Origin of the sequence: Actinoplanes subglobosus (assembly GCF_042650585.1) — a bacterium.
GTDB classification, from domain to species: Bacteria; Actinomycetota; Actinomycetes; order Mycobacteriales; family Micromonosporaceae; genus Actinoplanes; species Actinoplanes subglobosus.
The window spans coordinates 238,334-292,369 of record NZ_JBHSBL010000024.1; the positions used below are offsets into that span (position 1 = coordinate 238,334).

Below are 54,036 nucleotides of genomic sequence, written 5' to 3' on the forward strand. Positions count from 1 at the left end.
CCGGTCGAGCGTGCACGTCTCGTCGGCGCCCAGGGCGGGCAGTGCGGCCAGCCGTTCCGCGTCCCGGCCCGCGGCGATCACGTGCGCCGCGCCGAAGAGCTTCGCCACCTGCACCGCCATCCGCCCCGCGTTGCCGGTGGCGCCGATGACCAGGACGCGCTGCCCCGGGGTGAACGTGATCCGGCGGCGCAGGGCGACCCAGGAGGACATCGCGGGGTTCATCGCGGCGGCGATCCGGACCGGGTCCACCCCCTCCGGTAGCAGCACGCTGCGGCGGACGTCGATGACCGTGCGCTCGGCGAACGTCCCGAGACCCGTGTCGTCGAGGGCCGCGTAACGCAGCCGCCCGGCCGGGTCGCGGACGACGCCGTCGGCCCCGGGCACCAGCGGGAACGTGCCGGTGCCGCTGTAGTGGGCGCCGGTGGCCCTGGCCCGTGTCAGATGGTGCAGACCGGCGGCGAGAACCTCCACCACCATCTCGTCGTCGCCGGTCGCGACCGGCTCGGGGTGCTCACGGTAGACCGGCGGGGTGTCGAACGCGGTGAGGACTGCGGCGTGCATGGGATGGGCCTCCCGGCATGATCGTTTGTATTACCAACTATCTCCAGAATGGTTTGTAATCCCAACCATGTCAACTAGGATCGGGGCATGACCGCTGAGGACCCCGGGGATGTGCTCGTCGACGCCCTCGTCCGCTGCACGTTCCAGGTGACGGGCGTGCTCACCCGGATCGGCGCCGCCAACGATCTGTCCCTGACGCAGCTGCGGGTGTTCGGCATCCTGCGTGACCGGCGTCTGCGCGTCACGGATCTGGCCGCCTACCTGGGTCTCGACAAGTCCACGATGTCCGGCCTGATCGACCGTGCGGAGCGGCGCGGTCTGCTGGCCCGGGAGAAGAGCCCGTCCGACGGCCGGGTCGTCGAGGTCTATCTGACCCCGGTCGGCCACGACCTGACCCGGCGTCTGTACGCCGAACTCCGCGCCGCCCTCGCACCCGCCCTCGACCGGTTGAGCCCCGGGCAGCGCGAACAGTTGCTCGGACTCCTCGAGCCCCTCCTGGGCCCGGCCGGCTGAACATCCGCCGCGCGCCTGCCGGATTCACCTTCGAGCGGCGTGTCAGCTCCAGGTGACGGTCGCCCGGTCGCGCCACGCGTCCCAGGCCCGCACGTCGCCGCTGGTGTCGAGGCCGTCGAGGCCGGTGCGGTTCCATAGCAGCAGGTAGAGCCGGGACGCCGTACCGGTGATGTGGAGCGTGGCCGGCTGCCCGGTGCGGTCGACGTGCAGCCGGTCCGGCTCCATCCGGATGGTCCAGGCCGCGCCGGCGTCGGTGGCGTGCAGCGCGATGCTCAGCGGCGGGTCGATGGCGAGCCGTTGCGGCCGGCGCGCGAAGAAGCCGGTGAGCAGCTCGTCGATGCCGTCGGCCGCGAACGGCGGCGCCCACTGGGGATGCCCGCCGCTGGCGGCTTCGGCGTCGGCGCGATGGACGGCGGTCTCGTGGGCCTGCCGCCGGGCCCAGAACTCCCGCGGCGACCCGGCCGGAAGGAACGTCCAGCAGTCGAGCGCCGGGTCGGCCTCGGACAGTGCCCGGACCAGGTCCTGATGTCCGTCCCGGAACCAGTCGAGGAGCCGGTCGTCCGCGGGGGTGGTGAAGAACTCGGCTTCCTCGTCCGGGCCGAACGGCTCCCGGCGGCGCCGCGTCACGTGGGCACCCGCCCACCGGTGGACGCCGCCCAGATGGAGCAGGAGGTCCCGGACCCGCCATCCGGGGCAGGTCGGCACGGGGGCGTCGAGGCCGGCCCGCTCCGCCGCCGCGGCCAGGCTCCCGCCGTCGGCCCGGAGGTTCTCGATGAACTGATCGACACGCATGGGCTCATCCTGGCAGGCACCGCCGCGGCCGATGTGGACACACCAATCGTCACGAGATCGTCACGCGGCTGGGGGATAAACGCAGGGCGCGCGGGTAAACCTGGGGATCATGAGTGGCAACCGTGCGGTCTCCGTCGTGGACGGCGCCTCGATCGTGGTGCGTAACCTGGCCGGTGCGTCCGTGGTCCGGATCATCGGGGACGTCGACCTCGCGGTCGCCGGCCCGCTGCGGACGACGCTGGAGTCGGCGCTCGCCGCGCATCCCTGGATCATCGTGGACCTGCGGCGCGCCGACGCTGTCGACTCGGTCGGGCTCGGCGTCCTGCTCGCCGCGCGTCAGGCGGCCACCCGCGCCGGCGGCGATCTCGTGCTGGCGGCGGCGTCACCGTTCTTCCACTCGGTCATGCGCGCCGCCCGCGTCGGCACTGCCCTCCCGGCTTTCGACACCGTGCCGCAGGCGATGACGTACGTGTGGCGGTCCCGCGCCGTCGGCTGAGCCGGCCGTTCCGAAACTATCGGAGATCCATCGGAATTTACGCTGGACTTCCGCGATGACGGGCTCCTACGCTGAGGCCCCGCCCCGGCGACAGGAGGCACCCCGTGACGGCAGCCCGGTTCGGTCATCGTCGCGGCGTGGCCGTGGTCATCGTCTGCGACGCCGCGGGCCGGCCGCTTGCGGACCGTGACGTCGTCGTCGAGCAGCGGGCGCACGCGTTCGGGTTCGGCAACATCGGCTTCGACTTCGTCGGTGACGACCGGCCGGCGCGGCTCGCCGAGTTGTGGTTCGACGTCTTCAACACCGCGACCCTGCCGTTCTACTGGTCCGATTTCGAGCCGGAGCGCGGCAGCCCGCACACCGATCGGCTGCGACGGGCCGCGCAGTGGTTCGCCGGTCGTGGCGCCCGGGTCAAGGGTCATCCGCTGGTGTGGCACACGCTCGCCCCGGCCTGGCTGGGCGATCTGCCGGTGGGGGAGGTCGAGGCGGCGGTCCGCGACCGGATCAAGCGTGAGGTGTCCGGTTTCGCCGGCGTCGTGGACTCGTGGGACGCGATCAACGAGGTCGTGATCATGCCGGTGTTCGCCAACGAGCCGCGGCCCAACGGGATCACCCGGCTGGCCCGGGAGCGGGGCCGGATCGCCACGGTCCGGCTGGCGTTCGAGGAGGCGCGCGCGGCGGATCCGTCAGCGACGCTGCTGCTCAACGACTTCGACATGTCCACGGCGTACGAATGCCTGATCGAAGGGGTTCTGGAGGCCGGCATCCGGGTCGACGCGCTCGGCCTGCAGAGCCACATGCATCAGGGTTACTGGGGTGAGGAGCGCACGCGGGCGGTCCTCGACCGGTTCGCCCGTTACGGGCTGCCGCTGCACATGACCGAGACCACGCTGGTCTCCGGCGATCTGATGCCGCCGGAGTTCGACGACCTCAACGACTTCCAGCCGCCGTCGTGGCCGTCCACGCCCGAGGGGGAGGCTCGGCAGGCCGAGGAGATCGAGCGGCACTACCGGACACTGCTCGCACACCCGTCGGTGCAGGCGGTCACCTACTGGGGGCTGACCGACGAGGGCGCCTGGCTGGGCGCTCCGGCCGGCCTGGTCCGGGCCGACGGGACACCGAAACCGGCGTACGAGACGTTGCGCGGCCTGGTCAAGGGGGAGTGGTGGCTCCCGCCGACGACCGTGCGGACCGATCAGGCCGGGCGGGTGGTGGTGCACGGGTTCCTCGGTGACTACGAGGTGCGCTGCGAGGGCCGGACCACGCCGTTCGCGATCACGGGTGCGGCCCCCGCCCGGTGAGGCGGGGGCCGCCCGGATTTACCAGTTACCGAGCACCAGCCGTCCGGCGACGTTGGTCAGGCCGAAGGGCCCGCTGTTGTACCAGACGCTGGCGGCGGAGTTGCCGTTGCGCCAGACGTAGTAGGAGAAGTGGCCTTCGGGCTGCTGGTAGGCCATGACGATGTCGGCCTTGCCGTCGCCGTCGACGTCGCCGGAGGCCATGCGGTCGCCGACGGCGCTGAGCCGGAAGGAGCCGGAGTCGTAGTCGGCGGTGCGGTTGAAGGAGTTGCCGTCGGAGAGCCAGCGGTAGATGCGCATGGTGCCGTCGCCCTGGTCGTAGGCGACGGCGGGTTCGGCTTTGCCGTCTCCGTTGAAGTCGTCGAGCACGAGTCGTCCGGCGACGTTGGCGAGGCTGAACGATCCGCTGTTGTACCAGACACTGGCGGCGGAGTTGCCGTTGCGCCACACGTAGTACGAGAAGTGGCCCTCGGGCTGCTGGTAGGCCATCACGATGTCGTCGCGCCCGTCACCGTCGACGTCGCCGGAGGCCATCCGGTCGCCGACGGCGCTGAGCCGGAAGGAGCCGGAGTCGTAGTCGCTGGTGCGGTTGAAGGAGTTGCCGTCGGACAGCCAGCGGTACATCCGCATGGTGCCGTCGCCCTGGTCGTAGGCGACCGTCGGCGCCACCGGCCCGGCCACGCTGCCGGACGTCCACCACGTGGTCTGCTTGCGGGCACCGGCCCAGCTGAAACTGAAGTGGATGTGGTCGGTGTGCGGGTTGTCGCCGCTGTACGACCGCCACCCCTCGTCGGCCTTGGAGGACGACCAGATCTGCCGGTTCCAGATCAGGTACATGATGCCGAGACGGCGGGCGTTGGCGTGCTTGTTGCCGTGCCGGTCGGTGGCCAGCAGCCAGTCGAGCACACCCTCGGCGATGGCCCGCTCGGACGAGCTGTTCACGTCCAGCATGTAGTCGAGGGCGCGGCCCTCCTTGTGCTCGCTGGTCCCGCCGTTGCCGCAGGCCCGGGTGATGTTGCCGGTGCGGTTGAACCCGTACGTCCGGTTGAGCATCGCCCGCATCTCGACCGGTCCCGGCTTCTCGGTCGGGTCGCACTCGTCCTGCGCGTCGTAACTCGCGTAACCGTCGATCGACGGCCCGAAGACGGGCGTGGGCGGCGTGGCCACCGCCGCGAGCGCGGCCGACGCCCGCAGCCGCTGCACGCCGGTGCTCTCGCCGAGTTCCGCGAAGTCGCTCTCACCCTCGACGGCGGCGGGAACGGCCGGATCGGCGGCGTACGCCGGAACCCCGGCGAGCGGTGCCAGCACCAGGCCGGCCGCCACCACCAGCGCTGATCTCCGCGCCCTGCGCAGGGCAGCATTCAGTACCCGGAATTTCACAGACTTCCCCCGTGTGGTCCGAATTGGACTGTTAACCCACGCAACAATAGGGGAGATCATCGAAACATGTAGACCCTTGGATGACCCCTGTCCGGGGCGGGGAGGGTCAGAAGCAGGTGCCGCAGACGCCGCCGGTGGGGTCGCCGTTGACCGGCGGAATCACCGTGCCGGTGTACGTGCGCGCGTCGACCGGCTTGGCGACCAGCGGGTCGGCCGGATCCAGGGGCTGCCACGTGACGCTCAGCCGGTTCGGCGACTGGGTCCGGAGCACGAAGAGGCGTACGCAGGTGATCCGCTCCTCGGCCCCGGCCAGGACGCACACCCCGTAGTCGCCGGTGACCGGCTTGGCGACGGCCGCGCCGAAGGGCCGCGTCGCGCCGGGCTCGGTGGACCGGAAGAGCCGGACGTTGTAGCCGGCCGCCGTGCCGGTCGCCGCGCCCGCCGGGTAGACGGCGAGCCGGACCCCGCCGTCGGCGGCCACCGGGGCGCACTGGACGGCCGCGCCGCTCATGACCAGCCAGCCGCCGTTGGTGTCGAGGGTCGTCTCGTCCAGCGCCGCCGTCGCGCACGGCGCCATGGTCCACGGCACGGCCGCGGCCGACGCGGCGGCGGCCGGCAGGGCGGCGGTGGTCAGGGTGGTCAGCGCCGCGACGGTGGCGACCGCGCGGCGGTGGGAGTTGCGCATCAGGACTCCTGTGGAGGGTGGACGCCCGGCAGCGGGACCGCGCGAGCGGCGCCGAGGACCAGGGCGAGCTGGAAGCGGTTGTCGACGCCGAGGCGGTCCATCAGCGCCCGGAGGGTGTAGACGACCGTCCGGCGGCTCAGCCCGAGGCGGACGGCGATCTCGGCCTCGCTGTGGCCGGCGCTGAGCAGGGAGACGACGCTCTGTTCCCGGGCGCTGAGAAGGATGGCGGCCACCTCGGGCTGGTAGGGGTCGCGGGCGGTGCCCCACAGTCGGTAGAAGAGCGCGGTCAGCTGCGCCACCGCGTCGACGTCGGTCAGCAGGATCGCCCCGGCCTCGAAATCGGCAGGGTCGGCGGGGAACAGGGCGGCGCGCCGGTCGAAGACCATCAGCTTCAACGGCAGCGACGTGGCCTCCCGGTGCTCCGACCCGGGCGGCGCCGGCTCGGAGGCGCTCCCGTCCAGCGGCGCCAGGCCCAGCATCCGCAGCCGGACACCCCGCGACAGCATCGACCGGTCCAGGGGCGCGGCCGTTGCCGCGGCGTCCGCGCTGATCACGTCCTCGGTGTTGACGGCCAGGTGCTCACAGCGCTCGGCGGCGACCAGTTCGGCGATCCGGTGCCGGGCCGCGGCCCTGGTCGGCAAGCGGCACACCGATGCCGCCGGAAGCCGGTCCAGGTGCAGGCCGGACACCGCCGCGACGTGCTGGCGCAGGCGGTCGCCGTACACCCGGGGGGATCGTCGCCCTTGAAGGACCGACAACACCCGGTCGGCGGGGACGGCGTGCCAGGTGCGCGACCGTCCCGCCACACTCGACCGGACCGCGCCGGCGGCGGACAACTCGTCCACCGCCCGCCGGATCCGCGTCACCTCGACACCGAGATGACGCGCCAGCGTGGCGGTCGTGCCCGGCCCGGACAGCGTCAGTGCTCGATACGTCAGATCGGCATGCGCCGACAGACCCCAACGGCCCAGCGATGGTACGACCACAGCCCCCGCCGATGTCATCTTCCGCTACCTCCCCCGTGACAGCACCGTGAACTCAACCGTGGACCCGGCCTCCGGCGCCAGCCCGTGACGTCGGTCGATTGCTCAAGTGCGCAACGCGGCACCCGTTGCGCGGATGCGCAGCCGATCCGCCCGGCCTCTCGACGGCCATGGTGCCGGGATGGCGCAATTCTCCTCGTCACCGGGCCGGATCAGCGCCCGGACATCGAGGAAGGTCTCTGCCATGTCGAAAACCAGCAGAATGATCGTGGCCGGTGCCGGCGGCATCGTCGCCGCCATCGCGCTCACCACGCCGGCGTGGGCCTACACCCGGCAGGGCTATCAATCCAACTACGCGGGGGTCGGCAGCGACAAGCGCTGGGTCGAGGTCTGCGACATGGAGAACGACGGGCACGGGGTGCACGGCGAGTTCCGGCTCAGCGGCGGCGGTGTGATGACCAAGGGCGACGCGAACGGTTCCGCCGGTGGCTGCGGCAACCAGACGGCCGGCTCCAACATCACCGAGTTCCGGGTCTGCGAGACCGGGTACGGCTGCTCCGGCTGGCTCCCGGTCGGCTGACCGCTTCCGCCACGGCGCCCCGCTGCCCGGCGGGGCGCCGTCACGCCATCCGGGTGATCAGGACGTCGAGCCGCTCCTCCCGCACGTCCGGCGGGATGCGGCCGCTCTCGGACAGGACGACGATGCCGTGCAGGGCGCTCCAGGTCACCTCGGCGGAGATCTCGCGCCGGTCGGCGCCCGCCGGGAAGCAGCTGACGAACTGCTCGAAGCAGTCCTGCATCGAGTCCGGCGTCTCGGTGCTGGCGAAGGCCAGGTCGGTGGGCAGGATGAACATGGCCTGGTACAGCGCCGGCCGCTCGGTGGCGAACGCCAGATAGGCGCGGCAGACGACCCGCAGTGCGGCCCGCCCGGGTGCGGGCACGGCCTCCCGGGCGCGGCGCAGGCCGGTGGCGAGCTCGCCGAACCCGTCCAGGGCCACGGCACCGACGATCGCGTCCTTGCCGTTGAAGTGGCTGTACAGCACCGGCTGGCTGTACTCCACCCGCTCGGCCAGCCGCCGCGTGGTGACCGACTCCCAGCCCTCGCTCTCGGCGAGCTCCCGGGCGGCCGTGACGATCAGCCGATGACGGTGGGCGCGCTCGCGCTCGCGGCGCTCACTGATGGCGGACATGCTCTGATCCTAGCAGTGCTAGCGATTCTGTCGCCGACACTATATCGTCGCTACTGAATCTAGCGTTGCTAGCAATCAGGGAGGGTCATCCATGATCATCGACGTCGCCTACGTGCTCGCCGGACTGGTCGGTGCAGGCTGTGTGCTCATGGGCGCCAACGCGTTCCGGGCGCCGCGGGCCGCGGCCGGCTTCGGGATTCCGGACACACCGACCGGCGATCCGGTGTTCCGGGCCTGGCTCACCGTCAAGGCCGTGCGCGACATCGCCGCGGGGCTCCTCGTGTTCGTCGTCATGGCGGGCGGGACGGCGCCCCTGCTGGGCTGGTTTCTGCTGGTCGCCGCCGGCATCCCGGTCGGTGACGCCCTGATCGTGCTGCGCAGCGGAGGCCCGCGGGGGACTGCCTACGGCGTGCACGCCGCCACCGCCGCGGCGATGATCGCGATCAGCCTGCTCCTGCTCCTCGGATGACCACGATGGCGGAGTGAGTGGTGTCGCCGGGATGCCGGGGAAGTGGGAGCGGGACGCCGCTCGTCAGGTGGTCGCGGAGTACCACGAGACCGTACCGGCCAAGCTCGCCGGACGGGTGCGATCTCCACCCGGCCGGCACGACAGCGGCACTGATCCGGGACCACCGGTACCGCAGTGGTGGGAGACCGGCGCGCCGCGGCGGCGCTGAGACCGTGGCGTCAGCCGGCGGGGGCGCCCGGTGGGGGCCAGTCCTCCAGGCGGGTGGATCGGCCCCACAGGGTCGCCGTCTCCGGGGACGGGTCGGTGGTCAGGTAGGTCCGCTCGCCGTCGTCGATGTGGTGCAGGGCGACCGGGCCGCACTCGATCAGCAGGCCGATCGGTGACCAGCGGGACACGTGGCCGGCCGGCACGCCGGGGCTCGACCAGTCCAGGTCGGGGGAGTCCCGCAGGATCGGCTTGTCGGTGACGGCGATCCCGGTGACCGTCCGGCCGACGACCGCCGCCACGGCCGCGGGCTCGCCGGGCCGCCAGAAGTGCTCCCGGCCGAAGACACCCGTCGGGGAGACCGCCACGTCGACGGTCCCCCAGGTCAGGGAGAGACGGTGGAAGCCGTCCCAGGCGATCTCCAGCCGGCCGCCGCCGTCGAGGGCGAGCACGACCGGTACCGATCGGGACCAGCGCTGGGCACGGGGCTCCCGCCCGGTCCAGCCGGCCTCGACCCGCTGCCCGACCAGCGCCAGCAGGGCGGCCCGCTGCCGGGACAGCTGCTCCACCACGGGACGGAAGTCGGGGCGCCACCCCGAGAACGCCTCGGCGAACCGGTCCCGAGCATCCATGACCCGGATGATACGAACGTCAGTCGAGGCGGTAGACCGCCTCGTCGAAGTCGGCGTAACCACCCTCGGCGCCCAGGTCCTGGACCCACAGGCCGACGAACGCGCCGGTGAAACCCCAGGCCTCCGGTTCGCCGGGGACCAGCGTCACGGCGTACTCGTCGGAGAGTGTGGTGGCGTCGAAGGTGCGGCCCAGTTCCTGCCACGAGCCCGGTGCCGTCTGATAGGCGAAGGTCAGGGCGGGTCCGTCGAGACGGGCCCGCAACCCCACCCGCCGTACGTCCAGCGGGGTTCGCAGACCGGGAGCGGCGGTGACCCGGCCGCTGTCGCAGCACAGCACGTCCAGCACCGGTGTGCCGTCGTCGTCGGCCGTGACGTGCAGGTAGTACCAGTTGCGGGAGTTGTAGTACGCCGTGATGCCGGCCAGCTGCCGGTAGTTGCGGGGCACGAACTCGCAGGTCGCCTCGAAGGTGCAGCGCGGCGCGGTCACCCGGCGGGCGACCAGGCTGGGCCGGTGCCGGGCCATCGGTGACTGCCCCCCGCGGATCCGCAGGTACGACGGCCGGCTGGTCAGGTCCACCCAGTCCGGTGTGGCGGGCCGGCGCAGCGTCGACCAGTCCGGGCCGAGCCGGGGAGCGTCGAAGTGGTCGAGGTCGGGCTCGGCCGGCGGTGGGGTCGCGGTGACGCCGGCGGGCGCGGGGAACTCCGCCGCCGGAACGCCGTCCCGGATGCGCGGCCAGCCGTTGAACGGCCAGTCGACCCGCTGCAGGGCGGTCTCCCGGCCGAGGACGCAGCGCCCGGACGGCGCGTACGGGCGGGCGGCCAGATGTGCCAGGTACCACTCGCCGCCGGGGGTCTGCACCAGGCTGCCGTGGCCGGCCTTCTGCAGCTCCAGGTCGGGTCGCCCGGAGGACGTCAGCATCGGCCCTTCCGGGTCCACCTCGTACGGCCCGAGCAGCCGTCGCGACCGGGCGACCGTGACCTGGTGGGTGAGTGTGGTGCCGCCCTCCGCGGTGACCAGGTAGTACCAGCCGTCCTTGCGGTAGATGTTCGGCGCCTCGGTGAGCCCGGCGTCGGTGCCCTCGAAGATCAGGTGCTCGGGGCCGACGAGCCGGCGCACGCGATGGTCGTACCGCTGAAGGGAGATTCCCGCGAAGCGGTTGTGTCCGGGCCGCCAATCGGCGCGCATCGACAGCATCCAGGTCGTGCCGTCGTCGTCGTGAAAGAGCGACGCGTCGAAACCACGCCCGTGCAGGACCACCGGATCCGACCACGGCCCCTCCATGCCCGGAGCGGTGACCAGGTAGTTCTGCGGATCCCAGTAGCCGCCGGCGAACGTGGCCACATCGGTGTAGAGCAGGTGGAACAGCCCCCGCGCGTACGTCAGATTGGGCGCCCAGACACCGCACGAGTCCGCCGTCCCGGTGAGATCGAGCAGCCGCCGCTCGGTCAGCACCCCGCCCAGTGGCCGCCAACCGGCGAGGTCGGTCGAATGGTGCACCCGCACGCCGGGGTACCACTCGAACGTCGACGTGGCGATGTAGTAGTCGGCACCGACCCGCAGGATCGACGGATCCGGGTGGAAGCCCGGCAGCACCGGGTTGCGGACGGTGGTGACGGCGGCCTTGGCGATCGTCATCGAGAGCCTTTCAGAACGGTGGCGCGGCGACCGGTGAGCCGCCGCGCCACGAGGGTGTTCAGCTCGTCCGGCAGGTGACCGTCGGCCAGGTCCAGTTGCCGTTGGCCATGATGGTCACGCCGAAGTTGTTGCCGCTGCCGTTCGGCCGTGCGGTCACCGCCCCGCTGGTGCCGCTGACCGACGCGTTCCAGCTGTTCTGGATGCTCTGCCCGCCGTTGAGGTTGAGCGTCACCGTCCAGTTGCTGGCGTTGCTGACCGCGACGTTCAGGTTGAACCGGTCACCGAACTGCTCACCGGCGGACAGTGTGGCGGTGCAGTTGCTGCCGCTCGGCGGAGCGCTCGTCGTCACCGTCGGCCCGGGGTTGCTGCCCTCCCGGACGGTGATGTCCGAGCTGCCGGCGCTCTGGTAACCCTCGGTCGCCATCACCTGGTAGCTGTGGTTGGTGCCGAGGTTGAGGCCGGCCCGCGCCCACGCGTCGAAGTGGTTGGCCGTGGTGATGGTGCCGGAGCTGCGCTTCGACTGGCGGACGCTCCAGTACTGGTAGAACGTCTGGATGCCGTCGATCGACGGCTGGTTGACCCGCTGGCTGCGCAGGATGTCGTAGGTGCCGCCGTCGGTGGTCACGGTGCCGAGCCGGGTGGCGCCGCTGCTCGGGTTGTAACTACCGAAGTTCTCGACGACGTAGTACTCGATCAGCGGGTTGCGGGTCCAGCCGTACAGGGCCAGATAGGTGTTGTTGTTGCCCGGGTTGTAGGTGCCCGAGTAGGTGACCGTGCGACGGGTGCCGGTGGCCCAGCCCTTGCCGCCGACCCAGTTGTTGGTGCTGCGATCCCAGCTGCTGGAATACCGGCCGTCGGCGCGCAGCGTCATGCTGGCGTTGCCGCTGTCCTTCCAGAACGAGAAGTAGTAGCCGTTGTGCGTGCCCGTCGTGTTCGAACTGACGGTCCGGTCGGCCTCGGCGTGCGCGGCGCCGGCCACCATGACGCCGGCGACGGCCATCACCGTGGCGCAGGCGGCGCCGACGAACAGGCGGATGCGGCCGCGTCTGCGGCGCGGCGGGTGGGGGAGATCTGCGGTCATGACTGCGCCTCCTGGGGAAGTGCCGGGGAACGGCTCCACGAGCACGGCGGGGGATGCCGTCCGCGTGGCGGGATGACGGTCATCGAGGCCCGTCATTGCGAGATGGTGGCCCGAAGCTCCGGCACTTGTCAACAACTTACGGAAACCTTGCGGAAATACCGAACTTGATCTCCGAGGCTTTAAGGCCAGGTTAAAGCGCAAGACCAGGCGATGGTACGCCGTTCGCCACCTCGGCCGGCGAAAGAGGCAATGAGATGTTGCCGAAACTTTCGGAAGGAGGGCTGTGGTAACCGGCCAGCGGCCGCTGGTCCGGGTACGTGGCCGCCGGCCGGCGGGGGATCCTCTCCGCGGGCAACGCGCACCGGCCCGCACCTCGGCCGTCCGGGTGCCGACCTCGGTGAACGGCTCGTCGAGGGTCATGCCTCCGGTGCCGGCGTCACTCCCGGGTGAGAATGCTGGTGAAGGCCGCCCGGACGCGGTCGCGCAGCCAGGTGTGTGCCGGGTCGGAGTCGTAGCGCTGGTGCCAGCCGCAGACGATCGGCGGGTTCGGCAGGTCTATCGGCAGCGGTGTGGTGACCAGGGCGAACGCACTGGCCAGCGGCCGCCAGGCCAGGCTCGGTGCGGTCAGGACCGCGTCGCTGCCGGCGACCATGTGTGCGGCGGTCACGGTGGTGCCGACCGCGGCCAGCACCCGGCGGTGCAGGCCGTGAGACTCCAGCGCGCCGTCGACCGGGTCGGTCAGGCGGCCGCGGCGCGACACCAGCACGTGCGGCACGGTCGCAAAGGCTTCCAGATCGATTCCTTCGGCGTACGGATGACCGGCCCGCATGACCACGACGAAGCGATCGTGGCCCACCACCTCGTGCCGGATCTCCGGGAGTGCCGGCACGGCCGACCCGATCTCCAGGTCGACCCGCCCGTGCCGGAGCTCGTCGGTGTCGATGGACGCCTCGGCCAGGAACCGCAGCCGCACAGCGGGTGCCTCCGTGAGGACGTCGGCCAGCAGGACCGGGGCGAGTGCGGTGGCCAGCGCGTCGTGGCACTGGACGGTGAAGACCCGGTCGAGGCCGGCCAGGTCGAGCTCCCGGGCCGGTGCGAGCACCTGCCGGGTCTGCCGGAGCAGTTCGCCGACATGGTCGCGGACCGCCAGCGCGTAGGGCGTCGGGGTCATCGTGCGCCCGGTGCGGACGAGGATGTCGTCGCCGGTCAGCCGCCGCAGGCGGCCGAGGCTGCGGCTGACCGCCGGTGACGAGAGCCGCAGCCGCTGTGCCGCCCCGGCCACGCTGCCCTCTTGAAGGAGCGCGTCGAGCACCGTGAGCAGGTTCAGATCCAGTTGCATGACGGTAAATCGTAGGCTAACAACGTTGCACTGGACTTCATCATGGGGTGGCCACACAGTGGAGTCATGACCACGGAACAAGACCTTCTGACCGTCGTGACCGGCGCCGTCCGTGCCGCGGCGGCACTCGTCGGCCGGCCGGCCACCACCCCGGTGACCATGACGGAACTCCGCGCCGCCCTGGCCGCCAACGACGACGCCGTCACCGGTGCCCTGCGGCCGGTGCTGACCGCGGCGCTGCCCGGTTCGCGGTGGACGTCCGACGAGCACGCGTCCGGGCCGATGCCCGGCGGCGACTGGTGGGTCGTCGACCCGGTCGGCGGCAACATGAACGCGGTACAGGGCATGCCGGACTGGAACATCGGCGTCAGCCTCGTCCGGGACGGGCGGCCGGTGCTGGCCGTGCTGCACATGCCGGTGGCCGGTGAGACGTTCACGGCCGTCGCCGGGCAGGGGGCGTCCGGGGACGGCGTACCGCTGAGGGTGTCGGCCAAGACCGATCTGACTCTGGCCCTGACCGGAACCGGACAGGCCAGGCCCGGCCGGGACGCCGACCGGGCCGCACACGCCGGCGCGGCCGTCGCGGCGATGATGCGGCACGCGCTGTACGTGCGGGTCTCCGTGCCGGTCGGACATCAGCTGGCGCAGGTCGCGGCCGGGCGGATGGACGTGCACTGGCAGTTCGACAACGTGCGGTCGCACATCGCGCCGGTGCTGATCGTGCGGGAGGCCGGCGGCATCGTCACCGACCTGGACGGAGCGCCGTGGGAGATCGCCGGCGGCGGCTACCTGGCGGCTGCACCCGGTGTGCACGCGGCAGCCCTCGAGGTACTGCGCGAGGCCCGGGAGTCCGTGCCGGTCGGGTTCCGGACCGCGGTGGCCGGGAGGGACAGCAAGCCGGGGGAGCGGCTGTGACGACCACTCTGGAGATCACCGTGCTGGCCGCATCGGGGGCCACCGGGCTCGAACTGACGCGGCAGGCCCTCGCCCGTGGGCACACCGTCGTCGCCGTCGCACGGGACCCGCGCCGGATCGTGCTGCCGGATTCGGGGCGGCTGGTCCGTACCGCCGCTGATGTCCTTGACCCGGAAGGCATCGCCGCCGTGTTGCGCGGCCGGGCGGTGGTGGTCTCCGGGCTCGGCGTCGCCAAGGGAGACCGGCCCGGCGTCCTGACCGCCGGAGCCCGCGCGGTGGCCGCCGCCGGTGCGGGCCGGATCGTGTGGCTCGGCGCGTTCGGCACCGGGCCGTCCGCGGAGGTGGCCGGCCCTCTCACCCGGGGTCTGCTGAGGATGCTCCCGGATCGGGCCGACAAGGAGTCCGCCGACGCCGCCGTCCTCGCCGCGGGCGGAACCGTCTTCCACGCCGGCCCTCTGTCGGACGGACCGGCCGGCGTGTCCCGCCGCACGGTGGGTCTGGACGCGGTGCCCCGCCGGTGGTTCCCGGCACGCGTCAGCCGGGCCACGGTGGCCGCCGCCATGCTCGACGAGGCCGAGAACCCCGCGTACGCCGGTGGCGTCGCCGTCCCACTGCAACGATGAGGTGCGCTCGATCCCACGCCTGCTTCGCGAGCCCCGGGCCCTGGCCTTCCCGCGATCGACGGCCCCTTCCGGTAACGGCCCGCGCCGAGTTGTGGGAGCGGGCCCGTCAGGTGCGGGAACGGGCCAGGATCGCCTCGGCGACCACCAGGTCCTGCCAGGACATGCCGGTGCCTTTGAACAGGATCGGGCCGGCCGGGACCGGGGCGCCGCCGACCACCTCGCCGATGGTGAGCAGGCCGGCTGGGCCGAGGCCGGCCAGGATGATGTCGCCGGCCTCGCGCAGGGCGGTGGCCCGGTCCTCGACGATCACGGTGGCGCGGGTACAGAACGCGGCGTCGACCTCGCGGGCGTCCGGCTCGTGAGAGCCGACGGCGACGACGATCGCCCGGTCGCCGAGCAGAGCGGAGTCGAAGAGCGGCTCCCGGGCCGTCGTCGCGCAGACGACCACGTCGGCGGCCCGCAGCGCGGCGACGGCCTCAGGTGTCGCGGCCCGCACCGCCCGGGTGCCGGGGACCGCGGTGCCGCCGCGGGTGACGACGGTGACCGACGCGGGCGTGACCAGGGCGGCGAGCGTGCTGATGTGCCCGGCGCCCTGCGGGCCGGCCCCGAAGACGACCACGTGTGGGGCGGCCGGCAGGAAACGGCGGACGGCGGCGAACGACACCGCGGGGGTACGCAGGGTGGTCAGCGCCGTCCCGTCGACGATCGCGGCCGGCCGCAGGGTCTGCGCGTCGAAGAGGGCGTACAGCGCGTTGATCCGGGGCAGGCCACGTTCGGCGTTGCCGGGTGCGACGGTGACCAGCTTGACCCCGGCGTGCGACGCCGACTCGGCCGGCATGAGCAGCATCGACCCGTGGGCCAGCGGCACCGTGCTGCGCGGCACCCCGGCCGCCGGATCCAGACCGCCGAGCAGCGCGGCCTCGACGGCCTCGACCGCATCGGCCGGCGGCAGCAGGGCGACGACATCCTCGCCGCTCAGATAGGGAATCACCGGGTGGCGAAGGCCTCGTCGACGGCGTCGGCGAACGCGCCCATCGACGGGAACTCGGCCTGGTAGCTCCAGGGCTGGTCCGGCTCCGGTGTGGCGCCCCAGCCGGGCCGGTCGTGCCGCCGGTTGATCCACACCGACGGCAGGCCCTCACGTTTGGCCGGGACATGGTCGTGGAAGAGGCTCTGCGCCGCGTGCAGCAGCTCCTCCCGTTTCACCCCGAGGCCGGGCAGGGTCTCGTCGAGTGCCCGGAAATGCCGGTCACCCGGCTTGTAGCCGCCCACGTCCTCGGCCGTGATGATCGCCGCGAAGTCGCCGCGCAGCCGCTGGTTGCTGCCGGCGAACCCGGCACGGTGCACGTTGGACAGGATGATCAGCCGGTAGTGCCGGGCGAGCCGGGCCAGTGCGCCGGGGGAGTCCGGGAAGGCCGGCCAATCCGGTACGGACGTCGCGAGCCGCTGCGCCCACTCCTCGCTCACCGGCCGGCCCAGCTGGGCGCCGAGCCGCCGGAACGACTCGGCGAGGACCTCCGGATACAGCGCCGCCGGCTGCTCGTGCTCGACGGCGGCCTCGTGATCGGCGTAGGCGAGCAGCAGCTCCTCGTCGGTCCACCCACCTTCGGCCCAGGGCCTGAGGACCGCGGCGATGCCGGTCTCCCAGTCGATGAGCGTGCCGTAGCAGTCGAAGCTCACAGCCCTGTACGCGGTGAAGTCCACGGGTTCCCCTTCCAACCTCACCGAATCTACGGCTTCGGGGCGGCCGCGGGGCTGCGGTGGCCGGTGGTGTCGACCGCCCGTACCCCGAAGAGGACGTTGTCCTTGGAAAGGTCGACGGTCACCGTGCTGACGTTGCCGACGGGCAGGGAGTGCTGCCAGTCGGGTGCGGTCGTCTCGCGCCACACCACCTCGTATCCGGCGAGGTCCGGCTCGGTGCCGGGCTGCCAGCGCAGCGTCGTCGTGTTGGTCAGCTGGGTGGCGTCGATGACCACCCCCTTCGGGGTGCCGGGGGCCTGCGCGAGGGACCACAGGGCGGCGGCGTTCACCCGGGCGACGCGGGCGATGTACCCGAAATCGCAGAACTCGGGAAGGTCGCCGTACTGGACGCCGTTCTCCACCCGTACATCCTGGTGCTCGTGGTTGAAGTTCTCCCGTGGCTCGGTGAAGCGGGCCGCCGGGTAACCGCGCAGCAGGAACGAGATGTGATCGCTGCCGCGCAGGTAGCGGTCGCGGCGCCAGACGATCCGCACGTTCATCTCGTCGGGCTCGACGTCCTTGACGAACCGGCCCAGCTGGCGCGACGGGCCGTCGTTCTCGCCGCCGGTGCTCTTGCGGGTGGTCGCCTCGGCGGGGGTCTCCGACGTGGGCACGCCCTCGACGAAGAGCCGGACGGTCCGCGGGTCGTTCCGGGTGCCGTCGTGGGCGTTCCCTGTCCCGACGATGTCGTTGCTGAACATGGCCTGGATGTCGGCGCCGGCGTCCTTGTAGGCCTGGGCCATGTGGTCGGAGCCGTAGAGGCCCTGCTCCTCGCCGGCGACCGCCGCGAACACGAGCGTCGCCTCGGGCCGCCGGGTGGCGAAGACCCGGGCCAGTTCCATGATCACCGCGACGCCGGACGCGTCGTCGTCGGCTCCCGGGGCGTCCTTGACCGCGTCCATCACGTCGGTGACCCGCGAGTCGTAGTGGCCGGTCACCACGTAGATCCGCTCGGGGGTGACGCTGCCGCGCAGGGTGGCGACGACGTTGGTGATCCGGGTCGGCACCGGGACCCGCGGTGAGACCGGCTGGACGAACGACTGCTGCTCGACGGTCATCCGCCCGTCGCTGGCCGTGGCGTGACGCTCCAGCTCGGCGAAGATCCAGTCCCGGGCGGCGCCGATGCCGCGGACCGGGTCGTCCTGGGCGGACAGGGTGTGCCGGGTGCCGAAGGAGACCAGCCTACGGACGATCGCCTCGACCCGGGCGGGGTCGATCTCCCGCAGGATCCGGCGTAGCTCACGGTCGGGTGCGGCGGCTCGGGCCGGGGTGGAAGCGGCGACGGCGGCGGCTGTCGCCGCGCCCGCCACCAGGAAGGTGCGCCTCGTGGACATGCGCCCAACTCTTCTCCACGACGCCGCACATGTCCATGTCTGTCGATGTCTCGGTCCGGCGGCTCAGAGCAGCGCGTCGACGATCTTCTCGGCGCGGTTCTCGTGCTCGGCGTAGGCGTCCGGAACCGCCGACCGCTGCACGGCCTGCGCCGCGTCGCCGAGGCTCCTGGTCTCCCAGTCGTCGACCTTGAGCAGCCGCTCGTAGAAGGCGCCCGCGGCGTACCGCGGATTCATCAGCTCCGCCACCGAGCCCCAGCCCTGGCTCGGGCGCTGCTGGAAGACGCCGAGCGAGTCGAAGTTCTCGCCGGTGCCCTCGTTCGGCCGGTCGAGCGACAGCGGGACGGTCGTGTTCGCCAGGTTGCGCAGGCTGGACTCCTGCATCCCGGTGATCATGGCGACCAGCATCGCCCGGCGGGGCAGGCCACGGTCCCGGGCGACCTGCACGATCACCGCGGCGTTGTTCATCTGGGCCTGGTTCAGGCCGGTCACCGGCTCCGGCTGCCGCTTCCGGGTGGGCGACGCGCTCGGCACCCGGGTCGCCTTCGGCGTCAGTTTCGGGACCGGCGTCGCACTGCGCGAGGCGCTCGGGGTCTGCGGCCGGGCGGCGTTGGCGGTGACCGGGACCGGCGTGGTGGCCGGCTGCCCGGTGCTGACGACCGCGACGGCGCCGGCCGCGGCCGCCGAGACGGCGAGCAGCAGGGACACCGTGCGGCCGGTGCGCCGGGCCCGGCGCCGCCCCCGCCGGCGACGGCGTGGCGCCCAGTCCGTCTGATACATGTCCGGGCGTGCTCCGGGCCACTGATCCCCCGGACCGTCACCCGGCTGGAGATACGCGACGCGCTGACGCGAAGAGGACACCGGTGCCAATTCCCTTCCGCGACCACCTGACTTCTGCCGGGTGATACGGGGGAATCACGGCGCCCGGATCAATGCGGACGCGATTCCGGTTCACGTACCGGCCAGCATCGCCTCACAACTGCGCAGCACCACGGCCGCGGCCCGCCGCTGTGCCGGAGACCGCTCGCCGAGGGCGGCCTCCCGGCGCCAGCGGACGGCGCTGTCCTCGGCCACCGCCCAGATGTCGTCGACGGTGGCCTCGGTGGGCAGGCCGAGCCGCTCGCCCAGGCTGGTGCCGGCGCCGCCGACCAGCCGCAACGCCTCCTTCGCGGTCTCCGCGGGCAGCGCCACCCGGCCCGACCGCAGCGCCGACAGCAGCCGCAACTCCGCGAAGTCGTGCGCGCCGGCCACCAGCAGTTCCAGCTCGGCGAGCAGATGACCGGACGGCGGAACCCGCTCGGTCCGCAGCAGGTGGTCCAGCACCGTCAGCGCCGACCGTGCCTTGAGTGCCGCCTTGCGAGCCGTGAACAGGTCCGCCACCGACGACTGCAGATCCTTGAGACCGCTGTACTCCTGCAGCCGCTCGGCCAGCGCCGCCGACGTCGCCGAACCGGTCCGCACCAGAGCCAGCGCCAGCCGGATCCCGCCCAGACCGAACCGTCGCAGCAGGTCCAGCCGGACCCTGGCGTCGACCACGGGCAGCGCCGCCGCCGCGGTGAACCGGTCGGTCGACAACAGGAACGGATCGGATTCGGTACGGGGAACGCCCGCGATCGTGGCGAGCGCCCGGAACTCGTCGTCGCGCAGGGTACGGGCGGCATGCCCGATCAGCGGGGAGACCGCGACCACGTCCTGGCAGAGCCCGGCGATCAGCGGCTCCCTCCGGCGGCGCCGGGCGATCCGGCGTGCCTCCAGCAGCCCGTCCGGAAGCCCGTCGCCGTGGGTGTCGGCCTTGGTCAGCACCACGATCGCGTGGACCGGGAACGCCGACGGCCCGCGCAGCCCCCGGCCGGCCCGCAGGAAGTCCAGGTCGGGTTCGCCGATCCGGGGCGTGAGCAGCAGGACCGCGTCGGCCTCGGCCAGCACCTGCGCCGGCGGGGTGTGCGGCCCGGTGTCGATCAGCTCGGTCCGCCGCAGCACCCGGCTCGGCCAGTGCACGACCGCCCGGGGCGCCGCCGTGTCCAGCCGCAACCCGCCGGGGACCCGGACGACCGGCACCTCGTAGGGCCGGCCGTGCTCCGGAAGACTCCACGCCCGCAGCTCGGTGCCGTCCCGGTAGGTCACCACCTCGGCCTGCTCGACCGGTGCCACGTCCTCCCCGACGAGGGCGTTGACCAGCGTCGACTTCCCGGTCCGGCCGGTGCCGGCGACGGCCAGGCGCAGCGGGCCGGTGAACCGGTCGACGGTCTGCCGCAGGCGGGCGCCGGCGTGCGGGTGGCCACGGTAGACCTGCACGGCCTGGAGCAGCAGGTCGTGCGTACGCCGTTCGAGCTCCTCGCCGATCACGCCCGAGCCCGGTCGGTCAGCGCCTGTGCCTGCGCGTGCAACTCGGCGAGCCGGGTCAGCTCCTCCCGCAGTCGCCGGCCGTGCGCCTGGCGGGCGGCCGTGTCCCGGTCGGCGGCTGCCTTGGCGTTGCGCAGCGACTCCATCGTCTCCTCTTGCAGGTCCTCGGTGACGGCGGTGAAGTGGTCCCGCAGTGCCCGCTGAGCCCGCCGGACACTGTCCCGGGCGTCCTTGTTGAGCTTGGTGAAGATGTCGTCGACGTGCTGCCGGATCGCGTTGCGCGCCTCGGTCTGCCGCCGTTTGAGCAGCGTCTTGCTCTCGTCGCGGACGCTCTTGCCGCCGAACAGCGCGCCACCGCCGATCGAGATCGGGTTGATCAGCGACATCCCGGCGAGGCTGGTGGCCAGACCGAACATCACCACCCCGCCGTACGATCCGCGCAGCCCGATGAACAGTTTCTGCCCCGGCGTGAACGTCGCCACCGGCGGCGCGTCGAGCGTCGACACCCCCTGCAGCACGCCACCGTCGGTGACGGCCAGCGCGGTCGGCGGCAGCACGTCACCGGCCTCCGGCGGGAACATGTCGGCGGTGCGGCGGGCCATCCACTCGGTGCGCTCGGCCAGCCAGGTCATGCTGGTCGTCGCCAGCTCCTGCAGGGCCTCGCGCAGCCAGGGCTCGAACTCGTCCCAGCTCTTGGCCGGGTCGTTGGTGGCGAAGAACTCGTCCGACTCGGCGAGCAGCGCCTTCACCCGCTCGCGGAGGTCGTGCTCGATGTCCGACATCAGGTCGGCGACCTCGTCGGAGAGCCGGTTCTGCCAGCGGACCGTGCATTTGCGCAGGTCGTCGAGGCGCCGGTGGGTGGCCTGGAGGTGTGCCGCGGCGTCCGACGAGACGGTGTCGCCCTGGTTCTCCAGCTCGGCCCGCAACGGCCCGGCCAACTCCTGGAGGGCCAGCCGGCCGAGTGCGCCGGCGGTGGCCCGGGCCAGCCGGTCCGGCTTGGCCTCGACCATCCGCCGCAGATGCACGATCAGGTCGGTGAAGCCGGACTCCCGGTTGAGCGCCTCGTCCCCGGAACGCACCGCGTGCGCCCGCAGCGACGACGACACCGCGGCCACCGCCGCCGGGATGCCGGCCTGGTTCAGCCGCAGACGGCTCTCCGCCAGGTCACGCCGCCAGTCGGCGGCGTAGTCGGCCTTGGTCAGCACCACCAGCAGCCCGGGGAAGACCTGCCCGAGCCCGGCCAGCACGGCCAGTTCGTCGTCGCCGAACCGGCGGCCGGTCTCGCTGACGTAGAGGATCAGGTCGGCACCGGCCCGGTCGGCGAGATCACGGGCCGCCGCGAGGGTCCCGCCGGTGGCCGGGAAGTCCAGCGCCGGCGCGTCGATCAGCACCAGGCCACCGGCCAGCAGCGACCGTGGCACACCGACGTCGACGTGTGCCGGCGCACCGGCCGGAAGCGTCGCGGCGGCCTCGGCCAGTGACGCGCCCAGGCGTTCGGGGACCAGCGGGAGCCGGCTCTGCAGCCCGACCGCGGCCGTCCAGTCGGCCTCCGCCGAGTCCCGGCGGACCAGGTGCGCGACCGGGGTGTCGGCGTGCCGGACCACCGTCGGCACCGCGGCGTCGCCGTCCGGCAGCACACCGCAGACCGCGGCGTTGATCAGCGCGTTGACGAGGCGGCTGCGGCCCTGCTGGGCGGCGCCGACCACGAGCACCCGCAGCTGCGGGTGCAGCAGACGGGCCCGCCGCCGGGCCAGCCGGTCGGCGAGGTCGGCCCGGCCGTGCGCCCGGCAGGTGCGGATCACCGCGTCCATGGTGTCCATCCACCACGGATCGGCGGCCACGGCGGCGCCCCGCAACGGGTCGGGCGCCGGCCGCGGATGCGGAATCAGGGAAGCGGGACCCGTCTGTGCCGTCGTCCCGGCTGCTTCCCAGCTCGTCATCCGCGTCCGTCAGCCTCTCGTCGTGGCGCCCTTACAGGCCGATGCCGAACAGCTCGCCGTGGGTGGCCGGCGGCTCGGCAGCGTCGTCCCCGCCGCCCAGCAGGCCTCCGGTCAGCCCGTGCACGGTGCTGCCGACACCGGCGACCGTGCCGGTCACGGTGTCGCCCAAGCCGTCGACCGCATCGATCGACGTGACGCCGCTCAGGTCCGGCTGGATCAGCGACCCGATCGAAGAGGTTGCCCCGTCGACCCCGGGGACGTCAAGCAATCCGGAACCGACCGGCTCCGGCAGCGCCGGCACGTTGCTCACCGTGTCCAGGACGCCACCGAGGTCACCGGTCAGGCTGCTGTCGTGCTCGGTGACGAACGTCGACGACGTGGTCACCGCCTGGTGGTCCACGACGAACTCGGGGTCGTGGTCGGCCGACAGCCCGCCCACCGTCACCGACGAGCCGATGCCCAGGTCCAGGGCGCCGGGCAGCACCGACACCTGCGCCAGCCCGTCGGCGTCCAGGCCGAGCACCGTCACGTTCACGCTGCTGGTCGCGTTGACCTCGGCCAGCGGGTCGTGGGTGACCTGGGCGGCGATCGCCTGCAGCTGGGCCACCGCGCCGGCGACGTCGAGGCTGGCCACCCCCGTGGTCAGGTCGTCCAGCCCGTCCGGGCCGGTCAGCCCGGCGACCGGCGCGGAGTCGAGCACCAGCGGCAGCACCTGCTGCACGTCGGTGGCGGTGATGTCGTCCAGCCCGGCGTGCCGCAGGGTGGCCTCCGGGTCCAGCTCGAACGCCGACCGGGCAGCCGGGTCGTAGATCAGGTTGAGAACGAAGTCCTGCAGGGTGGGCGAGGTCATGTCGAGCTCCTAGACGCTGAGTGCGGAGACGCTGAGTGCGGATCGAACGGCGCGGGCCCGGCGCCGAGAAGAAACCTACGGACGGGGCCTCCGGCGGGCATCGGGGACGAGTCCCCCACTCCGGCCACCCGCCGGTTAGGGGATTAGGGGATCTCCGGCCCTCGATTTTTGGGGGGACGTTTCAAACCCGCATTTTGGTACGAACGTGGGGTACCGACCTCTGAGGAGTTGAACGCGTGTCCTACGTGCTGGGGATCGACATCGGTGTCGGCACCGTGAAAGCGGCCGTCTGCCGGGACACCGGCGAACCGGGCTGGGGCCCGCCGCAGCCGGTCTCGCTCGGCGCCCGCTCCCCGGTGGTCGGCTCCGCCCTGCGCATGACCGCCGACGGCACCGTCGTCCCGGCCGAGGTGGGACAGCACCCGGCCGACGCGGTCGGCGGCTACCTGCACCGGATCGGCGACCCGCTCCCGATGTACTTCGGCGGCGACTACTTTCCGGCACACGGCCTGACCGCGGCCATGGCGCGCTGGGTGGTCGACCGGGTCTGGGAGCTGATGGGCGAGCCGCCGGTACGTGTCGCCGTCGCCCACCCGTCCGGCTGGGGCGCCGGCCGGCTCGGGCTCCTGCAGGCCGGGCTGGCCGAGGCCGACCTGATGGGCTGCGTGCTGGTGACCCGGGCCCGCGCCGTCGTCGAGTGCCACCAGGCGGCCGGACGCGCACCGACGACCGGCGGGCTGCTCGGCGTCCACCGCCTGGGCGGCTCGACCGCCGAGGTGGCCCTGGTCGCCCCGCAGCAGCGGGGCCGGATGGAACTGCTCGCATCGGCCGAGCTCACCGACGTCGGCGGGTTCGAGGTGGACGGGCTGACCCCGGCCGACGCCCGCGCCCTGATCCGGCCCACGATCGACCTCGCCGCGGCTCTGGTCCGCAGCCGTGGTTACGGAACCGGCGATCTTTCCGCCGTTTTGATCGCCGGAGTGGACGGCGCCGTATGCACAGTTGTGTCCGATCTGTTCAGCGCGGAGTTCCCCGCACCCGTCGTGCGTGACCCACAGCCGCGCATGACAGTGGCGTTCGGCGCTGCCCTGGCGGGGCGTCCGGCCGTACCCCCGCATGATCTTGCCGTGGCCGGTCCCACCGACGCCTTCGCCGTCCTGCCGGCGGTGTCGCCGCCGCATCTCGCGCCGTCGCGCCCGCCGGTCGACCTGGTCGCGGTCCGGGCGGACGCCCGATGACGTCCCTGCCGTCCCGCGTCGCCGCCGACCCGTCCGCGCCGCTGCACGCCGCCGTCGCCGCACCCGGGGGTTACGGCAAGACCACCCTGCTCCGGCAGCTCACCGACGTCTACCGCGCCGCCGAGGTGAAGGTGACCGGCCCGTGGCCGCCCCGCGAACCGGCCGCCGACCACGTGCTGCTCATCGACGACGCCCACCTGCTCAGCCCGCGCCAGCTCGACGACCTGCGCGACCACGCCGAACAACCGGACGCGCGGATCGTCGTCGCCCACCGGCCGTGGCCGCGCCGCCCGGAACTGCTGCGGCTGCTCGAAGTGCTCCGCCGCGGCGGGCCGGCCGTCACCCTGCCGGTGCTCACCCCCACCGAGATCGCCGGGCGTCTCGACAACCCGGGCGACGACCTGGCCGGCTGGGTCGCCGCGCAGACCGCCGGCATCCCGCGGTACGTGACCCGGCTCGCCGACGCCCTGCCCGCGACCGGGCCGCGGCAGGTGCCGGTCGCCGCGCTGGCGCCGTTCGCCGCCGAGATCGACGAGCTCGACCCGGGTGTACGCACCCTGCTGCTCGCCGTCGAAGCCGGTGCCGGACTGTCGTTCGACCTGGTCGCGGCGGTCCTGGACCACGACGCCGACGTCGCCGACCTGGTCGAAGCGGGCCGCGCCACCGGCATGCTGGCCGCCGACGGCACCCTCGTCCCGCTGGCCCGCCGGGCGATCGCCGCCCTCGGGCCGATCAGCCAGCGCATCGACGTACGCCAGCGCCTCGCCGCCCTGCAGATGGCCCGCGGCGGGCCGGTCCTGCCGCTGGTCCAGCCCCTGCTGCGGGTCGCCGCCGCCCCCGGCCTGGTCCCCGGCGCCGCCGGCAGCGGCCTCGGCCACGTCTACGAGGCCGCCGGTGAGGAGGCCCTCGGCGACGACCCGGCCCTGGCCGCCGAACTGTTCGCCGCGGCCGCCGGAGCCGGGCGCACCACCGCCGCCCGGCGTGCCCTGGCCACCGCACTCGCCGGCGACCTCGACCACGCCTCCCGGCTCACCGACCAGGTCCTCGCCGCCGGCACCCCCGAGCAGCGGGCCGAGGCCGCCTACGTCGCCGCCGCCGTGCTGGCCCACCGCGGTCAGACCGCCCAGGCCGTCCGCCTCTACGAATGGGCCGGCACCGACGTGGCCGCCGGATTCGCCGCGGTCGGGCTGATCGCCGTCGGCCGGCTCACCGACGCCGGACGTCACCTGCGGCCCGACGACGCCACCGGCCGGCCGCCGACCTCGCTGAGCGCCGCGGCGACCCTGATGGCCCGCGGCACCGCCGAATCGGTGACCGGACCGCCCGCCGCCGCACTGTCCACCCTGGTCCAGGCGGCCACCCTGATCGATCCGGCCGGACCGGCCGCGCTGCTGCCGGACAGCCCGGCAGCGATCGGCGCTCTGCTGGCGATGCACTGCACCGAACTCGACGTCGCCGACTCCCTGCTCACCCGGGCCGAACAGCGCGGCACCGGCGGCACGCTGCTGACCACCCGACACCACCTGCTGCGCAGCTGGGTGCTGCTGCTGCGCGGCCGGCTCGCCGATGTCGAACAGCGTCTCCCGGCGGCCGGCGGCGTGACCGCGCACGGCCGCGACGACCTGCTCGCCAGCGCCCTGCGGGTCGGCCTGGCCCGCCGCAACGGCGACCTGGTCGGGCTGCGCAGTGCCTGGCCGGACGCCTGCCAGGCGCTGATCGGCCAGCCGGTGGAGCTGTTCAACCTGCTGCCGCTGGGTGAGCTGGCGGTCGCCGCGGCCCGGCTCGGCGAGTCCCACCGCGTCGCCGGGCACCTGGCCGAGGCCGACCGCCTGCTCGACCGGCTCGGTGACCCGCCGGTGTGGACCGTCCTGCCGCACTGGTACCGGTTGCAGGCCGCGATCCTCGCCGACGACCAGGACACCGCCCGCCGCCACGCCGCCCACCTGGACGCCTCCCGGGCCACCGGAACCCACGCCGCCGCGTTCGCCGACGCCGCCGCCGTCTGGCTCGACGTCCTCGCCGGGCACGCCGACCCGGAGACCGTGGTGGCCGCCTCCCGGACACTCAGCCTCGCCGGCCTCACCTGGGACGCCGCCCGACTCGCCGGGCAGGCCGCGATCCGCACCTCCGACCGCAAGGCGATGGCGCTGCTCCTCGACTCGGCCCGGGCGTGGCAGGACCGTGGCGCCCGGCCCGAGCAGGCCGGCGGCCAGCAGTTGCTCAGCGCCCGGGAGCGCGAGGTCGGGGCACTGGTCCTGGCCGGAATGACGTACAAACAGATCGCCGACCGGCTCTACCTGTCGGCGAAGACCGTGGAGCATCACATGGCACGCATCCGGCAGCGACTGGGCTGCGCCGACCGGCACGAGCTGCTCAGCCGGCTCCGCGAGATCATCGGCGAGCCGGAGGCCACCCCGTGAACCGCCGGAGCCGGATCGTCGTCGCCGCCCTGCTCGTCACGTTCTGGGCGGCCGCCGCCGTCCCCGCCACCACCGCCGCGGTCCGGGCGCTCGCCGACCGGGTCACCGCCGACCGGCTCGACCGGCCCGTCGACGAGGCGGTGCTGGCCCTGGAGGCGGAACGGCGGCAGTCGGTCACCGGCCTCCCGATCCTCGAACTCACCGCCCAGCGGGGCAGGACCGACGACGCGGCCGGGCGGTTGCGGCAGGCGGACCGGTCCTGGCTCGACCGTCTCACCACGTCGGCGTCCGATCGTACGGCCGACGCGCTCCTGGACCGGATGGAGTCGCTCACCGAGCTCCGTGCCTCGGTCGACGCCGGCCGCCTCGACCGCAGGCAGATCGTCTCGGCGTACACCGAGGTGATCGACCCGTCCGGAGCGGCCGAGCCCGCCGCCGGAAGCGGCGGCCTGCCCGCGCTGAGCCGGTCCCGGGAGATCCTGGCCGAGGAGGACGCCCTGCTCGCCGCCGTGTCAGGCGGCCGCGGCCCGACCGTCGCCGACCGGATCCGCCTGACCCGGCTGGCCGGTGCCCGCGGTGCCCTGTTCGCCGCGGCCGGGACCGCGCTGCCGGAGGAGGCGACCCGCCGCCACCGCGAGGTCGCCGGCTCGCAGGCGATGGTCCGCCTGCACCGCTTCGAGGACGACCTCGCCGCCTCACCGGACGGCATCCCCGCCCCGGCCGTCTGGTCGCCGACATTCAACGAGCTCAACACGGCCCTCTGGGATCTGCAGGACAGCGCCGCCCGGGAAGCCGCAGACGAGGCCACCCCGCGGGCCGTGACGGCCACCGTCTGGGCCGGGACGATCGCCGGCGTCGGGTTCGTCGCCCTGCTCGGCCTGCTGGTGACGACCCTGCGCCGCCGGGCGGCCACCGTCACCCCGGCGGCACCGGTGCCCGTCCCCGCGTCACGGCACCAGCCGGACGGCCTGCTGCGCGACCTCGACCGCCGCAACCAGGGTCTGCTGCACCGGCAACTGCGGTTGCTCGACACCCTGGCCCGCCGTGCCGGCGACGAGGAGAACGCCGCCGACCTGCGCCGGGCCGGCAACCTCGGCGCCCGGCTGCGCCGCAACGTGGAGAAGGGCATCGTCCTCACCGGAGGCGCACCGGACCGCCGGTGGGAGCGCCTCGTGCCGATGGCCGAGGTGCTGCGCGACGCGGCCGCCGAGATCAGCGACCACCAGCGCGTCGTCCCGGCCGAGGTGGAGGCCGCCTACCTGGCCGGCACCGCGGTGACCGACCTGATCCACCTGCTCGCCGAACTGATGGAGAACGCGGCCTCCTTCGCCCCGGCCGACTCGGACATCATGGTCAGCGGCCACCACGACCCGGAGGGATACCTGATCGCCGTCTCCGACGTGGGGCCGGGCATGACGGACGACGATCTCGTCACCGGGCACGAGGTGATGGCCGCGCCCGAGCCGCCGCCCGGCGGGACCTGGTGGGGACTGTGGGCGGCCGGCCGGTTCGCGGCCCGGCAGGACATGGCCGTCGAGCTGTACAACGGTCCCGGCGGTGGCCTGGTCGCCGCCGTGCTGGTGCCGTCGTCCCTGGTCACCGGCCGTCTCGAGATCGACGCCGAACTCCAGGCGGTCGCCGAGTGAGCAACCGGCGCTCTCCCATGGACGTCGTCCGGGACGCCGCCTGGCGCCTGGCGGCGGCGATGATGACCGGGCCTGCGCCCGAACCCCGGGTCCGCCCGGCCAAACCCGCCGGCGAACGCCCGGCCGGCGGGCGGTTCATGCTGGTCACCGGCGTGCTGACGGCGGTCGCGGTCACGGCGCTGCTGGTCGTGCTCCTGGTGACCCGGCCCTACCAGCAGTCGGTCAAACCGGAGGAGGCCGCCGGGCTGCCCGACCGGCAGCCGGCCCCCGCCGGGCCCCCGTCGCCGGCGGCCCCCACGACCGACGCCGCCACCCGGACCGCCGGGACACCGACGTCACCGGCCCGGTCGGCCGGCATCGCCGCGTCGTCGCCGCCGTCGCCCGGCCGCAGCGAGCCGCCGGTCCCACTGGCCGCCAGCTACACCACCACGCCGTACGTGGTCGGCCTGCTCGGCTACCGGACCGAGGTGACGGTGGCCAACCCCGGCCCGGCGAGCCGCGACGGTTGGACCCTGACGGTCACCCTGCCCCGCGCCACGCTGTGGATCAACGAGGTCAAGGGTGCGACCGCCACCCAGGACGAGGCGGTGTGGACGTTCGTACCCGACGACTCGACGGCCGCGATCGAGCCGGGCGGGGAGATCGGCATCTCCTTCGAGGTACACGGCGCCACCCTGCTCGACGCGGCCCCCGCCGACTGCCGCATCGACGGAACCCCCTGCACCCGGTGAGCGGTCCGTTCAAGACCGGCGGCGGGTGAGCGCTGAGAGTGGGGGCATGACCTACACCCCGGCGCTCGGTCGCCTTGCCCCTGTCCGCTTCTACGACCGTGTCGTGGCGTTTGACCCGGGAACGGCTGTGGCGCGCCCTGACCGTCGCCTACGTGGCGCCGCGGGCCGGTGCGACCGTCGCCGACGTGGGCTGTGGCACCGGGACCCTGGCTTGCGCGCTCGCCAGAGTGGAGCCTCGGGCCCGGATCGTCGGCGTCGACCCCGACCCGGCGGTCCTCGCGGTGGCCCGCCGGCGGATTGCCACGGTGCGCTGGGAGACCGGCACCGGTGACACGCTCGCCGACCGCCTCGGACCCGGATCGGCCGTTGTCGTCGTGTCCAGTCTGGTGCTGCACCAGTGTCCGGTCGCGATGAAACAGGCGATCCTCGCCGCCGCCCAACAGGTGCTGCGGCCCGGCGGGCGGCTGGTGATCGCCGACTACGGCGGCAGCGGACCCGGGCGATGCGGCTGGCGTTCCGGCTTGTGCAGATCGCCGACGGCACGGCCGACACCCGGCTCAACGCTGACGGCGGCCTGCCGCGATCACGGTGGCGGGCTTCACCGGGGTACGCGAGACCGAGGTCGTCCCTACCGTCACCGGGTCGATCTCCATCTACGTCGCCGGGCGGGACTGACCGCGCAGCGCCGCCAGCACGACCGCCGGGGTCAGACCCATCATCTCGCGCATCTGCCGGGTCAGGTGGGCCTGGTCGGCGAACCCGGCGGTCACCGCCGCGGCGGCCGGTGACTGTCCCGCCCGCATCGCCTCGGCGGCCCGGCCCAGCCGCATCCACACCCGCCACCGCGGCAGTGGCATGCCCACCTGCTGCCGAGCCAGGCCGCGCAGCCGTTGCGGGGAGAGCCCGACGGCCGCGGCCAGGCCGGTGATCCGGGCGTCACCGTCGCGCAGCATCTCCAGCGCCCGGACCAGGCGGGGGTCGAGGTTGCCGGACGGCGGGGCGCCCATGTCGTCCTCGGACAGGTCCCGCAGGTCCGGCGCGGCGGTGATGCCGTCGTCGCGGTGCCGTAGCCGGTCGCGAAGGCGGAGTGCGGTTCGACGAAGAACGTATGCAGGTCGTCGATCGGGAACAGTCGGTGCGGTGTCATCGGCGGCACGAGCAGCGCCACGGCCCGGTGCGGGGTGCCCGTCGCGCCGGCCATCGTGACGTGACCGTGGACAGCGACGGCGATCTGGAACGCGGCGTGCCGGTGCAGCCCGCCGCCCTCCGACGGCCCGCGGTACATCGCGTACCCGGCGCCGACGGCGCATCCCGCGGACACGACCATCAGCACAGTGAACCGGGCCGCCGCCGCGCTATGGTCGCCCGATGTTTGCGATCGAGATGAGCGGCGAACCGGCGGTCGCGGGTGACCGGGACACGGTGGGCGGCCGGCCGGTCCTGCCTCCGGATCAGCCCTGGCCGGACTGCACCTGTGGCGAGCGGATGGTGTTCTTCTTCCAGATCGACGTCCCGGCGGAGATCCCCGGGTGCGGCGGCGAGCACCTGTCGGTGTTCCAGTGCCCGGTCCACAACGACGCCGCCTTCGGCCCGTCACGCCTCCCCGAGCGGTACTGGGAGACACCGGTGGGCGGCAACACGACGGCGTTCTGGCGGATCCTGCGGCACCGCGGCGAGGACGTCGCCGCCCCGGCTGCGGACGCGTTCCTCGAGCCGCGCCGCCTGGTGCTGCGCGACGCCGGGCCGGACGACGAGTGGGAGTTCCGGGTCGGTGGCGAGCCGGCGTGGGCCCAGGGCGAGGAGTCGTTCACCTGTGCCTGCGGTGCCGCGATGGTCTTCCTGGTGCAGATTCCGGAGAATTTCGGGTTCCCGAAACTGCCGGGCGCGCCACGGCAACCCGACACGTTCGACTCGAACGCCTACGGCCTGTTCCTCGGCAACATGGTCTACCTGCTCGTCTGCCCGGACCGCTGTGACACGGCGGCGGCGTGGCCGGTCAACCAGAACTGAGCCGGGACCAGAACCGGGCCGCGATCAGAACCGGGCCGCGATCAGAACCGGGCCGCGATCAGAACGTGGAGGTCGAGTGCTCGATCGGGGCGAGACCGGCGATGACCAGGGCGAGCCGCTCGGCCGGGGTCCACTCGTGGCGGGCGGCCATCAGCATCGCCGGCAACGAGGCCAGCGGCGCGGTCATGTCGACGGTCCGCTCCGGGACGAACGCCGGCTCGTGCTGCTCCAGCCGCTCCCGGAAGGCGTCGACGGCCAGCGACAGCACCTGGTTGGGCACATCGCCGTAGAGCAGGGACCCGTCGATGAAGGCGTCGGCCAGCGGCAGGCCGGCGATCACCTCGACGGTGTCGATGTCACCGGCGAGCACCAGCTCGGCCAGGGTGTGCGCGTGCTCGAGCCCGTCCAGCAGGCACCGATCGGGCCACATGCCCTCCCACGTCTCGGCGCCCGGGCCGGGACGGGTGTAGCCGGCCGGGGCGTCGAACAGGTCACCCAGGGTCCCGGCGGCCCGGAAACCGGACAGCGACACGCCGCGCCGGGCCCGCTCCCGGTTGGTCTCGGCCACCGTGTGGTCGGCGGCCGGGGCGTCGAGCGCCTCGTACAGATACGTCAGGAGGTTGGTCCGCGCGTAGTCGGCGGCGAACCGGAACGCGGCGTCGCTGGTCGACGGTGGAACGAAGCCGCGGCGCCGGGCGAGGACGGCGTCGATGCGCTCCTGCCTGGCGGCGATGGTCTCCCGGTGTTGCCTGCGTGACATCGTCGAACCATACCGTCACCCCCGAATCCGGGTGGCACCCACCGAACGGCCGGGTGATCATGGTCGGATGGTGAACCGGGTGGCGGCGGTGGCGGCGATGCGCGGGCTGGCGCTGGGGGACGCGTTCGGCGAGACGTGGCTGCTCCAGCCGGCCGAGGAGCTGGAGACGGCGCTCGCGCATCGGCGGCTCCCGGACGGCCCGTGGCCGTGGACCGACGACACTGCGATGGCGTTGTCGCTGCTGGCGGTACTGGACCGGCACGGGCACACCGACCGGGGCGCGCTGGCCACGGCGTTCGCCGAGTCGTACGCCGCCGATCCGAACCGTTCCTACGGCGGCTCCATGCATCAGGTGCTGCGGGCGTTCGGCGCGGGGGAGGACTGGGCGGTGGTGACCCGGCGCCAGTTCGACGGCATGGGGTCGTGGGGCAACGGCGCGGCGATGCGGGTGGCCCCGCTCGGCGCCTGGTACTCCGATGACCTCGACGCCGCCGTCGCCGAGGCGGCCCGGTCGGCGGAGGTCACCCACGCCCACCCGGAGGCCGTCGCCGGTGCGGTCGCGGTCGCCGTCGCGGCCGCGCTCAGCGTCAGCGGCATCCGGGGCGGTGACCTCGTCGCGGCGGTGGCCGACCGGGTGCCCGGCACCGAGGTCGGCTCCCGGCTGCGGCGGGTCACCCGGATCGCGCCCGGCGCCGACCCGCGGCACGTCGCCGGCATGGTCGGCTGCGGGCTGCGGATCTCGGCGGTCGACACCGTGCCGTACGCGATCTGGTGCGCCGCCACCGACCTGGACGACCTGCCGGCCGCGCTGTGGACGACGGCGCTGGCCGGCGGCGACGTCGACACCACGTGCGCGATCGTCGGCGGCATCGTCGCCGGGCGGACCGGCCTGTCCGGTGTGCCCGAGGGGTGGCGGGAGGCGTGCGAGCCGCTGCCGGCCTGGGTCGGTGACGTCGTCGGGCGGGGCACCGCCGCCGGGTGAGCCGGCAGCCGGTCCGCCCGTTACGCCGGGGCGCGCTGAGCGGCGCCGTCGAGGGCGTCGCGGACCGCGGTCAGCAGCTGGCCGGCCGAGAACGGCTTCTCCAGGCACACCACACCGGGCTGGAGGACGTCCGTGCCGAGTGTCTCGTCGGCGTAACCGGTGCAGTACAGCACCGGCAGTGCGGGGTCGGTGCGGCGCAGCACCTCGGCCAGCTGCGGACCGGACATCTCTGGCATCACGACGTCGGCGACGACCAGGTCGCAGCCGTCGTGCGCGTAGGCGGTGATCGCCGCGGCGCCACTGGTGGCCGACCGGACCCGGTAGCCGGCGGTGGACAGGATCCGCGCGATCCCGGCACCGAGCACCGGCTCGTCCTCGACGACCAGGACCGTCTGCCCGTGGCCACGCGGCGCGTCGGTCGTACCGCCGCCGCTGGGTTTGGAGGTCTCGAAGAAGTTCTCGGCGAGGCGGAAGTAGATCCGGAAGGTGGTGCCGATGCCGGGCCTGGAGACGACGTTGACGCTGCCGCCGGCCGCGGTGATGATGCCGTGCACGGTCGCCAGGCCCAGGCCGGTGCCGCGGCCCTTCGGCTTGGTGGTGAAGAACGGGTCGAAGATGCGTGACACCGTCTCCGGCGACATCCCGGTGCCGGTGTCGCTGACGATAAGCTCCAGGTATCGGCCCGCTTTCACGGCGGGACGCAGCCCGGGCCGCCCGTCCTCGACGTCGACGGCGGTCGCCGCGATCACCAGCGTGCCGCCGTCCGGCATGGCATCGCGGGCGTTGACCGCGAGGTTGACGACGATCTGCTGCAGCTGACCGGGGTCGGCACGGATGAAGAGCGGATCCGGCGACGGTACGGTCGTCAGCACCACGTGTTCACCGAGCGTCCGGGCGAGCAGCGCGTGGGACTCGGCGAGCACCGTGTTCGCGTCGAAGACCTCCAGCCGGACGTCGTCGTGCCGGATGAAACCGAGCAGCTGGCCGGTCAGCCCGACCGCCCGCTCGGCGGCCCGGCGGATGTGGGCCAGGTCGTCACGGGTCTCCGCCGCGGCGTTCTCGGCGACGAAGTCGGTGTAGTTCAGGATGATCCCGAGGATGTTGTTGAAGTCGTGGGCGATACCGCCGGCGAGCTGGCCCAGACAGGCCATTCGCTGAGCCTGCCGGGCCCGTTCGGCGTCGGCCCGCCGCCGTGCCTCGGCGAGCACCGCGCCGGTCACCGCCAGGGCGACGGCGACGGCGCACAGCATGATGATGTACCGCCGGGTGGTCCGGCCCACCTCGTCGAGGCGGGCGAAGTGGCTGTCCATGGCCCGGGTGGCCAGCGTGACCGACGCGTCGCAGCCCTGCGCGATCCGGCCGTACAGCTTGACCTCCCGGCCCAGGATGAGCCCGGACGCCGCCTTCCGGTTCTCGGCCCCGCCCGTTCGGTACAGCTGCACGACTCTCTGGTCGACGAGCATGAACTCGTCGAACGCCGAACGGATCGACCGCACCGTCTCCTCGATCTCCGGCGACGCGCTCAGGGCCTCCAGCGCGTTCAGTTCGGTGTCGAACCGGGCCGCCGCCTCGACGAACTGCGCCCGGCTCTCCGCCGTGTCCTCGTCGACCCCCTCGACGTCCCGGGTGATCTCCAGCGCGTAGGCGTTCTGCCAGCCGTTGAGGTCGGCCGACCGGTATTTGACCTGATCAGCGGTCTGGGCGAGATGCTGGGCCGCACGGGCGTCGCGGGCCATCCGCTCCTGCCGGGCGGAGACGGAGAATCCCAGCACGACCACGGTGAGCAGCACGGCGACGATCGCCGCATTGATCACCAGCCGGTTTCCGGCCCGGCGGATCGGCAGCCGTTTCATCCGCGCGCATACCGCCTTCGCGTCGCCCTACCCGGAAATCCTTCCAGCAATACCGGTGGCGCGCCGGTCTTTCCTGGTCAGACCATTACCGCCGCCGTCATCGACATGCTTGGATCGTCGTCATGGATTCTGACGGCAAGGCACTGGTGCTCGGCGGGGGCGGCGTCACCGGCGTGGCCTGGGAGATCGGACTGCTGCACGGGCTCGCCGAGAGGGGCGTCGACCTGACCGATGCCGGGCTGTTCGTCGGGACGTCGGCCGGCTCCTCGGTGGCCGCTCAGGTGCTCTCCGGCGTACCGCTGCGGGATCTCTTCGACGCACAGCTCGCCGACGCGACGGGTGAGTTGTCCGCCCGCATCGGCCCCGGGGTGATCCTGGGTTTCCTGGTCGCCGGCCTCTGGCCGGGCGATCCGGTGCGGGGCCGCGCCTGGCTGGGCCGCCGGGCGCTGCGCACCCGCACGGTGCCGGAGCAGGAGCGGCGCGCGGTGATCGCCCGGCGGATCGGCGACGGTGCCTGGCCGGCGGTCCGGTTGCGGATCACCGCCGTCGAGGCCGAGACCGGGGAGGTACGGGTGTTCGACGCCACCAGCGGTGTCTCCCTGATCGACGCCGTCTCCGCCAGCTGCGCGGTCCCGCTGGTGTGGCCGCCGGCGACGATCGGCGGCGTCCGCTACGTCGACGGGGGAGTCCGCTCGGTGGCGAACGTGGATCTCGCCGCCGGCTGCCGCCAGGTGGTGGTGCTGGCCCCGACGGTCCGTTCGGCACGGCGGTCCGGCCGCCCCGAGGTGCAGCTCGCGAGCCTCGGGCCGGAGGTGCGGGGCGCCGTCGTGTCACCGGACGCGGCGGCGGTCCGTGCGATCGGCGCCAACGTGCTCGACCCGGCCCGTCGCCGCCCGGCCGCCGAGGCCGGATACGCGCAGGCCGCCGCCGAGGCCGGCCGGCTACGGGCGATTTGGGGTCAGTAACGGAAGTGCGAGACCAGGGTCCGCAGGCTGGCCGACATACCGGCCAGTTCCGCCGTGGCCTGCTGCGCCTCGGTCACACCGTGGGTGGTGTGCTGGGCGGCCTCGGCCACCGTGGACACGTTGACCGCGATCGCGTCGGCGGCCTGCGCGGTGTCGGAGACACTCCGGTTCATCTCGGCCGTCGTGGCGGTCTGCTCCTCGACCGCCGAGGCGATCGTGGTCTGGTAGTCGCTGACCCGCTGGATGACCGTGGCGATCTCGCCGATCGCCGCGACGGCGCTGGTGGTGCCGCTCTGGATGGCGTCGACCCGGCGGATGATGTCCTCGGTGGCCCGGGCCGTCTCCTGCGCCAGCTCCTTGACCTCACCGGCCACCACGGCGAACCCCTTGCCCGCCTCACCGGCCCGCGCCGACTCGATCGTCGCGTTCAGGGCCAGCAGGTTGGTCTGCTCGGCGATCGAGGTGATCACCTTGACCACCTCGCTGATCTCCCGGGACGACTCGCCCAGCGAGGCGACGGTGCTGTTGGCCGCCTCGGCCGCCTGCACCGCGGTCACCGCGACGGCCGCCGCCTCGCTGGTCGAATGGGCGATCTCGCGGATCGACGCGCCCATCTGCTCGCTGCCCGCCGAGACGGCCTGCACGTTGTTCGACACCTGGTTGGCGGCCTCGGCGACCGCCTGCGCCTGCACGGCCGACTCCTCGGCCGAGGCGGCGATCTCGTTGGAGGCGGCCGACATCTCCTCCGCGGCCGCGGCCAGGGCACTCGACGACTCGTCGATCGTGCTCATCACCCGGCCCAGCGAGGTGATGCTGCGGTCCAGGGCACCGGCCATCGACGCGATCTCGTCACGGCCGCTGATCTCGACCGGGGTCGCCAGGTCACCGTCGGCGAGCAGGTCCAGCCGCTGACGGATCCGCTCGACCGGCCGGGTCACCGACAGCGTGACCATCACCGCCAGCACGATCGCCAGCACGACCGCGCCGATGCCGACGGCCCAGGTCAGGCGGGTGCCGGTCTGATGGGCGGCGGCGGCGTCGGCCTTGGCCGCGGCGAACTCGCTGTCGGCCGCCGCGGACGCCTGGTCGAGCAGGTCACCGATCTGCTTGAACAGTTCGATCTCCTTGCCCAGCACGAGCGCGCTGCCGGCCTTGTCGTTGTTGACCGCGTACAGCCGGGCGATCTCGGCGTCGACGGTCATGAACTCGTCGAGTTGCGTCCCGATCTGCCGCAGCACGTCCTGGACCGCGTCGGTGGGGGCGAGACCGGCCGCCGCCTCGGTGCGGGCCCGGAACGTCTCGACCGCGGCGAGGAACTCGGCCCGCGACGACCCGGTGTCGGAGGCGGCGTCGGCGACACCACGGACGGCGTCGAACGCGTAGGCGGTCTGCCAGCCGTTGAAGTCGGCGGCCGAGAACTTGGCGTCCTTCACCGTGGCGACGAACTGCTGGGCCCGTTCCATCTTGTCGGTGGCGTCGTGCTGACGCGACGAGGTGGTCAGGGCCTCCGCCATCATCAGCAGCATCAGCCCGACGACGACGGCGAAGGCCACCGCCAGACGTACGCCGAGGCGCATACGGGTCAAGATGGTCACACCGACATGATCGTCCCTCCGGAGGCCCGCCCGAGAACATTCGGCGCAGCCGGTGACTAGGTTGCCTGCCGTGACCAGCGAGGCCTGTGTGAATGCCGGACACCTGTCGACCCGTGACGCCCGACATTCACCTTGTGTCGCGGTTCGGCCCGACCCAGCAACGGGCGGTGCCCTCCAGGACCGTTCGTACGCCGAGTTCGAAGAATTGCACGCTGCCGCGGCCGAAGGGCTCCTCCGCGTGAGTAGGGAAGCCCAGCACCGCGATCAGATCGTCGACCTGCGCCGGGGCGAATTCCCCGCGCACCACGATCGTGTCGCGTGGCCCTGTCCAGAAGACCGCGCCGCCCTCGAAGAGTTGCCACACCTGGCGGCCGAGTTCGACATGGATCTCGTCGGTGAGCGGGAATCCGAGCCATCCTCCGGTCCCGCCTTGACGTTCGTGGCATTGTCCGATCGCCCCACTGACTGCGTGCGGTTCGGCGTCGTGTCGCCAGACGCGATAGACGGTCGCGCCGCCGATCTCGCCGTCCCAGGCGTCGGTGATCTCGACGCCGTACCTCCAGCGGCCCTGGAATCGCTGCAGCGTCCCACGGGTGGCCCGAGGCGACATCGCCGCGTCGTGCCGCGGGCCGACCGGGAACCCGAGTGGTCCGGTCACCCCGCCTGCCTTCTCGTAGTAAGCCGCGATGCTGGGGGTCGATGCCGGTGCGTCCTCAGGAGCCGCGAGGACGGCGACCCCTCGGGTCTCCTCGCTCCAGAGGATCACCCCTCGTTGGAATTGTTGCCGCCAGCCGGTGGTGCCTTGTGGCGACGGGCCGGCTGCCTCCTCGTCCTCGATCGGGAAACCCAGTCGCTGAGAAGGGCCACCGAGCAGTTCGTAGTGCTCACCGATGCCTCCCCAGGTGCTGTGCACACCGGTTTCGGGCGACCAGTAGGCGGTCGCGCCGCAGCGGATGCCCAACGCCTCGGTCACGGCGTGACCGTAATCCTGTTTGTCCTGGAAGCGTTGTAGCACGGCCGGCGGCTGGACGGCGCTCTGCTCGTCGGTGACCGGGAATCCGAGCCTCCCGGCCGTACCGCCCTGTCTGCGGTGGTAGTCGGCGATGCCCCACCAGAGGGCGTGTGCGCCGGTCACCGGTGACCAGAGGACGACTCCGTTCTCGTAGGTCGTGCGGAAACCCGATTCGGCGAGGTACCGCAGTTTCGGCGCGGGGGCGACCTCGAGCACGCCGGTCTCGTCGCCTAGTGAGGTCCGGTGCCGTTTCCAGCATTCGTGGATCGCCGCCGAGGCCTCGAATGCGGCCACGAGAAGTCCGCGTTCACGGGCTGCCCGAACCAGTTCGTCGTTGAGGTAGGGGGCTATTGCCACCGCCTGCCCTCGATCGAGTTCCTCGAGCTCGGCGAGGATCTCGACGGCGACCGTACGCGGCTTGACGCAGCCCAGACGGGTGGCGAGATCGCGGGGCACCGAGACTCTCAACAAGTCCCGCGCGAGGACTCTGGGGTGGAGGTCCGCCGCCGGCGCCGCTGCGTTGACTGTCGCGAGGTAGTGGATGTCGCCGGTGATCCCCGAAACATTGATCGAGTGGGGACTGTTCTCGCCCGTGATCGAGCCGGTGCTGTCAGCTGGCGTCATTGCGGGCATGCGCGGTGACGTTGCCGGCCAGGCCGGAGATGTTGATGCTGCCCGCCGAGTTGCTGGTCGTGATGGAACCCGTGCTCTGCACGACCACGCTACTGGATGCGACGGTCTTCTCGGACTCGGCGATGAGATCGCGCAGTTCGCCCGCTACCTCCGGGTGCTGGGACAACAGGCTCTCAATGTGGGAGGCCAGGACTTCGACCTGAATCTCCCGACCCGCTCCACCCTCGATCAGCCTCTCGCGGCGATCTAGCTCATTGCCGGCCCAGTCGTCGGTCCGGCCACGGCTCAGCAAGGTGACGAAGCCGCGTCGGACAGCGGACCACGCGCTCGTCGCCATCGCCGCCACCAGCACGTTTGCACCAGACGTCGCCAGTGCGGTGAGTTCCTCGGGAATCATGACCCAGGTCCTATCACGACCGGCGGCCCGATCGACAGTGGTCGAATGGTCGAGCGCTGCTCGTCCCCGCCGGGGTTTGTGGCTGTCCACCAGGGGCGACGGTGCTGGCGGCGACCCGCCGCGGCGCTTCCGCGACGGCGGTCAGGCCGCGACGTCCACATAGATGCGGCCGGACGCCTCGCCGACCCGGAAACCGACCACGTCGTCCAGGCCCAGCGCGATCGACACGTGTCCCTCGAAGTCGCCGGTCACCGCGTAGGCGCGCAGCATCGGCAGGTCGAGGCGGCGGGTTCCGGAGACCGTGACCCTGCCGTCGTCGCGGTGCGCCTGTGCCGGGGTCAGCACCACCAGCAGGAACGCCCGGCCGGGCACGGTGACGATCCTGTCGGACGGGTCGGCGCGGACCTCGTCGACATACCGCACCGCATAGCCGGGGGCGGCGCCGCTGATGTCGAACACGATGCGGTCGTAACCCTCGGCGGGATGCGCCGCATACCGGATTCCGGTCACCACAGGGACCGGCGGCACGGCGGGACTGCGCGGCACGGTCACCGGGCCGGTCCCCCACGTCACGGCTGCGGGCTTCGGCGGTACGGGCGTGGCGGCGGCCGCCGGCGGTACGGGCGTGGTCGTGGCCTTCGGCGCCAGGGGTGCGGTGGCGGCCTTCGGCGGTGCGGGTGCGGCTTCCTCGGCGCAGGCGGCCGACGGTGTGAGCAGGAGAAGGACCAGAACGGCCGGGAATCGGCGTGACGCGGGGAACATGACGGCCTCCAACTCGGACACGACCCGTGGCGCCGCTGGATGCCTGCCCCCGCAGGTCGTCTCACCTGCTCCAACGGTCCACCCGGGGAGCACCGGGGGCAAGCCCGTCACCCGGCGGGAATCGTTCAGGGTCCGTCGTTTCGCAGGATCAGCAGGAACTCGGCGATGCCGTGGTCGGCCAGGGAGCCGAGTACGCCGTACCCCGTCGGTGTCCTGATGTCCCAGTCGGCGAAACGGACCGGGACGGCCCCGGCGATCGCGAGGCCCTCGGCGTCGCGCCGGACCGACAACGTCGTGGTCACCGTGCGGGTGACGCCGTGCAGGGTCAGCTCGCCGGTCGCGGTGACCACCGTCCCGGTGGCCGTGCCCGGGGTGCTGCCCAGCGGTATCGGTCCGGTCAGCCGCACGGTGGCCTCCGGGAAGCGTGCGGTCTCCAGGCTCGCGGCGAACTGGGGTGCGGGCTCCCGGCCGTCGCTGGTCAGGGTGAGCAGGTCGATGCGAGCCTCGGCCGTGTCGATCCGGTCGCCGGTGACCGTCATCGTGCCGGTCACGCCCTCGGCGCGGCCGGTGACCTCGCTGGTCACGCCGAGGAAGGTCTGCTCCACACGGAACCCGGCCACTGATCCGGCGGTGATCCGCCAGTGCCCGGCCGGTGAACCGGACGCGGGCGGCCCGGCGGCGGGCAGGGTCAGGGCGGCGGGGGAGGGCTGGAGCGCGACGGCCGCCGCGGCCGCACCGAGCAGGCCGAGCACGGTGACCACGGCGATCGCGGCGAACCATCGCAGCCGGTGCCGGGCGCGGGGCCGGACCCGCCCGTCGTCGTGCCCGGCTCCGGCCCGGTGCGCGTCGTTGTCGAAATCCACCCGGAATGCGGGATAGCGGTCGCTGATCGCGGTGAACGCGTCGAGCGGCGCGTCGCGGTCGACGGGGACGTGTGGCCGGGCGCCGGGGACCTGGTGCAGGAAGGACCGCAGGATCGGGGCCCGGTCCGCGGGTGGGATCTCGGTCAGCGTGCAGGGGCGGGCGCGCCGGTGGCGGATGACGGCGCGGCCGCCGGCGGCCCGGACATTGCGGACCCAGTTGCAGTCGCCGCCGAGCATCGGCACCAGGAACCACCGGTCCTGCCAGCGGGCCATGCCCAGCGGGAACCGGGTGACCCGGCCGGTCCGTCGGCCGGCCACCTCGAGGGTGACCCATCGCCGGGGGACGAGCCCGGCTCCGAAGACGGCAGCCCAGAAGCGGGCGAAGCGGCGGGCGGTGGCGTCACCTCGGCCGCCCGCGTACATGGCGCGGAGCCGGTCGTCGTGCAGCAGCATGGTCGGACCTTCCGTTGTCGTCGGTCTCCATACTCGACTTTGATACTTGGGACATGAAGTCTCAAGTCCAATATTCGCGGGATCTGCAGTACGCTTCTGCCGATGGAGCAGAGAAATGCGCTCTCCCGGCGGACCCGGCGGCTCAGTGATGCCGAGACCCGTGACCGTATGCTGGCGGCGGCCCTCGCGATGATCGATCGGGACGGTCTCACCGTCAGCCTCGAGCACCTCAGTTTCGAGGCGGTCATCCGTGCGGCCGACGTGTCCCGCAGCACCGCCTACCGGCATTGGCCGTACAAGGATCAGTTCTTCGGCGACCTGGTCAAGGAACTGGCTCGCACCGCCGGGCCGCCGATCTTCCGCGACGAGATCGGCCTGATCAAACAGATCCTGGACGAGCACGAGGACGCCCTGGCCACCCCCGCCGGCCGGCACGACGTGATGATCGAGCTGATCCGCAGGCTGGCGCTGTTCGACCTGCGGGCCATCCTCGCGTCTCCGGCCTGGCGGACGTATCACGCCCTCTGTGCCACGGTCTCCGGTCTGGCCGACGGCGAGTTGCGCGATCAGGTCCGGGCGGCGCTCGCCGAGTCGGAGCGCACCCGGGTCGCCGCCATCGCCGAGGCCTGGTCCGTGATGGCCGGGCTCCTCGGCTACCGGTTGCGGCCCGAGCTCAACGCCGGCTTTCCGACCCTCGCGTCCGTCCTCAGCGTCACCGTGCACGGCCTGGTCGTCACCGAGCTGGCCGCCCCCGACATCGCCGCCCGCGAGACGGTGGCCGGCCCGTTCGGCGCTCGCACCGAACAGCGCTGGTCCCTGTCGGCGCTGACCGTCGCCGGCGTCGCGACGACGTTCCTGGAGCCGGACCCGGCCGCCGCGTGGGATCCTTCGCGCCTGGCCGCGGTTCATCGGGCGATCGACGACTGGGCGGCCCAGCGTCCCTGATCGGCCGGCCGTCCCATGCCGGGCCATCGTGCCGGGCCATCGTGGTGGGCAGGAACGGTGGGTGGGAGCGGTGGGACGGAGCGGTGGGAAGGACCTGGTCGAAGACCGATTGGAGCCTCGTTCGGGTGCGGGTCGAACGGCCCTGGCCGGTGGGGCCCGGGGCGGAGCATGGTGAAGATCAGCCCGTTGCAACGGGAACGGGTGAAGCCCTGATGGAGGCGATCATGACCGTCACCGATCTGGTTCTGGACCCGCAGGTGTACCTCCACGGCGATGTCTCGCCGGAGGTCGCGGGATATGCCCGGCGGAAGGTGCTCGCGGCGTTGCAGCACGCCCCGGCGCCGGTGCTGCGGATCCGGCTGACCCTCGACACCGCCGCGCCCGGTGACCGTGCCGACGTGCAGGTCGACGTCAACGGCGCCGGTGTCCACGTGCACGCCGTCGGCGAGACGATGACCGAGGCCGTGGATCTGCTCCAGGAGCGGCTGCGTTCCCGGTTGCGGCACATGAGGCGGGGGCCCCGGGTCCGCATGGCGTGACCACCCGCGACACGGGACCGGCCCCGGCGGAGCACCTCTCCGCCGGGGCCGTCACCAGGGTCAGCCGAGGCGCCAGAACTGGGCGGCCAGGCCGTTGCAGGGGTAGAGGGAGAGGCGGGCGCCGTTCGCGGCGTCCCAGTTGTAGTTGTCCAGGCAGGAGTTGCCGGCGACGTTGCGCAGGGAGAACCAGCCGCTGCCCCGGTCCTGGACGATCCACTGCTGGGCGGTGGAGCCGTTGCAGGTGAAGAGGCCGACGTCGGCGTTCGACGCGGTGCTGCTGTTGATGTTCGACAGGCAGGTGCCGGTGTTGCGGTTGCGGATCTCGTAGTAGGTGCCGTTCTTGTAGTTCAGCTCGAACTGCTGGGCGGTCCCGCCGTTGCAGTCGTAGAGCCGGACCAGTGCGTTCAGCGTGGTGTCCCGGTTCCAGTTGTCGACGCAGCGGTTGCTGTGCTGACCGCGGATGCCGGGGTTGACCACGGTGCTGGGGATCGGCTGGCCGAAGAACGGGTCGCCGTTCTCCCGCCACAGCAGCTGCTGCATGCGGGTGTGCCGGTTCGGGTCGGTCAGCGCGTCCGGGGTCGGGGTGGCGTAGTCCCGGGCGTGGTAGACCAGCATGTCGGTGACGCCGTCCTCGGCCACGGTGAAGCTGCCGTGCCCGGGACCGTAGACGCCGTTGGCCGTCTGGAAGACCGGGTTCGGGTGCTTGTACCAGGATGCCGGGTTGAGCAGGTCGGCGGTGTCCCACGAGGAGAGCAGGCCCAGCTTGTACCGGGAGTCGGTGGCCGACGCGGAGTAGGCGATGTAGACCCGGCCGTTCTTGACCAGCGGGGACGGGCCCTCGACGACGCCCGCCACGCCCTCCTTCTCCCAGGCGACGGTCGGCCGGGCGATCTCCACGGCGGTGCCGGTGATCGCGGTCGGGCCGTTCATCCGGGCGAGGTACATGTGGCTGTTGAAGTTGGTGTCCGGGCTGTCCTGGGCCCAGGCGAAGTAGCGCACGCCCTTGTTGACGAAGACCGCGGCGTCGAGCTGGAACGACTCCCAGCCGGTGTTGAACCGCTGCGGCGCGCTCCATGTGCCGGTCATCGGGTTGGCGCTGGTGTTACGGATCCAGTAGAGCCGCTGGTCGAACTGGGCGGTGTTGGGCGACGCGGAGAAGTACATGTACCAGGCGCCGTCGATGTACTGGATGTCCGGCGCCCAGATCCAGCCGCTGAGCGCGCCGCTGGACGGGGCGACGAACGCGTTGCTGGTCGCGGCGCTGCCCAGGCCCTGGAGGGTGGTGGCCCGGCGCAGTTCGACCCGCTTGTAGTCGGGGACCGAGGCGGTCATGTAGTAGTAGCCGTCGGTGTGCTTGAAGATCGCGGTGTCGGCGCGCTGCTTGATGACCGGGTTCGTGATCGAGATGAACTGGGCGGACGCCGGTGCGGCGAGTCCGGCCAGCAGCACGACCATCAGGGCCAGCACGACCGTGGCCTTGCGGCGTATGCGAGCGGGGAAACCCATTGATGACTTCCTTGCAGGCGGGGGACGGTACGACGTGTGATCGTTAACATGCACGTCGATCGGATGTACGTCAAGAAACCTCTCCGAAATCTGCGTGTCGCGGCGATTCATGTCTCTTGTTAAGTCTGTCTATGTCTCGTAACATGCCGGTCATTCTTGTGAGCGCTAACTAAGGGGGCCGCGTGCGTCTGCGTGGAATGTTCCTAGCCCTGTTGACGGTGGCGGCACTCGTCGGCGCCGCTCCGACCCCGGCCGCCGCCGCACCGGGCGCCGGCTTCCAGAACCCCATCGTGGGTACGCCCAACAGCGCCGACCCCTGGATGGGCTACTACAACGGCAGCTACTACTACGCGGCCACCACCTGGACCGGCAGGATCCTCATCCGCAAGTCGTCCACGCTGGCCGGCCTGAAGACCGCGGCCGAGACGACCGTGTTCACCATGTCGCAGCCCAACGCCGTGTCGAACATGTGGGCACCGAGCCTGCACCTGCTCAACGGGCCGAACGGCCAGCGCTGGTACCTGTACTACTCGGCCGGTCCGTCCGCGTGCTGCGGTGGACAGCGCCAGCACGTGCTGGAGAGCTCCGGCACCGATCCGATGGGGCCCTACACGTACAAGGGCGCCCTGGTCCTGATGCCGGACAACGGCTGGTCCATCGACGGCAGCGTGATGACCGTCGGCGGGGTCAACTACTTCGTGTTCTCGGCGTTCAACAACAACAGCGGCTTCGAGAACGGCGGCCTGCAGAGCCTGTTCATCAGCCGGCTGACCAACCCGTGGACGCCGGCCGCCCTCGGCACGATCATCTCCGAGCCGACCTACGCCTGGGAGAAGGTCGGCAACCCGGTCAACGAGGGGCCGTTCGTGCTCCAGCGGGGCAGCCGCACGTTCCTCACCTACTCGGCCAGCTACTGCGGCACCCCCGACTACAAGATCGGGGCGCTCGAACTGACCGGGTCCGACCCGCTGGTCCGTAGCTCCTGGACCAAGATGGCCAGCCCGCTCTTCCAGCGCAGCGACACCAACGGGGTGTACGGCCCGGCGCACCACAGCTTCTTCAAGTCGCCCGACGGCACCGAGGACTGGATCGTCTACCACGCCAACGACTCGGCGTCGCAGGGGTGCGGCACCACCCGTACCAGCCGGGCGCAGCGGATCTCCTGGAACGCCGACGGCACACCCAACCTCGGAGTCCCGGTCTCCAACGCCACCGTCCTGGCCGGGCCGTCCGGTGAGCTGAACAACCCGGGCGCGGTCACGGTCCAGCGGATCCAGTCCTACAACTTCCAGGACCGCTACGTACGCCACTCGAACTACGCCACCCGCATCGACGCGAACGTCAGCCCGGCGCTGGACTCCCAGTTCCGCGTGGTCGCCGGCCTGGCCGACAGCACCGCCGTGTCGTTCGAGTCGGTCAACTTCCCCGGCCACTACCTGCGGCACAACAACTACGTGCTGCGGCTGGAGCCCAACAACGGGACCGCGACGTTCCGTTCGGACGCCACGTTCCGGCAGGTCGCCGGGCTGGCCGACTCCTCGTGGTCGTCGTTCCAGTCGTACAACTTCCCGGACCGCTACATCCGGCACAGCAACTACGTGCTCCGGATCGACCCGGTGAGCACCGCGACCGAACGCGCCGACGCCACGTTCCGCCGCACCTCCTGATCCGGGCCCGTCCGGAGGGCTGGACGGCGCGGCCGGCGACGTGATGTGTACATCTGCCCGCTGTGGCGGCTGAGCGTCCGGCACCGGGACCGTCTGCCCTGGCGGGGGCCCGCCGTGCTGGTCGCCAACCACGCCTCGCTGATCGACATCCTGGTGCTGTTCGCGCTGTTCCGGCCGTTCAAGTTCGTCTCCAAACAGGAGATCTTCACCGTGCCGGTGATCGGGTGGAACATGCGGCTCAACGGCTACGTGCCCCTGGTCCGTGGCAGTGGCGCGTCGGTGCGCCGGATGATGGAGCTCTGCGACGCGCACCTCGCCGCCGGATCACCGCTGATGATCTTCCCGGAGGGGCGGCGGACCTCCGACGGTGATCTCCAGGCTTTCAAGAGCGGCGCGTTCGACCTGGCCGTGCGGCACGGCGTGCCGGTCTACCCGATCGTCGTGCACGGCACCCGGCGCGCCCTGCCCCGTGAGGGGTTCGTGCTGCGCGAGCACATCCGGGCGCGCGTCGAGGTGCTGCCGCCGCTGTCCCCGGCCGACTTCGACGGCGTCGAGGCGCTGCGCGACGCGACCCGCGAGGCCATCGCCGGCGGGCTCGCCCGGACGTGAGGTGGTGATCTACGTGTCGGTTCCGGTAGCCCGGGCCATCTCGTCGTAGGCGGCCACCGCGGCCACGGTGCCCTTCACCATCGCGTCGCGGGTCCCCGCCTCGACCAGCAGCACCACCCGGCCGCGCGGGACGACCGCGACGAACGGGATGGACGCGTCGTGGTCGGTCAGCGAGACCGCCGCGGACGGCACGTCCTTCGCCTTGACCGGCTCGAGATCATCGGCGCACTCACTCTTGCGGAGATCCTTGAGGTACGCCTCCGGGCGGCCCTTCGCGACCTCGTCGACGATGGCCGCGGCCTGATCGGCACCGGACGCGGTCTCCTCGACCAGGTGGAACGCCACCCGACCGGCCGGCAGGTCGATGTCGCACACCCCCATGTCCTCGCGGACCTGATCGGCGGCCGGCCCCGACAGCAGCACGTGGGTGTAGCTGCCCTCCAGCAGGTCGACCCGCCCGACGACGCCGAGCAGCTCCGCGTCGTCCAGCGTCCGGTAATCCCCACCGGCCCACACCGGCCCGGCACCGCCGGCCAGCCCGAACGCCACCACCGACGCGACGACGGCGGCCCTGCTCCTGTAGATACGCATGCCGATCACCGTGGCACGCCCGGCCGCCCCCGATCCGGCGAACCGGGCCCGAGACCTCCGGAAGAGACCGTCCTCTAGGGTGCCGCCGGTGCGGCGAAGCGCATGTCGTGGATCGGGCGGTAACGGTCGTCGAGCAGGGTGAGCAGGCTCAGCAGCAGGACGAAGAAGAAGACGGCGGTTCCGTCGAGCCCGGCCACCGCGACCAGGGTGACGTTCAGCAGCACCCGCAGGCCGAACGCCAGCAGGGTCGGCTCGACACCGCGCGCCGACCGGGCGACGGTGAGACCGGCCACCGCGTTGATCAGGACGAACACGGCCGTACCGAGGAAGAGCCGCACCGGGGTCGCGCCGGTCGCGGGCAACACCTGGCTGTAGATCACCCACAGCAGTCCGATCAGCGTCACCTTCTCCAGCGTGCCCACCGACCACAACCGGCCGTGGGTGGCGACCCACCGGTTACGGCCGGCCACCGTGACCGCCTCCGCGGGCAGCGGATCGGCGGCGACGTGCCACTCCCAGTCGTGGGCGGGCTGCCGCGGGCGCACCACGAACCACCAGCCCAGCCCCAGCAGCGCGAGCCCGGCCAGACACGCCGGGCCGAACCACGGCACCTCGGCCACCGTCTCGGTGAAGTCGAGCTGCGCGATGTGGATCCACCACTCCTGCGGCAGCTTCACGAAGATCCAGATCACGGCGGCGGTGACGATCCACGAGCGCGGCGCGACCCGGGCCGGGTTCCAGAACAGCCGGTACACCTCGTAGGCGATGAAGAAGTACTCGAACGTGTTCGGGAAGATCATCAGCAGCGGACGCCAGTCGGTCAGCTCGAACGCGACGACCCCGATCAGACGGTAGAAGTACAGGAACCGGGCCACCCGTACCGCCGGCCGGCTCGTCCAGTTGCGCAGCGTCGACAGGTAGGCGATCGCCAGGTAGTAGACGTCCATCGCTTTGTCGTAACCCTGATAACCCGGCGGGTCGAAACCGAACCGCTGGAAGACGGTCTGGTCGATGCCGTCCAGGACCAGGGCGGCGACGATCGCCGGCAACGGAAAGCGAGGGATCAGCAGGGGTACGAGGAAACGCGCCCCCACCACGAGAAGGAAGACAGTGGCCGCCATGGGAACCATGACAGCCGGTGTACGGGGTGAGCGGTTCATCCGCCGCGCATGAGGCGGGGCGCCCCGCGGCCGCAGGATCCTGAGGGCCGGAGGAAGGGGTCCACATGGGTTGCCTGTTCGCCATCTTCGCCGGGATCTTCCCGCGTCTGGCGCTGCTCATCATCTGGCTGGCACGGCCGCGGTTCGTCGACGCCGCCTTCGACACCTGGATCTGGCCGCTGCTGGGACTGCTGTTCTTCCCGTTCGCGACCCTGCTCTACGTCATCCTCTACACCCCGGGCATCGGCCTGGTCGGGTGGGAGTGGTTCTGGGTGGTCCTCGCCGGCCTGCTCGACCTCACCCATCTGGTCGGCAGCGCCTACGCCCGCACCCGTCAGCGCGCCGGCGTGCCCGGCTTCTGACACTGGCTCCCGGTCACGGGCAGAACGCGGCGAACGTCGTCGGCCGCAGGGCGTCGTCGAACGCGACGACCACGTCCGGGCCGGCACCGTTCGCGAATGTCACCTCCCGGGCGGCGGTGAACGTCGCCCGGATCCGGCCGATGTCCGCGAACCCGGCCACACAGCTGATGTCGGCCAGATCCGTGTCGGCGACACGGCTCAGCAGCCCGGCCCGCGACCGCAGCCGCAGCTCGTGGTGGGTCGAGTTCTTCCAGTCCCGCGTCTCCCGTACGACCAGCTCGTGGCCGCCGTCCGGGGACACCGCGATCACTTCGGTGGACAGCACGTCCGTGGCGAAGCTCGCCTTCGCGAAAGCCACGAACACGCCGGCGGCCAGGACCACGGCGGCGAGCAGCCCGGTGACGACCCGCACGACGATCGCCGCCGGCCCGCGCCGGAACACCAGCCAGCCCGCGACCGCGATCCCGGCGCCGGCGGTGACGGCCGTCAGCACCACGAAGGGCGTGTTGTCGACGACCAGGTCCAGCACGATGTAGCCGGTCGGCGCGACGAGGCCGAGAGCACTCAGGCCGATGGCGGCGGCCACGATCGGCACCAGCGCCAGGGCGACGAACCTGCCCAGGCGGGTGCCGGACAGCCGGGCACGAGCGGGCGCCGCATTCGACATCGGCCCATGCTAACGACGCGGCGCGAGTGCGGGCGGCTCGTAGCATCGGCTGCGGGGAGGGTGGCATGGGCGCGGAGGACGGTGCGGCGAAAGCCCGGCGGGTCTGGGATCGGACCGCTCCCGGCTACGACCGGCAGATCGGGCTCCTGGAGCGGGTCTGGTTCACCGGCGGGCGGGAGTGGCTCGGCGAGCGCGCCGAAGGCCGTGTGCTCGACGTCGGTGTCGGCACCGGGCGGAACCTGCCGCACTATCCGGCGCCCGTGCGGGTCACCGGTGTCGGCGTGAGCCCGGGCATGCTGGCGGTCGCCCGGCGGCGGGCCGCCGAGCTCGGCCGTGACGTCGACCTGCACGAGGGTGACGCGGCCCGGCTGCCGTTCGCCGACGAGGCGTTCGACACCGAACGCGTCCACGCCGTCAAGCCGGCCTGACGGCGGCTCAGCGGGGGAGCGGCGCGCGGAACAGCCCGACGATCTCGTCGAGCATGATGACGGCCAGCGCCGCCACCGCCGCGACCCCGGCCGCGATCGCGTCGCCGGCCGGCCCCGCGCCGGGAGCGGGGCCTCCAGCGCCCGCGCCGGTCGGCAGGACCGCGGCGACGAGCCCGGCCACGGCGGCCACGGCCAGCACCCCGTTGCGGTAGAGGTGGTGCCGGCCGAACGGTGCCGCCGACACCCCGAAACAGCGGCACGACGCGGTCGTCCCGGCGGTGAGCACGCGCGCGATCCCGGCCGAGAACGCGAGCAGCAGCAGCACCGCGACCACGAACCCGGCCGCCGGAGTGCCGGGTGCCAGCAGCAGCACCGGAATCGCCGTCTCGGCCGCCACGACCACGACCGCGACCGGCCCGGTCAGCGAGGGCGGCACCACCCGCATGCCGGTGACGGACGCCCGGAACGCGGCGAAGGCACGCAGTTTCGTGAACGCCGAGACCACGAACACCAGACCGATCAGCACGCGTGCGCCGACCAGGACATGACTCACTTCCGGACCTCCCCGTCGATCCCTCGGTGGTCCACCGTACCCGGCCCCGGAGGGTCATGTTCGTCGATGGACGGGACAGCGCGAGGTGATCCACTGTGGGTACTCTCGGCCCGCCGAGATCATCTCGGGAACGTGAACGAGGGAGTTACACATGCGACAGAAGCTGGGCGTGATCGCCGACCGCATGCTGGCTACGTTCCTGCCGCAGGAGCGCGCCGGTGCCTGCCCGTGCCGGCCCGGTGAGGGCTACTACCAGTACCGCTGTGTCGGTCACCTGCAGCAGCGGCGCTGGTGCGTCGACAGCTGCAACTGTTCCGCCACCTGCGGGGGCTGGCAGAACACCCTCACCACCTGCTGAGACGCTGCTCGTGCGGTGAACGGTGCGGGGTCCGGTGGGACCCCGCACCGTCCCGGCCCCGAAAGGAAACACATGTTCTACCTGACCGCCGCCGTCACCGTGGCCATCGCCGCCACCGCGCTCAACCTCCTGCTCACCTTCGGGGTGATCCGCAAGCTCCGGGTGCACGACGCCAAGCTCGCCGACCGCAGCGCCGTCATCCAGGAGGCCACCCTCCCGGCGGGCACCTCGGTCCCGGCGGTGACCGCGCCGACCGTCGACGGCGGTACCGCGTCGAGTGTGCGGCCCGGCGGCGCCCAGCTCCTCGGCTTCTTCTCGATCGGCTGCGGCGCCTGCGACGACCGGATCCCCGAGTTCATCGCCTATCAGGAGCGCACCGGTGTGGCCGCGGTCGCGGTGGTGGTCACCGACGCCGACGACTCCGGGCCGTACGTGGCCCGCCTGGCACCGCACGTCGACGTGGTCGTCGAGCGCGAGCGGGGCCCGCTGGCCACCGTGTTCGCGGTGACCAGTTTCCCGGCGCTGTGCCTGGTCGACGCTCAGGGCGTGGTCGTGGCGGGCGGCAACGCCTTCCCGGACCTGCCCGAGTTCGTTCCGGCGTGACCGGCTCGACGGCGGTTCCGGTCCGCCGGATCCCGGGGCACCTGTGGGCGGCCGTCCGGATCGGTGCCGGCGCGGCCCCCGGGGTGCTCGCCGGATATGTGCTGGTCACGGTCGCGGCCGGGGTCGGCCCGGTGGTGGCGGCGGCTCTGTTGCGTACCGTCATCGATGGGTTGGCCGCGGGCCGGGCGGTCGCCGCGCTGATCGCGCCCGCCGTGCTGCTCGCCTGCCTGGGGTTGATCCTCGGTGTGGTCCCGGCCGTCCGTGGTTTCCTTTACAGCCGGATGCTGCGGGCCGTCGGCGTCCGGGCGATGGACCGGCTCTACCAGGCGATGAGCCGCATCGTCGGGATCGGCGTGATGGAGAACCCGGAGTTCCGGGACCGGCTGCGGATGGCCCAGCAGTCCGGCCGGTCCGGGCCGGGTCAGCTGATCGACGACACCCTCGGGGCGTTCGAGTCGGCGATCCTGCTGTCCGGTTTCGTGGGTGTGCTGTTCGCGCTGAACCCGTGGCTGGCGCTGTTCGCGCTGGCGGCGGCCGGCCCGGCGCTGGCCGCGCAGATGTGGCTGAACCGCCGCAACGCCCGGATGATGTGGCAGGTCAGTGGCCGTGCCCGGCGCGAGGCGCACTACGCCGAGCTGCTGACCAGCCTGTCCGCGGCCAAGGAACTGCGGATGCTGGGGCTGGGCGGCCTGTTCCGCGGCCGGATGCTGCGGGAGATGGCCGCCGGCAACACCGAGCAGGCCCGTCAGGACGGCCGCGAACTGTGGGTGCGAGGGCTGCTCGCGGCCCTCACCGCGGTCATCGCCGGCGCCGGGCTGATCTGGGCGATCCGGCAGGCTGCGACCGGCCGGCTGTCGATCGGTGACATCTCGCTGCTGGTCGCCGCGGTCGGTGGCGTGCAGGCGGCGGGCAGCGGTCTGGTCGACAGGTTCGCCTCGATGCACGAGAACGCCCTGCTCTTCGATCACTATCGGACACTCGTCGACGCCGCGCCCGACCTGCCGGTGCCCGCGAACCCGCTGCCGGCCGGCCCGCTCCAGCGGGGCATCGAGTTGCGTGACGTCTGGTTCCGGTACGGCCCGGACAAGCCGTGGGTGCTCCAGGGCGTCAACCTGACCATCCCGCACGGGCGGACCGTGGCGCTCGTCGGCCTCAACGGCGCCGGCAAGAGCACCCTGGTCAAGCTGCTGTGCCGGTTCTACGACCCGACGAGGGGCAGCGTCACCTGGGACGGGCGGGACCTGCGCGATCTGGATCCGGCCGAGGTCCGCGACCGGATCGGCGTGGTGTTCCAGGACTTCATGGCCTACGAGTTCTCCGCCGCCGAGAACATCGGGGTCGGCGACCTGTCCGCGATGGACGACCGGGCCCGGATCGAGGCGGCCGCCGGCCGGTCCGGCATCCACGAGGCGCTCGCGGCACTGCCGGGCGGTTACGACACGATGCTGACCAACGCCTGGTACGACGACGCCGACCGGGAGAACGAGGAGACCGGCGTGCTGCTGTCCGGCGGGCAGTGGCAGCGGGTGGCGCTGGCCCGGGCGTTCCTGCGGGACCGGCGTGACCTGCTGATCCTTGACGAACCGACGGCGGGGCTCGACCCGGAGGCGGAGTACGAGCTGCACCGCGGGCTGCGGCGGCACCGGCGGGACCGGACCAGCGTGCTGATCTCGCACCGGCTCGGCACCCTCCGCGACGCCGACGAGATCGTCGTCCTCGCCGACGGCGCCGTCCGGGAGCGGGGTGGTCACGACGAGCTGATGGCCGCCGACGGCGGTTACGCACGGTTGTTCCGGATGCAGGCCGACGGGTACGCGGCCACCCCATGATCGCTCTCCTCGTGGTCGCCGGCCTGCTGGGATGCGCTGGTGTCGTGCTGCGCCGGCGGTTGCTGATCGTCACCGTCGAGGGCGTCAGCATGGAGCCGACCCACCGCCCCGGCGACCGTCTGCTGGTTCGCCGCGTGACGCTCGCCGGGGTGCGGCGCGGGGCGGTGATCGTCGTCGCGGCACCGCCCGGCGCGCCGCCGACCGACCCGCCGTTGATGGTGAAACGGGCCGCGGCCCTGCCGGGCGACGCGGTGCCGGCCGGGATCCCGGTGCCTGACGCGATGGTCCCTTCCGGTCATCTGGTGGTGCTGGGCGACAACGCGGCGCAGAGCGCCGACTCCCGGACGATGGGTTTCCTGCCCGCGGCCGATGTGATCGGCGTCGTCCTCCGCGGTACCTCCCGATAATCAGGACCGGTCGGATCTACGCCCACCGCGCCCCGCCACGACGCAAGAGGCGGGCACCCCGCCGGCCCTCCGGGCGACACCGGAAAGGCACCCGATCGGCATCGCCGGCGTGCCAGATCGATAGACATCGGTTGATATTTCGGAAACATCGATGCAATGCTGTGCGGGAGCGCTCCCAAATCCCCGTTGACAGCGCTCTCCCGTTCCCCGGGAAGCCGAAAGAAATGGAGGACGAACCGTGCCCCCACACGTGTCCCGCCGGTCCCGCCGGCCCGTCCAGGCAGTTCTCGTCGTGCTCACCCTGATGGTCGGCATGCTGCCGCTGACCGGGTCGGCCCAGGCCCACGGCACCATCATCAACCCGATGTCCCGCGCCTACCAGTGCTGGAAGACGTGGGGAAGTCAGCACACCAACCCGGCCATGCAGACGCAGGACCCGATGTGCTGGCAGGCGTTCCAGGCCAACCCCGACACCATGTGGAACTGGATGA

Annotated in this window: 55 protein-coding genes and 2 pseudogenes (1 of these 57 running past the window's edge); 27 read left to right on the forward strand and 30 right to left on the reverse strand. The window is 72.4% G+C overall.

Annotated features, from left to right (window positions below):
• Window positions 1-561, reverse strand: a pseudogene (locus ACFO0C_RS35180) (quinone oxidoreductase family protein); the annotation flags it as partial.
• 87 nt (window positions 562-648) lie between these two features.
• Between ACFO0C_RS35180 and ACFO0C_RS35185 the strand changes: the two are divergent.
• The gene (locus tag ACFO0C_RS35185; protein ID WP_378071091.1) at window positions 649-1,074 is read left to right on the forward strand and encodes a MarR family winged helix-turn-helix transcriptional regulator; all 426 of its coding nucleotides are present in this window, start codon (window positions 649-651) and stop codon (window positions 1,072-1,074) included.
• Between the two features lie 42 nt (window positions 1,075-1,116).
• On the opposite strand, the gene ACFO0C_RS35190 is transcribed toward ACFO0C_RS35185, so the two are convergent.
• Window positions 1,117-1,866 carry a maleylpyruvate isomerase family mycothiol-dependent enzyme gene (locus ACFO0C_RS35190; protein WP_378071092.1) on the reverse strand — a complete coding sequence of 250 codons (750 nt, stop codon included), beginning with the start codon at window positions 1,864-1,866 and terminating at the stop codon, window positions 1,117-1,119.
• A 109-nt stretch (window positions 1,867-1,975) separates the two neighbouring features.
• On the opposite strand from ACFO0C_RS35190, the gene ACFO0C_RS35195 reads away from it, so the two are divergent.
• Together ACFO0C_RS35195 and ACFO0C_RS35200 are read left to right on the forward strand one after the other, a co-directional pair.
• Window positions 1,976-2,362 (forward strand): STAS domain-containing protein, encoded by a 387-nt coding sequence (locus ACFO0C_RS35195; RefSeq protein ID WP_378071093.1) that lies wholly within the window; start codon window positions 1,976-1,978, stop codon window positions 2,360-2,362.
• Window positions 2,363-2,499: 137 nt separating this feature from the next.
• Window positions 2,500-3,663, forward strand: coding sequence for an endo-1,4-beta-xylanase (locus tag ACFO0C_RS35200; RefSeq protein ID WP_378071094.1), 1,164 nt, complete (start codon window positions 2,500-2,502; stop codon window positions 3,661-3,663).
• An 18-nt stretch (window positions 3,664-3,681) separates the two neighbouring features.
• On the opposite strand, the gene ACFO0C_RS35205 is transcribed toward ACFO0C_RS35200, so the two are convergent.
• The 3 genes from ACFO0C_RS35205 to ACFO0C_RS35215 form a co-directional block, all read right to left on the reverse strand.
• Window positions 3,682-5,040: an FG-GAP repeat domain-containing protein gene (locus ACFO0C_RS35205; RefSeq protein WP_378071095.1), complete on the reverse strand. Its 1,359-nt coding sequence runs from the start codon at window positions 5,038-5,040 to the stop codon at window positions 3,682-3,684.
• A gap of 106 nt (window positions 5,041-5,146) precedes the next feature.
• Complete coding sequence (locus ACFO0C_RS35210) at window positions 5,147-5,725, reverse strand: hypothetical protein (protein WP_378071096.1); 579 nt, start codon at window positions 5,723-5,725, stop codon at window positions 5,147-5,149.
• Window positions 5,725-6,729: a helix-turn-helix transcriptional regulator gene (locus ACFO0C_RS35215; RefSeq protein WP_378071097.1), complete on the reverse strand. Its 1,005-nt coding sequence runs from the start codon at window positions 6,727-6,729 to the stop codon at window positions 5,725-5,727. Before ACFO0C_RS35215 ends, ACFO0C_RS35210 begins: the two co-directional genes overlap by 1 nt.
• 223 nt (window positions 6,730-6,952) lie before the next feature.
• On the opposite strand from ACFO0C_RS35215, the gene ACFO0C_RS35220 reads away from it, so the two are divergent.
• Window positions 6,953-7,288 carry a hypothetical protein gene (locus tag ACFO0C_RS35220; protein WP_378071098.1) on the forward strand — a complete coding sequence of 112 codons (336 nt, stop codon included), beginning with the start codon at window positions 6,953-6,955 and terminating at the stop codon, window positions 7,286-7,288.
• Window positions 7,289-7,328: 40 nt separating this feature from the next.
• Here the strand turns inward: ACFO0C_RS35220 and ACFO0C_RS35225 are convergent, their stop codons facing one another.
• Window positions 7,329-7,898 carry a TetR/AcrR family transcriptional regulator gene (locus ACFO0C_RS35225; protein ID WP_378071099.1) on the reverse strand — a complete coding sequence of 190 codons (570 nt, stop codon included), beginning with the start codon at window positions 7,896-7,898 and terminating at the stop codon, window positions 7,329-7,331.
• Between the two features lie 91 nt (window positions 7,899-7,989).
• Between ACFO0C_RS35225 and ACFO0C_RS35230 the strand changes: the two genes are divergently transcribed.
• Window positions 7,990-8,367 (forward strand): DUF4267 domain-containing protein, encoded by a 378-nt coding sequence (locus ACFO0C_RS35230; RefSeq protein WP_378071100.1) that lies wholly within the window; start codon window positions 7,990-7,992, stop codon window positions 8,365-8,367.
• A 13-nt stretch (window positions 8,368-8,380) separates the two neighbouring features.
• Window positions 8,381-8,575 (forward strand): hypothetical protein, encoded by a 195-nt coding sequence (locus tag ACFO0C_RS35235; RefSeq protein WP_378071101.1) that lies wholly within the window; start codon window positions 8,381-8,383, stop codon window positions 8,573-8,575.
• Window positions 8,576-8,585: 10 nt separating this feature from the next.
• Here the strand turns inward: ACFO0C_RS35235 and ACFO0C_RS35240 are convergent, their stop codons facing one another.
• From ACFO0C_RS35240 to ACFO0C_RS35255, 4 genes are all read right to left on the reverse strand, one after another.
• Window positions 8,586-9,203, reverse strand: coding sequence for a hypothetical protein (locus tag ACFO0C_RS35240; RefSeq protein WP_378071102.1), 618 nt, complete (start codon window positions 9,201-9,203; stop codon window positions 8,586-8,588).
• Between the two features lie 19 nt (window positions 9,204-9,222).
• Window positions 9,223-10,839 (reverse strand): glycoside hydrolase family 43 protein, encoded by a 1,617-nt coding sequence (locus ACFO0C_RS35245; RefSeq protein WP_378071103.1) that lies wholly within the window; start codon window positions 10,837-10,839, stop codon window positions 9,223-9,225.
• A 58-nt stretch (window positions 10,840-10,897) separates the two neighbouring features.
• A complete protein-coding gene (locus tag ACFO0C_RS35250; RefSeq protein WP_378071104.1) occupies window positions 10,898-11,920 on the reverse strand; it encodes a glycoside hydrolase family 11 protein in 1,023 nt (340 codons plus the stop codon).
• 436 nt (window positions 11,921-12,356) lie between these two features.
• Window positions 12,357-13,259, reverse strand: a complete 903-nt coding sequence (locus ACFO0C_RS35255) for a LysR family transcriptional regulator (RefSeq protein WP_378071105.1) — start codon at window positions 13,257-13,259, stop codon at window positions 12,357-12,359.
• A 66-nt stretch (window positions 13,260-13,325) separates the two neighbouring features.
• Here ACFO0C_RS35255 and ACFO0C_RS35260 point away from each other — a divergent pair, with 66 nt between their 5' ends.
• Together ACFO0C_RS35260 and ACFO0C_RS35265 are read left to right on the forward strand one after the other, a co-directional pair.
• Complete coding sequence (locus ACFO0C_RS35260) at window positions 13,326-14,174, forward strand: inositol monophosphatase family protein (protein WP_378071106.1); 849 nt, start codon at window positions 13,326-13,328, stop codon at window positions 14,172-14,174.
• A complete protein-coding gene (locus ACFO0C_RS35265; protein ID WP_378071107.1) occupies window positions 14,171-14,797 on the forward strand; it encodes an NAD(P)-dependent oxidoreductase in 627 nt (208 codons plus the stop codon). Before ACFO0C_RS35260 ends, ACFO0C_RS35265 begins: the two co-directional genes overlap by 4 nt.
• Window positions 14,798-14,903: 106 nt before the next feature.
• Here the strand turns inward: ACFO0C_RS35265 and ACFO0C_RS35270 are convergent, their stop codons facing one another.
• The 7 genes from ACFO0C_RS35270 to ACFO0C_RS35300 all read right to left on the reverse strand — a co-directional run bounded on the left by ACFO0C_RS35270 (window position 14,904) and on the right by ACFO0C_RS35300 (window position 23,001).
• Entirely contained in the window at window positions 14,904-15,788 is an 885-nt protein-coding gene (locus ACFO0C_RS35270) for an ornithine cyclodeaminase family protein (RefSeq protein ID WP_378071108.1), read from the reverse strand.
• A complete protein-coding gene (locus tag ACFO0C_RS35275; RefSeq protein ID WP_378071109.1) occupies window positions 15,785-16,501 on the reverse strand; it encodes an HAD-IA family hydrolase in 717 nt (238 codons plus the stop codon). The genes ACFO0C_RS35270 and ACFO0C_RS35275 overlap by 4 nt, the downstream gene beginning before the upstream one ends.
• A gap of 26 nt (window positions 16,502-16,527) precedes the next feature.
• Complete coding sequence (locus tag ACFO0C_RS35280; RefSeq protein WP_378071110.1) at window positions 16,528-17,871, reverse strand: M20/M25/M40 family metallo-hydrolase; 1,344 nt, start codon at window positions 17,869-17,871, stop codon at window positions 16,528-16,530.
• A 63-nt stretch (window positions 17,872-17,934) separates the two neighbouring features.
• On the reverse strand, window positions 17,935-18,648 hold the full coding sequence (locus ACFO0C_RS35285; protein WP_378071111.1) for a hypothetical protein: 714 nt from the start codon (window positions 18,646-18,648) through the stop codon (window positions 17,935-17,937).
• 171 nt (window positions 18,649-18,819) lie between these two features.
• Window positions 18,820-20,214: a GTPase domain-containing protein gene (locus tag ACFO0C_RS35290; protein WP_378071112.1), complete on the reverse strand. Its 1,395-nt coding sequence runs from the start codon at window positions 20,212-20,214 to the stop codon at window positions 18,820-18,822.
• The gene (locus ACFO0C_RS35295) at window positions 20,211-22,151 is read right to left on the reverse strand and encodes a GTP-binding protein (RefSeq protein ID WP_378071113.1); all 1,941 of its coding nucleotides are present in this window, start codon (window positions 22,149-22,151) and stop codon (window positions 20,211-20,213) included. The genes ACFO0C_RS35290 and ACFO0C_RS35295 overlap by 4 nt, the downstream gene beginning before the upstream one ends.
• Window positions 22,152-22,182: 31 nt before the next feature.
• Window positions 22,183-23,001 (reverse strand): IniB N-terminal domain-containing protein, encoded by an 819-nt coding sequence (locus tag ACFO0C_RS35300; RefSeq protein WP_378071114.1) that lies wholly within the window; start codon window positions 22,999-23,001, stop codon window positions 22,183-22,185.
• A gap of 236 nt (window positions 23,002-23,237) precedes the next feature.
• On the opposite strand from ACFO0C_RS35300, the gene ACFO0C_RS35305 reads away from it, so the two are divergent.
• The 5 genes and pseudogenes from ACFO0C_RS35305 to ACFO0C_RS35325 all read left to right on the forward strand — a co-directional run.
• On the forward strand, window positions 23,238-24,239 hold the full coding sequence (locus ACFO0C_RS35305; RefSeq protein ID WP_378071115.1) for a hypothetical protein: 1,002 nt from the start codon (window positions 23,238-23,240) through the stop codon (window positions 24,237-24,239).
• Window positions 24,236-26,659 (forward strand): response regulator transcription factor, encoded by a 2,424-nt coding sequence (locus ACFO0C_RS35310; protein WP_378071116.1) that lies wholly within the window; start codon window positions 24,236-24,238, stop codon window positions 26,657-26,659. The genes ACFO0C_RS35305 and ACFO0C_RS35310 overlap by 4 nt, the downstream gene beginning before the upstream one ends.
• Window positions 26,656-28,305 carry a sensor histidine kinase gene (locus tag ACFO0C_RS35315; protein ID WP_378071117.1) on the forward strand — a complete coding sequence of 550 codons (1,650 nt, stop codon included), beginning with the start codon at window positions 26,656-26,658 and terminating at the stop codon, window positions 28,303-28,305. Before ACFO0C_RS35310 ends, ACFO0C_RS35315 begins: the two co-directional genes overlap by 4 nt.
• Window positions 28,306-28,322: 17 nt before the next feature.
• Window positions 28,323-29,036, forward strand: coding sequence for a hypothetical protein (locus ACFO0C_RS35320; protein WP_378071118.1), 714 nt, complete (start codon window positions 28,323-28,325; stop codon window positions 29,034-29,036).
• 98 nt (window positions 29,037-29,134) lie between these two features.
• A pseudogene (locus ACFO0C_RS35325) lies at window positions 29,135-29,512 on the forward strand (class I SAM-dependent methyltransferase); the annotation flags it as partial.
• A 177-nt stretch (window positions 29,513-29,689) separates the two neighbouring features.
• On the opposite strand, the gene ACFO0C_RS35330 reads toward ACFO0C_RS35325, so the two are convergent.
• Entirely contained in the window at window positions 29,690-30,043 is a 354-nt protein-coding gene (locus tag ACFO0C_RS35330; protein WP_378071119.1) for a helix-turn-helix domain-containing protein, read from the reverse strand.
• Window positions 30,044-30,404: 361 nt separating this feature from the next.
• Between ACFO0C_RS35330 and ACFO0C_RS35335 the strand changes: the two genes are divergently transcribed.
• Window positions 30,405-31,046: a hypothetical protein gene (locus ACFO0C_RS35335; protein ID WP_378071120.1), complete on the forward strand. Its 642-nt coding sequence runs from the start codon at window positions 30,405-30,407 to the stop codon at window positions 31,044-31,046.
• 58 nt (window positions 31,047-31,104) lie between these two features.
• Here the strand turns inward: ACFO0C_RS35335 and ACFO0C_RS35340 are convergent, their stop codons facing one another.
• Complete coding sequence (locus tag ACFO0C_RS35340) at window positions 31,105-31,806, reverse strand: hypothetical protein (RefSeq protein WP_378071121.1); 702 nt, start codon at window positions 31,804-31,806, stop codon at window positions 31,105-31,107.
• 67 nt (window positions 31,807-31,873) lie between these two features.
• Between ACFO0C_RS35340 and ACFO0C_RS35345 the strand changes: the two genes are divergently transcribed.
• Entirely contained in the window at window positions 31,874-32,788 is a 915-nt protein-coding gene (locus ACFO0C_RS35345; RefSeq protein WP_378071122.1) for an ADP-ribosylglycohydrolase family protein, read from the forward strand.
• A 20-nt stretch (window positions 32,789-32,808) separates the two neighbouring features.
• On the opposite strand, the gene ACFO0C_RS35350 is transcribed toward ACFO0C_RS35345, so the two are convergent.
• On the reverse strand, window positions 32,809-34,641 hold the full coding sequence (locus ACFO0C_RS35350) for an ATP-binding protein (RefSeq protein ID WP_378071123.1): 1,833 nt from the start codon (window positions 34,639-34,641) through the stop codon (window positions 32,809-32,811).
• 122 nt (window positions 34,642-34,763) lie between these two features.
• On the opposite strand from ACFO0C_RS35350, the gene ACFO0C_RS35355 reads away from it, so the two are divergent.
• Complete coding sequence (locus ACFO0C_RS35355) at window positions 34,764-35,606, forward strand: patatin-like phospholipase family protein (RefSeq protein ID WP_378071124.1); 843 nt, start codon at window positions 34,764-34,766, stop codon at window positions 35,604-35,606.
• Here ACFO0C_RS35355 and ACFO0C_RS35360 read toward each other — a convergent pair.
• The 5 genes from ACFO0C_RS35360 to ACFO0C_RS35380 form a co-directional block, all read right to left on the reverse strand.
• Window positions 35,600-37,201 carry a methyl-accepting chemotaxis protein gene (locus tag ACFO0C_RS35360; RefSeq protein ID WP_378071125.1) on the reverse strand — a complete coding sequence of 534 codons (1,602 nt, stop codon included), beginning with the start codon at window positions 37,199-37,201 and terminating at the stop codon, window positions 35,600-35,602. The two genes, ACFO0C_RS35355 and ACFO0C_RS35360, sit on opposite strands and share 7 nt — an antisense overlap.
• A gap of 127 nt (window positions 37,202-37,328) precedes the next feature.
• Complete coding sequence (locus tag ACFO0C_RS35365) at window positions 37,329-38,669, reverse strand: LGFP repeat-containing protein (protein ID WP_378071126.1); 1,341 nt, start codon at window positions 38,667-38,669, stop codon at window positions 37,329-37,331.
• Between the two features lie 154 nt (window positions 38,670-38,823).
• Entirely contained in the window at window positions 38,824-39,243 is a 420-nt protein-coding gene (locus tag ACFO0C_RS35370) for a hypothetical protein (RefSeq protein WP_378071127.1), read from the reverse strand.
• Window positions 39,244-39,384: 141 nt separating this feature from the next.
• Window positions 39,385-40,005, reverse strand: a complete 621-nt coding sequence (locus tag ACFO0C_RS35375) for an AMIN-like domain-containing (lipo)protein (protein ID WP_378071128.1) — start codon at window positions 40,003-40,005, stop codon at window positions 39,385-39,387.
• A gap of 125 nt (window positions 40,006-40,130) precedes the next feature.
• Window positions 40,131-41,321: a nitroreductase/quinone reductase family protein gene (locus ACFO0C_RS35380; RefSeq protein WP_378071129.1), complete on the reverse strand. Its 1,191-nt coding sequence runs from the start codon at window positions 41,319-41,321 to the stop codon at window positions 40,131-40,133.
• A gap of 102 nt (window positions 41,322-41,423) precedes the next feature.
• On the opposite strand from ACFO0C_RS35380, the gene ACFO0C_RS35385 reads away from it, so the two are divergent.
• Window positions 41,424-42,266: a TetR/AcrR family transcriptional regulator gene (locus tag ACFO0C_RS35385; RefSeq protein ID WP_378071130.1), complete on the forward strand. Its 843-nt coding sequence runs from the start codon at window positions 41,424-41,426 to the stop codon at window positions 42,264-42,266.
• Between the two features lie 224 nt (window positions 42,267-42,490).
• Entirely contained in the window at window positions 42,491-42,805 is a 315-nt protein-coding gene (locus tag ACFO0C_RS35390; RefSeq protein ID WP_378071131.1) for an HPF/RaiA family ribosome-associated protein, read from the forward strand.
• A gap of 60 nt (window positions 42,806-42,865) precedes the next feature.
• Here the strand turns inward: ACFO0C_RS35390 and ACFO0C_RS35395 are convergent, their stop codons facing one another.
• Window positions 42,866-44,311: a family 43 glycosylhydrolase gene (locus ACFO0C_RS35395; protein WP_378071132.1), complete on the reverse strand. Its 1,446-nt coding sequence runs from the start codon at window positions 44,309-44,311 to the stop codon at window positions 42,866-42,868.
• A gap of 182 nt (window positions 44,312-44,493) precedes the next feature.
• Here ACFO0C_RS35395 and ACFO0C_RS35400 point away from each other — a divergent pair, with 182 nt between their 5' ends.
• Window positions 44,494-45,978 (forward strand): family 43 glycosylhydrolase, encoded by a 1,485-nt coding sequence (locus ACFO0C_RS35400; protein WP_378071133.1) that lies wholly within the window; start codon window positions 44,494-44,496, stop codon window positions 45,976-45,978.
• Window positions 45,979-46,023: 45 nt separating this feature from the next.
• Window positions 46,024-46,587, forward strand: coding sequence for a lysophospholipid acyltransferase family protein (locus tag ACFO0C_RS35405; protein ID WP_378071134.1), 564 nt, complete (start codon window positions 46,024-46,026; stop codon window positions 46,585-46,587).
• Between the two features lie 9 nt (window positions 46,588-46,596).
• Here the strand turns inward: ACFO0C_RS35405 and ACFO0C_RS35410 are convergent, their stop codons facing one another.
• Window positions 46,597-47,178, reverse strand: coding sequence for a hypothetical protein (locus ACFO0C_RS35410; RefSeq protein WP_378071135.1), 582 nt, complete (start codon window positions 47,176-47,178; stop codon window positions 46,597-46,599).
• A gap of 74 nt (window positions 47,179-47,252) precedes the next feature.
• Complete coding sequence (locus tag ACFO0C_RS35415) at window positions 47,253-48,299, reverse strand: hypothetical protein (protein WP_378071136.1); 1,047 nt, start codon at window positions 48,297-48,299, stop codon at window positions 47,253-47,255.
• A 104-nt stretch (window positions 48,300-48,403) separates the two neighbouring features.
• Between ACFO0C_RS35415 and ACFO0C_RS35420 the strand changes: the two genes are divergently transcribed.
• Window positions 48,404-48,700 (forward strand): hypothetical protein, encoded by a 297-nt coding sequence (locus ACFO0C_RS35420; RefSeq protein WP_378071137.1) that lies wholly within the window; start codon window positions 48,404-48,406, stop codon window positions 48,698-48,700.
• Window positions 48,701-48,713: 13 nt separating this feature from the next.
• Here the strand turns inward: ACFO0C_RS35420 and ACFO0C_RS35425 are convergent, their stop codons facing one another.
• Window positions 48,714-49,367 carry a hypothetical protein gene (locus ACFO0C_RS35425; protein ID WP_378071138.1) on the reverse strand — a complete coding sequence of 218 codons (654 nt, stop codon included), beginning with the start codon at window positions 49,365-49,367 and terminating at the stop codon, window positions 48,714-48,716.
• Window positions 49,368-49,432: 65 nt separating this feature from the next.
• On the opposite strand from ACFO0C_RS35425, the gene ACFO0C_RS35430 reads away from it, so the two are divergent.
• Window positions 49,433-49,795 carry a class I SAM-dependent methyltransferase gene (locus ACFO0C_RS35430; RefSeq protein ID WP_378071139.1) on the forward strand — a complete coding sequence of 121 codons (363 nt, stop codon included), beginning with the start codon at window positions 49,433-49,435 and terminating at the stop codon, window positions 49,793-49,795.
• A 7-nt stretch (window positions 49,796-49,802) separates the two neighbouring features.
• Here ACFO0C_RS35430 and ACFO0C_RS35435 read toward each other — a convergent pair whose 3' ends face one another.
• Entirely contained in the window at window positions 49,803-50,348 is a 546-nt protein-coding gene (locus tag ACFO0C_RS35435) for a MauE/DoxX family redox-associated membrane protein (RefSeq protein WP_378071140.1), read from the reverse strand.
• Between the two features lie 151 nt (window positions 50,349-50,499).
• Here ACFO0C_RS35435 and ACFO0C_RS35440 point away from each other — a divergent pair, with 151 nt between their 5' ends.
• The 5 genes from ACFO0C_RS35440 to ACFO0C_RS35460 form a co-directional block, all read left to right on the forward strand.
• On the forward strand, window positions 50,500-50,706 hold the full coding sequence (locus ACFO0C_RS35440) for a hypothetical protein (protein ID WP_378071141.1): 207 nt from the start codon (window positions 50,500-50,502) through the stop codon (window positions 50,704-50,706).
• Window positions 50,707-50,778: 72 nt separating this feature from the next.
• The gene (locus ACFO0C_RS35445) at window positions 50,779-51,309 is read left to right on the forward strand and encodes a hypothetical protein (RefSeq protein WP_378071142.1); all 531 of its coding nucleotides are present in this window, start codon (window positions 50,779-50,781) and stop codon (window positions 51,307-51,309) included.
• On the forward strand, window positions 51,306-53,138 hold the full coding sequence (locus ACFO0C_RS35450) for an ABC transporter ATP-binding protein (protein ID WP_378071143.1): 1,833 nt from the start codon (window positions 51,306-51,308) through the stop codon (window positions 53,136-53,138). Before ACFO0C_RS35445 ends, ACFO0C_RS35450 begins: the two co-directional genes overlap by 4 nt.
• A complete protein-coding gene (locus tag ACFO0C_RS35455; protein ID WP_378071144.1) occupies window positions 53,135-53,545 on the forward strand; it encodes a S26 family signal peptidase in 411 nt (136 codons plus the stop codon). The genes ACFO0C_RS35450 and ACFO0C_RS35455 overlap by 4 nt, the downstream gene beginning before the upstream one ends.
• Window positions 53,546-53,783: 238 nt before the next feature.
• Window positions 53,784-54,036, forward strand: the 5' portion of a protein-coding gene (locus ACFO0C_RS35460; RefSeq protein WP_378071145.1) for a lytic polysaccharide monooxygenase auxiliary activity family 9 protein. It continues 407 nt past the right edge of the window; only the first 253 of its 660 coding nucleotides appear in the window; the start codon lies at window positions 53,784-53,786; the stop codon falls past the right edge of the window.

What these genes read in the sequence shown, in the direction of transcription:
- ACFO0C_RS35330 (WP_378071119.1), bottom strand. Translation starts at nt 30,043, where the DNA reads ATGGGCGCCCCGCCGTCCGGCAACCTCGACCCCCGCCTGGTCCGGGCG.
- ACFO0C_RS35195 (WP_378071093.1), top strand. Translation starts at nt 1,976, where the DNA reads ATGAGTGGCAACCGTGCGGTCTCCGTCGTGGACGGCGCCTCGATCGTG.
- ACFO0C_RS35185 (WP_378071091.1), top strand. Translation starts at nt 649, where the DNA reads ATGACCGCTGAGGACCCCGGGGATGTGCTCGTCGACGCCCTCGTCCGC.
- ACFO0C_RS35300 (WP_378071114.1), bottom strand. Translation starts at nt 23,001, where the DNA reads ATGACCTCGCCCACCCTGCAGGACTTCGTTCTCAACCTGATCTACGAC.
- ACFO0C_RS35320 (WP_378071118.1), top strand. Translation starts at nt 28,323, where the DNA reads ATGGACGTCGTCCGGGACGCCGCCTGGCGCCTGGCGGCGGCGATGATG.
- ACFO0C_RS35370 (WP_378071127.1), bottom strand. Translation starts at nt 39,243, where the DNA reads ATGATTCCCGAGGAACTCACCGCACTGGCGACGTCTGGTGCAAACGTG.
- ACFO0C_RS35310 (WP_378071116.1), top strand. Translation starts at nt 24,236, where the DNA reads ATGACGTCCCTGCCGTCCCGCGTCGCCGCCGACCCGTCCGCGCCGCTG.
- ACFO0C_RS35225 (WP_378071099.1), bottom strand. Translation starts at nt 7,898, where the DNA reads ATGTCCGCCATCAGTGAGCGCCGCGAGCGCGAGCGCGCCCACCGTCAT.
- ACFO0C_RS35420 (WP_378071137.1), top strand. Translation starts at nt 48,404, where the DNA reads ATGGGTTGCCTGTTCGCCATCTTCGCCGGGATCTTCCCGCGTCTGGCG.
- ACFO0C_RS35350 (WP_378071123.1), bottom strand. Translation starts at nt 34,641, where the DNA reads ATGAAACGGCTGCCGATCCGCCGGGCCGGAAACCGGCTGGTGATCAAT.
- ACFO0C_RS35430 (WP_378071139.1), top strand. Translation starts at nt 49,433, where the DNA reads ATGGGCGCGGAGGACGGTGCGGCGAAAGCCCGGCGGGTCTGGGATCGG.
- ACFO0C_RS35280 (WP_378071110.1), bottom strand. Translation starts at nt 17,871, where the DNA reads ATGTCCACGAGGCGCACCTTCCTGGTGGCGGGCGCGGCGACAGCCGCC.
- ACFO0C_RS35215 (WP_378071097.1), bottom strand. Translation starts at nt 6,729, where the DNA reads ATGACATCGGCGGGGGCTGTGGTCGTACCATCGCTGGGCCGTTGGGGT.
- ACFO0C_RS35345 (WP_378071122.1), top strand. Translation starts at nt 31,874, where the DNA reads ATGGTGAACCGGGTGGCGGCGGTGGCGGCGATGCGCGGGCTGGCGCTG.
- ACFO0C_RS35230 (WP_378071100.1), top strand. Translation starts at nt 7,990, where the DNA reads ATGATCATCGACGTCGCCTACGTGCTCGCCGGACTGGTCGGTGCAGGC.
- ACFO0C_RS35445 (WP_378071142.1), top strand. Translation starts at nt 50,779, where the DNA reads ATGTTCTACCTGACCGCCGCCGTCACCGTGGCCATCGCCGCCACCGCG.
- ACFO0C_RS35285 (WP_378071111.1), bottom strand. Translation starts at nt 18,648, where the DNA reads ATGTATCAGACGGACTGGGCGCCACGCCGTCGCCGGCGGGGGCGGCGC.
- ACFO0C_RS35260 (WP_378071106.1), top strand. Translation starts at nt 13,326, where the DNA reads ATGACCACGGAACAAGACCTTCTGACCGTCGTGACCGGCGCCGTCCGT.
- ACFO0C_RS35455 (WP_378071144.1), top strand. Translation starts at nt 53,135, where the DNA reads ATGATCGCTCTCCTCGTGGTCGCCGGCCTGCTGGGATGCGCTGGTGTC.
- ACFO0C_RS35385 (WP_378071130.1), top strand. Translation starts at nt 41,424, where the DNA reads ATGGAGCAGAGAAATGCGCTCTCCCGGCGGACCCGGCGGCTCAGTGAT.
- ACFO0C_RS35375 (WP_378071128.1), bottom strand. Translation starts at nt 40,005, where the DNA reads ATGTTCCCCGCGTCACGCCGATTCCCGGCCGTTCTGGTCCTTCTCCTG.
- ACFO0C_RS35395 (WP_378071132.1), bottom strand. Translation starts at nt 44,311, where the DNA reads ATGGGTTTCCCCGCTCGCATACGCCGCAAGGCCACGGTCGTGCTGGCC.
- ACFO0C_RS35380 (WP_378071129.1), bottom strand. Translation starts at nt 41,321, where the DNA reads ATGCTGCTGCACGACGACCGGCTCCGCGCCATGTACGCGGGCGGCCGA.
- ACFO0C_RS35245 (WP_378071103.1), bottom strand. Translation starts at nt 10,839, where the DNA reads ATGACGATCGCCAAGGCCGCCGTCACCACCGTCCGCAACCCGGTGCTG.
- ACFO0C_RS35255 (WP_378071105.1), bottom strand. Translation starts at nt 13,259, where the DNA reads ATGCAACTGGATCTGAACCTGCTCACGGTGCTCGACGCGCTCCTTCAA.
- ACFO0C_RS35220 (WP_378071098.1), top strand. Translation starts at nt 6,953, where the DNA reads ATGTCGAAAACCAGCAGAATGATCGTGGCCGGTGCCGGCGGCATCGTC.
- ACFO0C_RS35410 (WP_378071135.1), bottom strand. Translation starts at nt 47,178, where the DNA reads ATGCGTATCTACAGGAGCAGGGCCGCCGTCGTCGCGTCGGTGGTGGCG.
- ACFO0C_RS35335 (WP_378071120.1), top strand. Translation starts at nt 30,405, where the DNA reads ATGTTTGCGATCGAGATGAGCGGCGAACCGGCGGTCGCGGGTGACCGG.
- ACFO0C_RS35240 (WP_378071102.1), bottom strand. Translation starts at nt 9,203, where the DNA reads ATGGATGCTCGGGACCGGTTCGCCGAGGCGTTCTCGGGGTGGCGCCCC.
- ACFO0C_RS35390 (WP_378071131.1), top strand. Translation starts at nt 42,491, where the DNA reads ATGACCGTCACCGATCTGGTTCTGGACCCGCAGGTGTACCTCCACGGC.
- ACFO0C_RS35190 (WP_378071092.1), bottom strand. Translation starts at nt 1,866, where the DNA reads ATGCGTGTCGATCAGTTCATCGAGAACCTCCGGGCCGACGGCGGGAGC.
- ACFO0C_RS35340 (WP_378071121.1), bottom strand. Translation starts at nt 31,806, where the DNA reads ATGTCACGCAGGCAACACCGGGAGACCATCGCCGCCAGGCAGGAGCGC.
- ACFO0C_RS35250 (WP_378071104.1), bottom strand. Translation starts at nt 11,920, where the DNA reads ATGACCGCAGATCTCCCCCACCCGCCGCGCCGCAGACGCGGCCGCATC.
- ACFO0C_RS35440 (WP_378071141.1), top strand. Translation starts at nt 50,500, where the DNA reads ATGCGACAGAAGCTGGGCGTGATCGCCGACCGCATGCTGGCTACGTTC.
- ACFO0C_RS35425 (WP_378071138.1), bottom strand. Translation starts at nt 49,367, where the DNA reads ATGTCGAATGCGGCGCCCGCTCGTGCCCGGCTGTCCGGCACCCGCCTG.
- ACFO0C_RS35210 (WP_378071096.1), bottom strand. Translation starts at nt 5,725, where the DNA reads ATGCGCAACTCCCACCGCCGCGCGGTCGCCACCGTCGCGGCGCTGACC.
- ACFO0C_RS35355 (WP_378071124.1), top strand. Translation starts at nt 34,764, where the DNA reads ATGGATTCTGACGGCAAGGCACTGGTGCTCGGCGGGGGCGGCGTCACC.
- ACFO0C_RS35415 (WP_378071136.1), bottom strand. Translation starts at nt 48,299, where the DNA reads ATGGCGGCCACTGTCTTCCTTCTCGTGGTGGGGGCGCGTTTCCTCGTA.
- ACFO0C_RS35295 (WP_378071113.1), bottom strand. Translation starts at nt 22,151, where the DNA reads ATGACGAGCTGGGAAGCAGCCGGGACGACGGCACAGACGGGTCCCGCT.